The sequence below is a fragment of the Streptomyces sp. SDT5-1 genome, assembly GCF_052245995.1.
GTDB lineage: Bacteria > Actinomycetota > Actinomycetes > Streptomycetales > Streptomycetaceae > Streptomyces.
The window spans coordinates 54,407-109,244 of the sequence record NZ_JBQQCQ010000002.1 but is presented as its reverse complement, the minus strand read 5'-3'; the positions used below and the strand labels follow the sequence as shown (position 1 = coordinate 109,244).

Genomic DNA, 54,838 nt, shown 5'->3' with positions numbered 1-54,838 from the left:
AACAGAGCTACGCAAACGCTCGGCGCCGAGCGGCAGTCTTCTAATGGCCAGTGAGATGGCCAGTGAGACTGACATCCCGGAGCGGCCTGCGTGGCGCACCGGAGGCATGCAGGCCGCTCCGGCGGGAGTTGCAGGCTGCCCGTCGGTCACACCGCCCGACACCCGACCTCAGAACCCGGGAGGAATCGCGGTGGCCTCCCGCCCCAACGGGAGGCCACTCACACAGTTCGACAGCCCTCAATCTCAAGCGCGCTCCAGCAGGGAGTTCACACAGATCGGATGAGAACCATCAGCACTGAAAACGAGAGTATCGGCCTGGGGGCCTCGCATACACGTCGAGCGCGCCCCTACGCCCATCGCACGGCATGCATTCGGTCGGCCGCGGCCACCAACGGGGGCAGGCAATGTTCCTGACTTTTGTGGTGGCTCTGTTGGTCGGCTGCGTGGTTGTCTACGCGGCGTACAAGGACACCAAGCTGGCTGTGGCCTTGGCTGCGGGGTTCGCCGCGATCACGCTGTTCTACGTGATCATGAACAGGGAACAGCCTGCTACGCAGCAGCAGACGGTCGCACCATCCATCACGACGCCGGTGAGCGAAGTGCCGGCGTCCGCGAGATCGGCGCCGTAGCTTGCGGCGCCTCCCGGGGAGTGTCAGCTCGTGCGTAAACGGGTCATGCCGCTCCAAGGGAGGCGCCCCCAGCCGCTGGCAACGGCGCTCCCGACGGCCACGGTCGCATGATGGCTGCAGTCGTGGAGCTTCCGCCAGTCCAGTGGGCGAGACTTCAGGTACCAGCAGTATCGAAATGGCGTGGTGTCACGCTTAGATGATCAACGTTCCCCGGCCGTCGGCGGCCGGGGAACACCCTCGCGCACCGCCTCCACACACGCCCGCTTGCCGGGAGTTGCGTCGTCCGCACACCGCTACGCTCGCGCTTCATGAGTGAAGCCCCCAGCCGCGATGCCTCCGTGGTCGCCGCGCTCGACGGCGAGCAGCGGGTCGCGATCCTCAGTTCTCACTTTCCCCAGCACGGCGGCCGGTACCTGTTCCTCCCCGGCGGCCGCCGTGAGGCTGGCGAGGACGCGGCCGCGTGCGCGCGGCGCGAGCTCCGAGAAGAAGCGGGAGTCACCGCCCGCTGCTGGGCCCAGCTGGGCAGCTACGCCATGACCCTCGCCTCCACCGCACGCGTCGACCTCTTCCTCGCGCGCGACCTGACGCTCGGCCCGAGGGAACTCACTGCCACCGAGATGGACTTCACTCTGGAGTGGTGGCCGCTGGACGCCGCGATCGACGCTGCTGAGAAGGGACGCTTCCTGCTGCCCGCGGGACCGCTCGCTCTGCTCCTGGCGGCCCGGACAGGGACCTAAGTTCCCCGAGATACGGGGCTTACCGTCCGGCGCGCGAGCGCAGCTCGATGGAGAACCCCACCCCCTCCTGAAGTGGCCTCCTGGGCCACAAGAGTTTTCAGCCTCTCTTCAGTTCCGTAACGGTGCTGCACGCCCGGACAGGAATAACCCAGGAACCTACCGCCGCGCCTTCGGTCGCTGGGAGGGGGGGGGCATCGTCACAAGCCGCTCACGGGGGCGGTGCGGCGAACACCGTGGAACCGCACGCGAGCCCGGCGCAGGCGGCGCTTCGTGTCGTCGTCCCCGCCACCGGTCCACCACCGCCAGGCCATATAACCGGCGCCGGCGCCGGCGATGCACGCGACGGCCGTGTTCTGGGTGACGAATCCGGCGATGCACATCGTGAACTGGGAGAGCGCGCACAGGCCGTAGACGGTCTTCTCCGAGATCCGTCTGAACGCGAGAGCCGTAAAGGCGACAATCGTGAGGGTCCAGGACATGACGAGGTACTGCAAGAATTCCGGGCTCATGGGGTGCCGTCCAGGTCGGCCCCCCGGGTGAAGCTGTGGACAGTGACGGCCTGGTCCTCGTCGTCGACCTGGCAGCGGGCGTGCGGCCTGCCGTCGACGTGCCGCATCAGCGGTCGTCGAGGGACGGGCCGCCGACCGGTCGCAGCCCGCCGGGCGGCGCGTCGACCACGATCAGGTCGTAGTCACCCGGCAGTCCCGCCAGTTCCTGCGGTGCCAGCTCCACGGTCAGGGCCGGGAGCGGAAAGGCGGCCCTGGACTTCTCCGTCCCGCCGCGTTCGACCGGACCCAGCATGATGAACCCCCTCCGTATGGTGCCTGCAGACTACCGAACTCGACACGCGAACTTGCCTGCTTCGCCGGACAGTTGACCGGCGCAGCTCTCGGAAGGGGAAGGTGCCTCCGCGGCCTCGGTCAGCGGTGCTTCCTGCGCCGGTCGAGCCAGCCCTTCAGCCTCCGACGCGGCCGGGATTCCGGCCCCGGAGTGGAGGGCGGGGGCGGTGGAGGCGTCGTCGGCTGCGGCGGTACGCCGGGCATGGGTGGCACGGACGGCTGCGCCGGGGCGTCCTGGAGGGGGCCGGGTTCGGGGGCAGCGTCCTGCGGGGCAGGGTCGTTCGGCTCGTCGGCCGCGACCGGGTCGGAGAGCCTGTCCGTGGGGAGCTCGCGCGGCGGGACGACCGGTAGGGCGGCGGCAGGGGCGTCCGGGATCGCGGCATTCTCGCTGGTGGCCGGAGGCGTCGGGGGTGCAGGCGGCGGGGCGGCGGGCTCGTGCTGGTCCGCACTCGCGGGCACGGTAGCGCTGTTGGCCGGGGGCGCCTTCTTCGCGGGTGTCGCGTGAGGTGGGGGAGCGGGCAGGCTGCGGGTACTCGGCGCCGGCTTGGGGGCCGGCGGTGCCGCTGGGGGCGGAGACGGAAAGGTCTGTCGGGTGCCGTCGGTGCCCCAGCGGGCCACTTGCCAGGGCTCGTTGACCCACAGCTGGATCTCGATCCCGCGTCGCACATGGTCGGGCTTGGGAAACAGCGTCCAGTGGCCGTAGCCCAGGAACTTGCCCGAGCGGCTTGCGGCGCCGATCCAGTCCGCGTTGGTACTGCGCAGCGTCACCTGCAGCGGCACGCGACGGTCCCCGATCAGGACGGGTTCGCGGGCAACGTACTTGACCACGTAGGTGCGGCCGGCTGTGCCGTCGACGGCGCTGGCGGTCGACACCGGTCCCCATACGGCGTGCGGGATCGGTGCTGCGGTGCCGTCGATGAGGGCCTGGGCGAGCTCGTGCACGTCCGCGCGGCCGCGGCAAAACTCGGTCCAAGGGATGTCGCGGCGGCCGCCGGGGGCGACGGCGGCGAACTGCTCGCTGGCCCGGGGGTCGTTGCGGAAGTTTTCCAGGAGCCGGACGATGCGGCGGGCCGAGGCGATGGCCGGCCCCTTCAGGTCGCTGGTCTTCCGCGGCCCGGAGGCGGTCGGGCGGGCGCCCGAGGGCGGACCCGGCGGGAGGGGGCCGCCGGGGCGTGAGCCGGGGCCGCCCAGGGGCGGGCAGATCAGCCGCCACTGGCCCCCGCGGCGGACCACGGTGCCCGGCGGAGCCTGCCCGGCGATCTCCTTGCCGCGCTGGTCGAGGTCGAACCGGCAGCTCGACTTGTGCTGCTGTCCCGGGTTCTTGGCGTAGTGCGAGGCGCGGGAGTCCGGGCTGTCGGCGTGGCCGGGGCGGGCGTGCACGGGGATCCGGCAGCCGCCGCAGGTCAGGGGCGGCACGTAGCGGGGAGCGGGTTTGACGTCGATCGCGGCCCGGTCGTACTGGTCGCCGTTCGCGTCGTAGACCCACGGGATCCGTACGTCCTTGCCCTCCGGCTTTCCCACCGCTCTCCCCCGTTCGTTCGGTTAACCCGTTCCCTCGATCTTGCCCCGAAGCCGGTTGTGCCGACAGGCCACTTGGCGACGGGCCACCGCGGTGCGTGGCGTGGCGCTCAGCGCTGGTCTCGGTAGCGGACAAGGGCTCGCAGCACGAGCACGAGCGCGAGCACGGCCAGCAGGTAGAAGAGGGCATTGCAGAGGTGCGCTAGACCAGTCGGAAGCAGGGACTGGCCGTCTGGCTCAGGCTTGATCTGGCCGATTGCGGTGCCTGCGGCACCGACGATGACCGCGACCGTCAGACGGCGAATGAGGGTCTTGAGGCGAGCAGCCACGCCAGCACTCCTGCTGGGGACGGGCTGCGTGTCCGGTCGGCTCATGCGTCACGCTCCTGGGCGTCGTGTCGAGTGGACTAGACGGTGTCAGATGGCACTGACAGCGGCGGCGCGCGGCAGTTGCCTTCCGCTCCCCTGCACGAGGCGTTCTCGGCAGCGCCGCGCTCGAGGTCGCTGCCTCACACGACGGGCCCCGCGCGCTGCCCCCGGGCTAGTCGGTCGTGGGGAGCGCGTCGAGGTCCTGGCGCTGGCAGGCGTCGATGACGGCGAGGGCCCGCACCCTGCTCCAGCCGCGGCACACCTTGGCGAGGTCGTCGGGGGCGTACTCGTCGTCCAGTTCGGCGTCTTCGACCTCCATGGCCAGCATGGGGCCGGGCTGCTCGATCCAGGTGACGTCGATGTAGATGCTGCGCACGATCCAGACCAGGGCCCCCCAGTGCGGCGCCGGGAGCGGGGGCAGGTCCTTCAGCTCGGCGGCGAAGAGCCGCTCCAGGGTGTCCCCCGGCAACGTATGGACGGGCGACGGGGCGCGGCGGGCGCGGGCGATCGCCTGCGAGATCGTCTTCGGGGACACGCCGAGCTCGTTGGCCAGTTGCCGGGGCCCGCCGCGGCCGCGGCGGGCCGCTTCGTCGGCGATTGCGCGGGCCCGGTCGTCCGCTCCGGCGTTGCGCTCGTCGTTGCCGTACTGGATTCTCGCCGTCGCGGCGGCCAGCCGGCCCTCAAAGTCGGACGACTGCGATGACATCTGTGAACTCCTCGTGGACAGAATGTCCTCTCCCGGGTTCCCGGGAGCAGGGATGGTGGGGGCGGCAGACTAGACGGTGAGGTCGCGGCGCACGCCGCGGAGGTATTCGTCCAGACCGTCCACGACGGCCACCTTGCTCCCGCTGCACTCGGCCAGCTCCTGCGCGATCTTCTGGGCGATCTCGTCGAGGCGTTCGTCGCTGGTCTCGGCGGTGATGCCGTACTCCTCGGCCTCGCAGCCGTTGACGGCGCCGTCGATGTCCCACTCCGCGATCAGGTCCTCGGCCGGGAAGCCCTGGTCACCGGAGACCCAGGCGTCGGCTCCGGCGTGCACGCCCAGGTGCTGTTCGATCTCTTCCTCCGCGGCCCGGGCATCCTCGCCGAGCCGGGCGACCATGTTGTTGCCGTCCCAGTGCTCTTCCCAGTCGGCAAGGATCCGGTCGGCGAGCGGGGCGATCTCGCGCATCACACGGTTCGCCGCGTCCCCGGTCAGCAAGGGGATCGCATAGCGGCGCTCGAAGCCGTGGAACACCTCGAAGGGGATCCCGCTGCCGATCACCCCGTTGTAGTCGGCCAGCAGGGTGCCGTGACGGACATCGAGTTCGATGTAGGTGTCCTGCGCCTCGTGCTCCCCGCTGAAGTGGCAGTACAGCTCGTCCGGGGTCGCGCATTCGGTGATCTTCACGCTGGTCATGGCGCATCCTCCCTGTGGGGATGGGAGACCCTGACGGGCCGCCCCCGAAGTGGCCCGGGGCGAGCGCCCTCGGACAGCCACCAAATTAGTTACCCCTAGGGGTAACTTCAACCCCTAGGGGTAACTTTCCGGCGGGAGCAGGAGCGACAGGACTGGCCCTGACGGCTCATCAACTCGGGTTGGTCCGCGGCGAGTCCAGTCCTCCTCGGCGCCACGACTACTGCGGCACCCACTGCCCCATGGCGCCCAAGACGCAGCCGCACATCGCGAACGTCTCGTGGCCTAGAGGCGGCCGACCCGGCTGCGGTACACGTACTGAAGCTGACCGACCGAGAGGGGAACCGCCGTGGCGCACAGCAGCGAGGGGCTCGGCTACCACGCTTACATCCGCACCGAGAAGGACGAGGAGAACCGGCCGGTCGTCGGTTGGGACGACGAAGGCTATGCCCTGGTTGTCGACTGGGAGACAGGGCGGCGTGTGAGGGCGATTGAGGTGGAGGGCTTCCACGCCCTCGATGACGCCACGGCCAAGCGCGAGGACGTGTGTACGGTGCTGCCCGCGCAGCCGGGTTGGCAGCTCAGGGACGCCAAGGGCCACGTGCGTCCGATCGTGGGCTGGACTGTCAACGGGTTCGGCTGCGGCGACCCTCTGGTCGTCGATACGGACGGCTGCATGATCGTGGCATCGACGAATGGTGCCAAGGTGTACGAGCCGGGTCACGATCCTCTGCACTGAGCCGGCTCCCTTGCCCGAGACCCATCCTCGAGTGCGGCCGCGCGAGGGCGGACGCCCTCGGAGTGTCCCTCACCGTGTGGAACTGCCGCGGTTTCGGCTCTGGTTGAGGGCCTGGCGGTGCCGCACGGCGCCCGCGCGCGCCGCCGCTTTGAGGTCGGCGACCGCACGCACCGGGTCTGTCGTCATCCGTGGCATCGGCCCTTCGTCTATGGCCGGGGCAGGGGGCGGTGGCGGCGTCGGCGCGCGCCGTACCGGGGCGGGCCAGGGCCCGTACGCCGAGCGGCGGGTCCGCTCGGCGTGAGCGCGCCCGAGGGCGCGGCCGTCACCGTCGAGGCAGGGGCGGCCGGCTGCGGACCTGCAGGTGGGGCACGCGACGTCGCGGGCGTCGGAGGACCGCGGGCCGGTGGGCGGGAGGATCCGGTGCCGCAGACGGCGATAGAGGCTCATGCGCTCGCGGTGGTTGGCCGTGCGGACGGCCCCGTCCTCGTGGCACAGCTCGGACCGAAACGCCCGGCATGTGGGGCAGGCGACACCCAGGACGTGATCGCGTGGCGGTGACGCCCGCAGTTCCTCGCGCAGAGCCTGCGCATCACAGAAGGCCGGCAGCCGCGGAGGCAGGAGCAGGTCCACGTCCTGCGGCGGCTCGTCGGACGCGAAGCGGTGGCGTACGCCGGCCAGCCGTGGATCGCTGCCGTGACAGGCTGCTGCGTGCTCGACACGCACGAGGTCGTCCTCGGCCTCGCGCCATCCGAGCGGGATGGCCAGTCCATCGGCCCGCACATGCCAGCGAAGGTCTTCGGGAATCGCCTCGGCGGCCACCGGGCGGGGATCGAGCACGATCTCCCCCGCCTGGGGCGTGGGATGCCGCTGCACCGCCATCTGGCAGGTCAGGCACTGGTCCCACAATCCGCATGCGTCGCCCCTCATATGCCCTACCGTGCCAGAACGGCCGCCTGTATCCGCGGTTTTCCGGCACAGCAGACGCTGCGCAATCGCGCCCTTCGACCGAGGGCGCGTGACCGTGCCGTCACGTTCGAACAGCAGCAGAATCGGATCGTGAACAGGCATCGGGCGGGGTAGAGCTCCGCCACCGGCGGCGGGGCCCGGAACCCGCCGGCTCGGCTGGAGGGCTGGGGTGACCAACATGGGGGATGCATGGGGCAGGACCGTCGGCTGATCCAGACGGCCGTGTGCGGGGCGAGCGCCGACTCCGACGAGCCGGTGGTCTGCCCCACCGAGCCCGACGAGCTCGACGTCTTCCGCCGCGATTACGCCGACACGAGGCTGTGGTGCGGCCTGCTGCTGGGCGGCTGCGGCGGCGAGCTCGCGACTCGCCGCTGCCTGGACAACCGGGTCTGCCACTTCTACCACCTGCCCGATCTCACCGGCCTGTTGCCGCCGTGCACGCGCCGGTCGCACGGCACCGGCAGCGCCGACCACCTGTACGTGAAGACCGGCACCCGCAGCTGGCTCACACAGCAGGGCCACCACCCCGCGTACCACTTCGTCGAAGACGACGAAGCACCGCTCGGCTCGATCGTCGACATCGACCTGGCCGGCCACCGCCTGCGCATCCACATGGACCCCTCGCTGCCCGCGGACTGGAACGGCACCGCCGGCGGCGAACTGATCCTGGGGCCGGGCGTCCCCGTCTCCCCCGACCGCCTGGTCGAACTCGGCTACGTCAACCGCATCCGCTTCACCACCGAAGGCTCGCGCCGAACCCTGGAGTTCGGCACACAAACCCCGCACGAGGGCACCGACTGGTACACCCCCGGCGAATGCGAGATCACCCCCGACGGACGGCTCAGGACTCCGACCGCCACCCGCATCGAGCACACCCCCACCCCTCCACCCGCTCCCTCCCCTGGGCGGCGCGCCGAGCCGGTCCGCGCACCCGTACGGGCCGCGCCACGGCCCGCCGCCCGCCTGCCGTTGCAGATCGGCGCTCTGCTGCGCCGCCTGAACACCGCCGTTCGCGCCGGCGACAGCGAACGCGCGCGGGAGCTCCACGACTTGACGAAGGAGCAGCGAGACCGATGTGAGGGTGCCGCCCTCGACCTCCTCAACGCCGTCCTCACCAATGCCGAGCGCTTCCTGACCAAGCAGCAGCGACTGCGGAGTCTGTTGTTCGGCCGGCTGAAGGAAGCCACACAGCGCCACGACCGCTCCACCGTGCGCTCTCTGCTCCCCCAGATCCAGGACTTCCTCAAGCACGACGGCCCGCCCGGCCCGGAAGAGCGAATCTTGATGGCCGCCGCCCGACGCTCGCTGCGGGCAGTCCGCGCACGGGAGACGGTCGGCGTGCCAGCAGCACGCCCGTCCGACGCGAGCGACGGATTGAGCAAGCGGCAGCGCTCAGCCCTCGGCCGCGCCCGGAGCATGCTCGGACGCCTCAACAAGAACCGTGTGACATCCGATGCCGAGCGACGCGAGCTCGTCGCGAAGCTGGCCACCGCCCTTGACGAGATCGGCGACCACCTCACCGACAGGGAACGCCGGCACGCGCAGACCTGGATCGGCCGCTTCCCTCCGCGGAAACCCGCCGGCCCCTCCCCCGCTCCTCAGAAGCCGACGCTGGCTCCGGACAAGCTCGGCTCCGCGGCCGCGGCCGTGCGTGGCGCCCTCAAGAAGGCGGCCCGCGAGGGTGCCACCACCACCTGGCGGCGCTTGGAGCAGCAACTCGGCGGAGCGCTGCCGAACATGACACACGAGGACCAGGTGCGTCTGCTGATCGCCGTCGACGAAGCGACACCGTCGGACCAGGCACTGTTGTCGAGCCTCCTCGCTGCGGCCGACACCGGCGTACGCAAGCAGTACCCGGCCATCGCTGCGGCGGCCGGGCTGGAAGTCCCTGACGACGAGGACGACTTGCGGGACGTCCTGGATGCCGATGTCCAGCAGCTCCACGCACACTGGCGGAACACCTGACCGGCCCGTGCTGCCCCGGCCGGACCGGGTCTCACGGCCTCCTGGCGCGCGTCTGGAGCGCCAACAACGTCCGGCACCGAGCCGGATGCCACGGGCGGACAAGGGAATGGGAGTTGCAGATCAAGCCACAACCACCCGCTCCATCGCGCCCGCCCGTACGGCGGCCAGCTGGTCCAGGAGCTGGTTCAGCATCCGCTCTGCCTCCCGCTGCTCGGCGGCACGGGCGGCAAGTTGCGCGTCTTCCTTCGGCGCCTGCGGGAGGCTCCGGCGGTGCGCCTCGTACGCGGCGTCGCCGGCCGCCACCGCGGCATCGCTGCGGGCCAGACGGCGCAAGGCCTGCTGTCGCCGCTCGATCCGGATACGCCGTGCGAACTGCACCTCGGCCCGCAGGCGTGCGCTCGCGGCCGCGGCGCCCTCGCCGCTCTGCTGACGGGTCTTCGCGGCGAGCAACTGCCGGGTATCGGCGTCGCACCGCTCGGCCAACGCCCGGGCCGCTGCCGGGTTGGTGAGGTCGGCGCGCACCGCGACCGCGAGGTCGACGGCATCCCGCAGCAGCCGCTGCACGCTCTCCCGATCGGCACAGCGCCCGCAGTGACCTGCCGCGTTCTGGACGCCACAGGTGCGGCACGGCTGGGCCTCGCGGGCGGCTGCCTCGGCCGCCGCCTGTGCCTGTTCACGTTCCGCCTGCTCGCGGGCCGCCTCCCGGGCCTCCGCACGCTGAGCCCGGACGAACGCGGCACGCTCGTGCTGGCGAACGGCCTCGTCGGCTTCCGCGGCGACCGTCTCGCGCAGCTGCTCCTCGAGGACCTGGCGCCGCTCGGCGGCGGGCAGGCCGGGCCGATCCCGGTCGATGCGGGCCGCAGCAGTGCGTCGGCGGGCCCGCTTCAGGTGGATCACGTTGCTGCAACCCTCGCACGGGGCGCCGGTGTCCAGCCGGATCCCGTCATCGCACCGCTCGTCGGGGCACGACGGCCGCTGGACCAGGCCGCGGCCGATCAGCCACCCGTACGGCGACGAGACCAAAGCCTCGCCACCCACCTCCACGAGACGCCGGGAGAGCCGCTCGGCCAGACGCCGCGATGCCGCATCCGGCTGCACCAACAGGCCGGTCAACCTGCCCAGTTCGGCCTTGGCCGCAGCGGCAACCTGGCCCTGTTGCCATCTGGAGAGTTGACGCCACAGCCACGACACCGGCTCCAGAGCAACCCGCACGTCAAGATCCACCGGGCAGACCTGCCGCCTAGCCACTCCCCCGCCTGACGAACCCGCCGTCGACGGCCCGGCCTGCTCATCGACCGGGGACTCATTCGGCTTTTCCCCGCGCAGCGGGCCGTCCTCGCGCTCGTGCGCGCGACCCGGCAGATCACTGGACCCGCTCCCGGCTGCGCCGGAAAAGCCCAAGGAGGACGTACGGGAAGAGACTTGAGAACCCAGGTGAGAGTGATCAGTGTGAAGGGTTGCCGTAGACGCGGGCTCTGCACCAGACGCCTGGTCAGCCTCCGAGGCTTCGTTGACCTGCGCATCTTCCGGGCAAGCCGTCCCGCGTCCCGGCTCTGCCGTAACCGCGGGGTCTGAAAAACCGCGGCCAGAGGCACCCGAGCACACCTCCCGATCATCGCCGTGCGTGTCCCGGCCATGCGCGGCCGCTACCGATGGCACAACCAGGTACGAGCGGCTCGCCAGGCCCGAACGCGTCCGCACACGCCGCCGGTAGACCACCCCACGGGCCTCAAGCCGCTGCAGCACCCGCTCCCCCGCCGACGCCTTGCACCCCAGGAGGCGAGCCACCGTCGCCGCTGCGCGGCCACGCCGGGTATCCACCGCGCCGCCGCACAGCCGCACCCGTCCGTTCGCCCGTGCCTCCAGCACAAGCAGCAGAGCCGCCAGGCGGTCAGTCGCCGCGCCCCGGCCGGTCCGCGCCTCCCGATCGGGGCCCTCCCCGAGCAGCCCGGCAGGGGTGACCCGCCCGTCCCGGTGCTTCCAGCCCGGTCCCATCACGGCCTCGAGCAGCCGCAGCAGCGTCGCGAACTCCCGCTTCGCCAACCTCAACGGGTGACCCACCCGGTCTCGAGCAGACCACAACGGCAGAACACGGCACCGCAGGCCGGCGTCCTGGCCGACCTCGCCCTCCGCGGTCTTCACCGAGACCACCCCCGAGCGGCGCAGCCCGGGCACGACCATCGAGGCGACGTACGACGTCGACAGCCCGAGCCACCTGCCCAGCTCACTGGTCCAGATGTCTACTACGCCCGACTCCGACGGAGTCCGGGCTGCCAGCACCACCACAGCCAGACGCACGGAATCGGGAGCATCCTTCAGTCCATCAGCGTTCAGCAGCTCGCGCACGGCCGTGCCCAGCCGAGCTCGCGCGTCTCGGCCCAGAGCGAGCGGATGCCCCGCCGGGCGCTTAGGGCCAGGACCGGCGGTCGACGGCACGAGGCGCAGCCCGCTGCGCGGCTGAGGAAGCGGCGATGCGGTGCTCCAGGCCGGGCGGGCGGTCGAGGAAGCGGCTGCCGCCGCGCTCCCAGTCATCGGAGAGCCCCCCACCCCAGCTGGACGCAAAACGGGAAAACAGGGCAAGCCGTGTCAGCGGCCTGCGTCACGCACGCCGCAGCAGGCCCCCAAAAGCCCATCAAACGGGCGCAGGCGGGCTGGCAGAAGCGCCAGCAGTAGTGCAGAATGACAGCGTCCTTCCACGGAGAAGGGCATGAAGAAGCCCCTCGGGTGCTTCTGGTTCTGGCGAACCGAGTACGAACTGTTCGACCGGCGGCTACCGGGCGGACAATCCCTTCAGGGGGACGGCGAATCCCTCTGGTGGCAGATGGGGTGCCAGATCAGGCGACGGCGAATCGCTTGAGGACTGGCCCCCGGCGGCGAATGCCGCCCTTCTTCTAGATCACCTCGATCTCCCTTCGGGGAGAGGTGTGTCCGTAGGCAGAGGCGTACGGAAGCGCAACAAAGGCACCCTCCAGCCGGAGCGACGCGCTGGTCATCGCTGCAACGGCAGTGGGTGCCTGGGGTGAGTGTCGTAGGGCACGGGTACCCTGGAGCATGTCGAGACCTTCTCTACTAGGGTCTGCGGCCGGGCCCCGGAGTGCAGCCTCGCGGGGCCTCAGCATGTCGGTATTGATCTTTTCACCGAACACAGTACCTCCCCCGCGATCCGAAACGACACCCCGGCAACACCCGTGTCGGTGCTTGTGTAGGGCGATTTGACGGCTCACCAGACGCGCGACGTTCCCCTCCGGTGAAACGGCGGAGTGCCACCAGGCATGATGAGCGCCATGCACGCGACGCCGACGACTGATCCCCTGGACGTGGCCACCTTCGCCGGCCCAACACAGCAGCGCCGCTACAGCGCCGCCATGTGGAAGATCAAGGCAGAACGCGAGCCGGGCGCACCTGTGCGTGTGTACATCAGCGCTGGCCCCAAGGTCATGGAAAGACCTCAATGGGACGGCTGGCGGGAGCAGATCACGGGAGCTCTGCCTGAGGGAGTGGAGGTCCTCGACTACCGCAACGTCTTCGGCGACGACCGGCCGTACGACCCGAACGACTGGAAACAGCTGGTCAGCACTCTCGACGGCCTCATCGTCGTCGGGAAGCAGAAGAGGGCCGGCAGTCGCGTCTACCTCCTCGGCCCGGTTGCCCGCCTCGAACTCCGCTCTCTCATCGCTCACAAGCCCGTCCTGCTCTGGGGGCACCACCAGGGGCTCATCCCGGTCATCGACTGCAAGAGCCAGGTCATGACGCGGCCAGACGCCGCCCCCAGGCTGAAGTTGATCGCCCCCAAGCGCTGGAAGCGGGACGCGGACACGCTGCAGGCTGCCATCGGCGCCCTCACCCCGGGCCCTGCCCAGGGCGGTGAGCCGGTGACCGCTGTTGACAGGCCCTTCACTGGTCCTACTCGCTAAGCCGCCGCCGCAGGAGACCCGAAGAATGGGCAGACCTACGGGAGTTCTGGGCCCATGGCCCCCATGGGGCGTAGACAAGTGTGAGAGGCGCGTGCGAGTCATGTGGGGCCGGCCTCCCCCGTTCTCAAGGCACGCAGAACCGCATCGACAACACCGGTAAACCGGACGTGGGGCTCGTCTGCGCCAGGAGGAACGAACCGGCCAGCGTGCCGCCTCAAGTCGCTGTAGGAAAAGAACATGGCGTTCGGGTCGTCGAGCGTCTGCTCGTTCCTCTTCTCGATGCGCTCCCACAGGACGTCCAGGTCGGCTGGCAGATAGACCAGGACTGCAACGCCACCAGCTTGCTCGACCAGGGAGCGCCACTCATGGCGCTCCTGCGCAGTCCACAGGCCGTGATCAAGAACCACATCGTGCCCGGCGGCGATCTGGCGACTGAGATCCCGCGCGACCTGTTCAAGCACGGGAGCCTCCCGCACCTTGTACTCGCCGCGAGGGAAGTCCGTGCCGTAGTGCCCGTGCTCCTTCCAGACTCGCTCGTCTGGACAGATGCGAAGCATCCCGGCGCTCTCCAAGGCACGGGCAAGCGTGGTCTTCCCCGACCCCGGCAGGCCGGTCATCAGCACACAGTGCGCGCCGAAGGACGAGGTGGACCCCGCAGAGCTCAAAGCACTACCTCCGAGGTCTCCTTGCGGATCCGCCCCGGCGCGCCCAGGTCGACGCCGTACTCGATCGGCACCTCGTCAGCGTCAAGGAACAGCGACGTCAACACCAAGATGGCCGCCACCGTGTCGGGCTCAAGGCCGAGCTTGAGGCGATCAGAAGCGTCGGCCAGCCTGGATGCTTGGGTTTCCTCACGCTTCACCGCCACGCGCCCTGTCTTCTGCGCGATCACATTCAGAGAAGTGCCGCCTCTCAAGCGCTCGGGCTCGAGCAGCGCCGGGATGGCCTCTGCGAACTCCCTCGGGATCCAGGAAGTGGAGTGGGCGATGATGCCGTGCGTATCGCGGTACACGCGTGTCCGTCTCACCACGCGCGAGCCCTCATCGATTCCCAGGTTCTGAGCCACGTCGGCCGGTGCTTTGACCAACTCGGCTGTGTGGGAGTCCGAACTTTCACCGTTCCCCCAGGAGGAGCCGGTTCGGCGGCCTCGGTCCGTGCGCTCGGTGCCACTGGAGACAGGCAACGGCATTCCAACGACCCGTGAACCAATGCCGGGCGTGGCACGCACCAGGCCCTGCTCGCGCAGCGTACGCACGGCCTTCTCCACGGTTGCCTTGCTGACGCCGTGAAGTTCTCGCATCTCTACATGGCTGGGGAGCCGAGCTCCGACAGGGAGCTCACCTGACTCGATCTTCTTCCTGTAGATGGCTGCGATCCGGGCGTAGGGCGCCAGATGAGCGAGCCCTTCCTCCATGCGACTCCCCTTCTCTGAATTTCGGCCGACCCTAGCCTAGCGCTTGGCACCCTAGGGTACCCTAGGGTACTGTCATGTTCGAGCGGTCGGGAGGACGCAACCGCCCCACTGCTCACGGCCACCCCAAGTGCCTTTGCACCCGCGGCCTTGAGAACTCCACAGCGTGATCCACCACCGCACTACAGCCGTGACCACACCGGCCTAGGTGAGTGGAGACCCGTCGTCAGGTGCCATTACCTCCAGGTGGTGGCAGCCGGCATGTGCCAACTGACCATCAGGCGCCGCCCTTTGGTGTAGGGGCGACGCCCCGGGAGCTGTAACAGGCAACCGGGTGCTCATTACTGATGCGAGCGCAGAGGGCCGACAGCCTCACGACGAAAAAGAACGACGCGCCACTCCCCCACGACCCTTCGGAACCTGGTTCATCCGGAGGCGAGGGACCGCGTCGAACCGAGGGCACCTTGGCTCCCTCGTCAGATAAGCCGAGCAGCACGGAGGAAGCGGCCGCGCACTGCACCTACACCGCATCCTGTGCTGCCCGTCGCCGAACGGCCCCTTCAGTCGGGTCGTTCGACGGCGGCGTGCATAGGGGCCCCGATCAACGAACCATGAAGGAAGACAAAACGGCGCAACGGGCAGGGGCGCGCGACGCGCCGAACCCCGGCGCCGTGCCTGCTGATCGCCCCGGACGAACGACCACGGCCCCCGTCCTGCCCCCCACAGGGGGGCAGGACGGGGGCCGTCGCTGCTCGCAAGAGAAGTCACCACACGATCAAGGAGCCAGCATGCTGGGACACACCTTCCGCGTCACGACCGACGAGTTGAAGGAGATCTTCACCCGCCGGATCGCTCCCTACCTGCCCGCCCAGTTCGAGAAGGCGGAGCCCCACCCCTCGGGTTGGGGGAACAGCTACACCTTCAAGCCCTTCACCGGAGCGGAGCCCAAGCCCGAGGAGCCGTACGACCGGTACTCCAAGGACCTGAAGCTCGCCTACAAGTTCGAGGACGAGTTCCACGGACGTGAGGTGGCGACGGAGGACGAGTACGAACTCCGCGAGAAGGCCCGCCACTTCCTCGACCAGGTCTACGACGAGGCCCGCACGCGGTGGCGCAACGCCAAGTACGTGCGCGACCTGAAGCAGATCCTGGGCAACGGGGAGGCCACCGCGGCCTGGAAGCGCTGGGAACAGGCGCAGCGCGCCGCCGACGCGGCCTATGGCTACCTGCGCAAGCCCGAGGCCACGCCGGAGTGGCAGTCCGCCGTGGCCCGCCTCCTGGACACGCACAAGGAACTGGCCGCCGCCGCGGAGGCCTTCGACGCCAAGGCGGAGCGGATCGCCTGGGCGCACAAGGAGAACTCCTGCGAGGAGGGCTACGGCTACGTCGAGGCGCTCCGGGAGGCGGGCTTTCCCGAGGCCGCGGAGTGGCACGTCGCCGAGCCCGAGGACTACGCGCCCACCTACGGCTACCGGGCACGCGAGGCGAAGAACCTTCAGGCGCAAGCCGCCAGCTTGATCAAGAGCCACGAGGACGACGTGGCCAAGATCGGCCGCCTCTCCGGGGCCCCGGCCAGCGCCTGAGCCCTCCGCTCGGCGGCCGCATATCAAGGCGGTACATCCGCCCCACTTCCTGTGCTGCCCGTCGTCGACCGCCCTCTCCCCGAGGCCGGTCGGCGGCGGCGTGCGCAGGGCGCACGGCCGACGGAACACGTCGGCAAGGCGACGGCCCCGAAGCTCTCACCTTCCGGGGCCGTCCAGTCAACGGACCTTTAGGGAGGCTCCCTTGACCAGCACGATCATGACACGCCCCGGAGTCCGCGCGGTACAGGCCGCACACAACCCGGAGTACGCGTGCCAGCGCTGCGGCCACTTCCACAGCGGACAGTGCGCGAGCGCCGCCGTCGACGAGTTCCACCGCCTGGTCGCGGACATGGTGCGTCACGCCGACGCCCAGGTCCCCGCCGGCCGACGGGCGCGCCGAACGCTGCAGGAGATGGCGCCCGGCTACGAGCGCCAGCCGATCCTTACGCTGCACCGGCCGACGATGGCCGACGACGCGTGCGTCCTGTGCGGACGCTGGAACTGCACGGGCACCGACTGCCCGCCCAACAGCGCCGTCCCGGCCCCTGCGCCCGTCACGAGCGGCGGAGGAATGCAGTGCGAGAGCTGCGGCGCCTGGCTCGGCGCCGCCCCGGCTGCCACGGTCCAGCCCGGAAGGCCGACCGCCTGGCGGTGCGCGGCGTGCTCCGCGCTCGGGCTCTGATGCCACACCTCATACACGCGGCTCGGGCGGCGCAGCACCGCGCCGCCCGAGCCGCCTCCCGCATCGGCGTCACCCACCCGCGCACACGGCTGCTTCTCGCCGCCGCTTCGATCGCGGCAGCCGCCGCCTGGGAGGCCGGTCACCGCGTCACCGACCTCCACACCACAACTGACCACCACAGACACGGCCCATGACTCGCCTGGAGGCCTCCGTGCACGCCATCATCCGCACCGCCGCGTACCGCAACCGCGCCCTGTCCACCGCGGCCCCCGCGCAGCCGCGCCCGGCCTGCGCCGACGAGGATCCCGACCTGTTCTTCCCCGACGGGGAGACCGGCCCGGCCCTGCTGGACATCGCCGAGGCCAAGAAGATCTGCCGCCGCTGCCCGCTGATCGCGCAGTGCCTCAAGGACGCCCTGGACCGAGATGAGTCCGGCGTGTGGGGCTGTACCTCCGAGCAGGAGCGCAGCCGCATCAAGAGGAACTCCGCCCTCAGCCACGCTGCCTGATCCGCTACCGCACCGGCCGCCCTGCATGTGCGGCCGCGCCCCGATCGGAGGGCCTCATGCACCGCACCCCCACCACCCCCGCTCCGCCCTACGACCGCCAGCCCGCCCCCCTGTGTCTGCACACGCCGCGGTGCCCGAGCGCGGAGAGCCCCGACCGGGACGCCGCCAGGGTCGTCGCCGCCCACCCCGAACAGGGCTGGAGCATCTTGTGCAACTCCGTCCTGCACTTCGACGACACCGGCGAGCTGCTGCCCAACGGCGAGATCGTCCATCCGTGCAGGCACCCGGCTCCGTCGTCCTGACGCTGTCCACACGGCTGCCCCCGGGCAGGTCCCCGAACCTCGGTCGCGCCTCCCCTCGGAGGGCGGCCCTTCCCCGCTGGGCCCGCCCCCCCGGGCGCCGGGCCCAGCCCTTTACGCACAGCACGAGAGGCACCCCTGATGACAACTCCCCTGGAAGCACAGCACCCGACCCCCGACAAGCCGCGCCGCACGCTCACCAAGGGACAGACGAAGATCCTCGTCGGCGCTGCCGTGCCGATGGTCGGCATCGGCGGCGTCGGCGCCTGGGGCACCGCGACCAACATGATGGCGAACTTCCCCGACGCGGGAACGGCCTTCGGCGTCGTCGCCGCCGGTGAAGGCGTCACCTTCGTCCTGTCGCTCGTCTACGTCGGTCTGATCCTGCTCGGCCAGGCCGCACCCACCGCGGTGCGCGTCGGCCTGTGGGTCCTGCCCGCCGTCGCCGCCGCCGTCGGAGCGGTCGTTGCCAAGAACACCACCGACTCCGTCGTCTACGCCGTCACCCCGATGGCGATGTGCATGTCCGCCGAGGGCCTGGGCCTGCTCGCCCGCCGGATCGTCGTCTACGCGACGGGCGAGGACAAGGAAGCCGAGCGGCGCAACGCCGAGACGTTGCAGAAGCTGCAGTACCAGTGGCACGTCTCCCAGAACCACCCTGACGAGAAGCAGCGCAGGGCGGCAGAGCTGAAGGCGTGGGACCTCCTGGAGAAGGTCGGGGCGGGCGACGTGACGCTCGGCACGGGCCTCGTGACGGTTCAGCGTGAGCGTATGACGCAGGGCGCCGACGCGGCGCTCGCGATGATGGTCGGCGCGCCCACCGTGACGGCCCCTGCCGCCGTCACGGGCACCGCACCCGCGCTCGCCGAGTCCGTCACACCCGCCCTGCCCGCCGGCCGCGACGCGCGTGACGGCAAGGACGAGCCCGTCACACCCGTCGAGACTGCCGATGACGCCGTCGCGGGCCCCGAACGCGACGGGACGGGCGACGACACGCAGGTCAACGACGGTGACGACGCGACGGACGAGGACGCCGAACTCGCGCGTCACAAGCGGCGGCTGTACGTCAAGGTCGCCGAGATCGCCGTGAAGACCGGCGTCGCGACCCCGGAGCCCGACGAGCAGCTGACCGACGAGCAGATCACGGTCGTGCTGCGGGCCCTGCGCAGCCTCGAGCACCCGCCGCCGTCCTACCGGCAGGCCTCCATCGTCTACCGGCAGGCCGGCTTCAAGGGCGCCGAGGAGAAGACGCGCCCCATCTGGAAGGCCCTGCAGACCGAAGCCGAGGCCGAGAAGGAGACGAAGACCGACCAGCACGACCGGGCCGCTCAGGACGACCAGGCCGCCATCTGAGGTGTCCGGCACCACCAGTGGAGCCCAGCCCACCGCCTTGTGCGGAGGGCTGGGCCCTGCTGCGACTGCCGGAACAAAAGCAGTCGAACCACCCGCGCAGACCCGACGAGTGAACGGGCGAGCAGACCGGCGAGCAGCCCCTGGCTGCAGACCCGCGAGCCGCCCGGGAGCAGACCCGGCGAGCACGGCGCACCCCATCGAATCGCTGTCGACGACGAGAGGTTGGAGCCCGTTCGTGGGCGGATCCAAGCACTGGAACACCGAGATCAAAAAGGCCGATGCGCGGTCCCCGAAGGAGGGCGCAATCAAGCGCCTGGACCGGCTGCGCAGCGAGCTGCAAAAGCTCGACCCGGCCGTCGCGAACCGGGCCTGGAACGAGGTCCGCGTCTCTCTGCAGCAGATCACCGAACGCTACTCACGGTGATCGTTCACCCGTGAATTCACCCCGCCGGTGAGTGAACTTGACACGCCCCTACACGCGTACGTACGCGCGCGAGGGCCTGCGTTCACTTCCGGCGGTCACCACCCGTGAAGGGAACACCATGGAACTTCTGATGGTCGCGATCGCCCTGGCATGGGCCGCGGGCGCTCAGAGCGAGCAGGCGAAGCTCAACGTGGGCCCCGCCGAGCGCGCCGCCCTGCGCGAGAAGGCGCGCCACGAAAGGGCCGTGCAGAAGATCGCCGAGAAGCACGGCGTGCCGGTGGCGGACGTCGACCTGCCCGGGACCTTCAAGAGCGGCTACCGCTCCCCCGCCGGCCGCATCGGCGACCTCATCCGACGCCACCGGAAGACCACGCCGGACGACGCCGGCCGACGCGCGGTCGAGGACTACCGCGACCGCGAGGTGAAGGCCGGCCGACCGGACCCGGCCCCGCTGGTCGCCCCCGACCCCAACCACGTCCTCGTGGCGAGGCCGCCTGCGACCATCCCGCCGCCCCCGGCCTACCCGCCGACCGTCGGCGCCGCCACAAAGCCCTCCACGGGCCCCGAGAGCCCCTCCAAGGCAAAGGACGGAACCAGTGATCCAACAGCCCCGGAAAAGCCCGCAGACGGCGCCGCAGGCGCTGTTCCGGCACCTCGAAGCGACGCGGAAGCGGCCAAGCCGGCCGCAGCCGGGCCGCCCGACGCTGCGACGGCTCCCGTGACGGCCGAAAAGCCCGTCACGCCGCCCGTCACGCCGCCCGTCACGGGCGGTGCGACGGCCGGTGCGACGACGGCCGCCCCCGATGCGACGCCGACGGCGCCTGGTGCGACGACCGCTGCCCCCGAAGGCACGGGTCGCGCCGCGGCGGAAGTGTCGTACACCTCCGTCGCCGAGGAGAGCGACGAACTCAACCTCATGTGCGACGACGACCTCGCCGTCTACGAGAAGGTCCAGAACGTCTGCCAGCGCGAGGCGACCAAGGGCGACGAGCTCGTCGTGCAGATCCGTGACGCCGGATTCGGCGAGCGGATCGCCGCCTGGATGGTCAGCTGCAAGGAGAAGTACGCCACCCTCGCCGCGCAGCTGCAGGAACTGCGCGGCCTGACGATGGCGCAGAGCGAAGGCGTCTGGAAGGCCAAGGGCCTCCTGATTGCCGGTCAGGGCGTCTACGCCGACATCGCCAAGGACATGGAGTCCGTCGCCACCCGCGACGCATACATCTCCGACCGCGTCGATGACGAAGACCTGGCCGCCCACAACGAGACCTTCGAGATCAGGAGCGCGCAGTGAGCTTCAAGGAGAGCGCGAAGACCGCCATCAGCTACGTGGGCATCCTGGCCAAGTGCGGCGCCTACGGCGTGCGCGCACGCAGGATCACCCACCAGGTGGGCAAGCTGCGTGCCCGCCACGATGAACGGGCCGATTCGGCCCGCTACCTCTCGGACGCCATGGGCGTGCTCGACGTCGACGATCCGACCACCCAGGCCTACATGGAGGTCGCCCGACTCTCCTACGCCTGCGGCGGCACGGTGGCTTCGATCCTGTCGACCGCGGACGAACTGTCGGCCTCCGCGCAGGGCATGGAAGCCGACACCCGCGCCCTGCACGGCCGGATGGCCGACACCAACCGCACGCACAACGTGCAGATGGCTCAGCCGGTCTTCATCGAACGCAACTAGAGGCGCGATCACCACAGCTGGTGCCGCAGCCGCTTCACCGGCGGCTGCGGCACCAACTTGTCCTCACACCCGAGCAGACCAGGAGCCGGCATGGCCCACACCGAGACCACCATCCGCTACACCGCCGACGTCGTCGTCACCACGACCGACGGGTACGTCCTGCTGATCGAGCGCGGCTTCGCCCCGTTCAAGGGCCAGTGGGCGCTGCCCGGCGGTCACGTCGACCCCGGCGAGACCAGCCGCGAGGCCGCGGCCCGTGAGCTCGCCGAGGAGACCGGCGTGCACGCGGCACCGCAGGAACTGGATCAGATCGGCGCCTTCGACCGACCCGACCGCGACCCGCGCGGCCGGTACGTCACCGTCGCCTACCACCTGACCGTCCTGCCCGGCACGGCCGCCGAGGCGGGCGATGACGCCGCCCACGCGCAGTGGTGGCCGCTGAACGCCCTGCCGCAGCTCGCGTTCGACCACGCCGACATCCTCGACGCGGCCGCGGCGACAGCCACCTGAGCCACCACACCGACAGCAACCGCGAAAGGGCGGGGCCACGCGACGGCCCCGCCCTTTCTCACACCCGGAAACTGGAGAAAGCCGGATGACGACCACGACCGAATCGGGGAAAGACACCACCGAGACCGAGGACGCTGCAGAACCCACATTCCTGCAGGCCAAGTTGGCGCAGATCAACAACCCCGGCCTCTACCTCGGCTCCGGGCTCGGCGCCGCCTCCGGCCTGCTGTCCGGCGACCCACTGATGTTCACCACCGCCGGAGCGTCCGCTGCCGCGCTCGGCTGGGCCGCCCTCGGCCTCAAGCCCGGTCCCTGGCGCTTCCTGCCCGGCCAGGGCGAGCCCTGGGAGTGGATGTGCCGCGCCAGCCGCCGCGGTTACCGCCGCACCATCCGCCGCATGCGCCGCCGCCTCGAGCACGACCACGACTTCGCCCCGATCGTCGGCACCGACGGACTCCTCGTGCCCACGGCCGCGATCGGCCACGGCTGGTACGAGCACGACCAGCGGCCCGCCCTCGTCCGCGGCGCCACCGCCGACGCCCGCCGCGCCCGCTGCAACCTGCTGCGGGCCGCCTGGGACAAGCTCCTGCCCAACTGGGAGAGCGGCTGGTGGCGCGTGTACAGCCCGACCGAGATGGCCCTGCGGGCAGGCCCCCTCGCCACCATCCCCGCCACCGGCTTCGCCGACATGCCCTGGTGGGCCCACACCGCCGTCGCCTCCCTCGGCGCGAGCTGGGGCACCTGGGTGTGGGACCGCCCCGACCCCGCCGCCCCGCGCGCCGAACAGCACGACATCGACTGGTACCTGACCCGCTGGGACGAGTGGATCGCTGCCGAACGCGGCGAACTCCCCTTCTCCAAACTGCGCGACGCCCACATCGACGGCGACACCCTCACCGCGATCGTCCTGTCGACGACCGCCAAGAGCGCGCTCTCCGTCGGCCAGGACGCGGTCTCCATCGCCTTCGAGGTCCCACCGCGCAACGTGAACCTGTACCGGCCCGACGACCTGCCCGCCAACCGCGCCAAGCTCACTGTCCGGCTGCGGGCCCTGACCGACGCCGAGCTCGACATGAACAACCTCCCCGCCGTGTGGAAGGAGTTCAGCCCCTGGGCCGGCTCCGAGCTCTACGACGTGGAGCAGAACGAGAACGGCCGCAAGTTCAAGCTGCTGATGCCGCGCCGCGGCTCCTCCGTGGCCGACGTGCAGCCCCGCGCCATCGCCCAGGCCCTCGACCTGCCCGGCGAGGACGCCGTCGCCCGGCTGCACCTGCGGATGCTTGACGCCCGCCGCATCGAGGTCAACGAGATGACCCGCAACCCGCTCCAGGAAGGAGTCCCCCTCGACCTCGACGCCCTGGTCATGGACGAGCACGGCTACGTGATCGTCGGCCGGGACGTGTTCGGCGAGCCCACCAAGTGGCGGCTGCTCAAGTTCGACCGCACCCGCCGCGGCCTGTCCGGGGCGCCCTCCGCCTCCGCGGTGCACTCCTTCGGCTCCGGCATCACCGGTGCCGGTAAGACCAGCCTCGAGGAGGACCTGCAGCTCTCCCAGCGCATCAACGGGTTCGTGTCCTGGCTCGCCGACGGCAAGGGCGGCGCCGGCTACGCCCCCTGGTTCGGCGACCTCGACTGGCTCGTGAAGTCCTCGTTCGGCGCGATGCTCATGGCGCAGAACTCCAACAACGTCAGCGACTACCGCTACGGCGAGCAGCAGAAGCTGCAGTGGCTCGACGCCGAGGGCTTCGTCGAGGACGGGCGCAGCTTCTTCGTCCCCGGCGAGCCGTTCAGCCCGGTCGCGGTCACCTACGACGAGTTCAACGAGATGGTCCTGAAGAACCCGCACGCCGCGCACGTGAAGCCGCTGCTGCGGGGTGTTTCCTCCACGGGCCGTCTCTCCCGCGCCGCCGGCATGTCCGCCCGCATCTGGGTCCAGATCCCCAACCTCGACTCGATCGGCCAGGACAGCAACGCCAACGCGATCCGCGACATGCTCCAGTCCGGCAACATCGCCCTGTTCCGCACCGCGCGTTCCGACGTCGACATCATGAGCCTCGGCTCGCGCACCCCCGAGTTCCGTCTGGAACCCATCCGGGAGCGGTTCCCCGACGGCTCGGACACGGCCGGCACCTTCTACGCCGCCGACGGATCCGCGCAGTACACGCAGTCCCGCGCGATGTTCCACACCAACCCCGCCCGCCTCTCGCGCGCCTACCCGCGGCCCAGCCTCACCCAGGCCGAGGCCGACGCCGCCGCGGCAGCCAGCCCGGCAGGTGTCGCCTACCTCGCTCGCGAGGACTACCGGCACATGAACGCCGGCGACGAGGAGGAGTTCCTGCGCGACCTGATCAAGAAGGAGGAGGAGTCGCGCCGCAAGGACCGCACCGTCGTCGACATCGCGGCCGCCACGACCACGCCCACCACGCCGGTGAATCTGGCCGCCGACGAGGACGACCAGGACGAGGACGACGAGCTCGACAACCTGGTCCCCCCGTCCCGCTCACAGCTCGTCTGGCACGCCGTCGAGAACGGCGCCCGCCGCAACAGCCAGATCGCCAACAAGACCGACCTGAAGCCCACCAACGTCGCCGGCGCCACCAAGTCCCTCGCCCGCCGCGGCAAGTTGACCCAGCTCGGACGCGACTGGCACACCCTCGAGCCGCTCGACGAGCCCGAGCCCGCAAACGCCTGACCCTGTCACAACACCCCTGGGAGGAAACGTCATGACCATCACTACCACCGCCATCTTCCTGATCATCGCCGCCTGCCTCGGCTTCTGGATGTGGAGGGACTCCAGCTTCAAGAAGAAGGAGTTCATCGCCGTCAGCCTCTTCTGGATCGCGTTCGCCGCGACCCCGTGGGGCGCCGACCTGATGGACATGATGCAGAGCGTCCTCGGCACCGGCGCCGATGCTGCGTCGAACGCTGTGAACAACGTCTCCAGCCGCTGACCCCAGCACCACTCGAGGGCCGCCCCCAGGACACGGGGCGGCCCTCGCCCACGCCCGCCCCATCCCGCCGGAGACCGCCCATGGACCACCTCACCGACACCGAAGTCACCGCACGTTTCGCCGAGCAGGTCACCGAAACCCGCCCCGGCGTACGCCCCGACGTCGCCGCACTGCTCGCCCAGCACAGACCGACCTCATACCGCGACGACTCCCCCAGTACCCCGACCGGAGCCCAGCCCGTCCCGCAGCACGACCCGTCGATCTGGGGCTACGCCCCGAAGTGGGCTGTCGGCACTGCCATCGCCGCACCCGCCGCCGGAGTCGGATCCATCGGCATCGGATTCGGCGCGCGCCTGTTCTTCGACAGCGTCACCACCGAGGGAGTCGTCATGGTCGGCGTCATCGTGGGCGGAGCCGTCGCGTTCGTCGGTTCCCTGGCCGTCCTCGTCAAGCGCCTGGGCAAGGCCCTGCGCGACGCCCCGCAGCCGGTCGAGAACCACTTCCACGGCCAGATTCACGTACAGCAGACCTCCACACGCATCACCGCGAACGGCTTCGCCCGCCAGCGAAACGAGATCGAGCAATGAGCAGCCGCCGCGAAGTACGCGACTTCCTGCGAGAACTGCGCCGCGCGGGCTGCACGACCAAACGCAGCAAGTCCGGGCACTGGCGGATCACCGGGCAGAACGGCGCCACGATCTCCTGCCCGAACACCCCCTCCTGCCCCAGATCCCTGCCCAACACCCGAGCAGAGGCTCGCCGCATCCTGCGCGTGGATCTGCCCTGACGCCCCGCCCCGACGCCTGCTCAGGCAACAAGCCGGGGCCAGCTGCGCCTAGCCCGGCAGAGCAGCTCAACTCACAACAGGAGGACCACCGTGTACCACCTCGGACTACTCCTCACGATCATGGGCTGCCTCATCGGCCTGTACCTCACGAACAAGGCCAAGCGGCACCTGCGAGAAAGGGCCGAGAAGCAGTCGACCCGCCCTGCCTGCCACCGGTGCTGCCACTGCTGCCAGCCCGGCCACTGACCTACCCAAGCCGAAGGCACGACGTCGTGCACACCCGGAATCCGCAGAAAGGACCCAACTCATGCTGGCCACGATCCGCGCCCGACAGACCCACCAGAAGCTCATGCGGGCCGCCAACCACGTCCTCCGCGAGGCCCTCCACAGCCTCACGCGCTCGCCCGACGACGTCACCCCCGCGGAACTCGTCGCCTACGCCTTCGGCCGCTACCGGCTCGACCTCACCCACGAAGACGCCCAGCGCTACCTGGACGCCGTACGCGTCGCCCGCGGCGACACCCTCGCCTCCACCCAGGCCTGACCGCGAAGGAACCGCCATGACCGACACGATCAACCGGCAACCCGCAGCCGCTCCCACGCGCGCACTCGACGCCCGACTCGACGCGGCCGCCAGCAAGGTCCTCGCCGAGATCAGCCGCACCGACGCCAAGGCAGGCGTACTCCTGACCGCCTTCAGCCTGCCGCTCGCCGCCCTCCTCGCGGCCAACCCCAGCCGCAACCTCCCGGCCCTGCCAGCAGCCCTCGTCGGCCTCGGCGGCGTCGGGCTGATCGTCGCCATGCTCACCGTCCTCCTCGCCGTACGCCCCCGCCTCGGCGGCGCCGCAAACGGCAGCTACCTCCACTGGGCGCGGTGCACCCCGGAGGAACTGGTGAAGGACCTCGAGGAGCCCGTCGACCAGCCCGCTCACGTCATCCACCTCGCCCGGATCGCCAAGCGCAAATACCGAGGGCTGCGCACCGCCGGCGACATCACCGTGCTCTCGCTCCTCGCCCTGGCGGCCGCGCTCGTCACCGCACTCCTGTAGCCCCGTCCCCGTTCGAAGACAGCACTGCGCCCCGTCGACCCACTACGTCGACGGGGCGCAGTGCTACCCCGACACGCACTGGAGGAACGCCGTGCTCATTCCCCGCCCGCGCCGCCGGATCGGACGACCCCGTCCACAGCGCCCCGGCCCCCGCTACCCAGTGCCCGCGCAGCGTCTCCCCGAGCAGTGGACTAGGTGATGCCGAGAGCCCAGAAGAAGCCTCGCCGTGCGGCGAGCGTTCTGCGGGGGGCGGCTGCGCTGCCCGAGTATGACCACAGAACGATGCCCGAGGGCCTCGCCACGCGACGCCAGTTGCGGGACATGGGTCTTAGCCCCGGCGCCAACGAGGGTCCGGTTGCCATCCTGCGGTGCAAGCTCTGCGCCACCCGCCCCCACCGGTCCTGCACGCACCCCACCCGCGGCTTCCTGCTCCGCATCGACCTGGCCAGGCCCAAGAGGACACCGACCCTCGCGCAAGAGGAAGCGCTCGACCGCGCCATGGCGAAACGCCAGACATGCCCTAAATGTGAGCGCCGGTACTACCACTGCCTGCCTCTGCGCACCCTGGGCCACTGCGACCCCTGCGAGCGCGGCTACCAGCCCAGCCCGGACACCGTGATGCACGACCCGAGGCCCGCAGACCGTCACCGGCTCGCCGCCTGAACTCGCCCTTCCCGCCTGACGATCCCCGGTGCCGTCCCGGCCGCGCCCGCGCGGTCAGGACGGCACCGAGGACCGGACAGCCCGGCCCGCACCACAACCGCGGAGCTGTACATGACCGAGACCCTCATCCCTCCCACCGCCAAGTCCGCCGACGACACGTCGCCGCTCGCCCGGCTCTTCACCATCGCCTTCGAGACGGACCAGCAGGACGCCGACGAACAGTCCGAGGACGCCAAGACCGCCGCCCTGGACCACGCCTGGAGCTTCTACCCCGACACCCTCGGGAAGGTCCTGGACGAGGACGACTGGACCGGCAAGCCCGCCGTGCTCGGGGCCGGACTACCCCCGAGCGCCGTCTCCCACCTCGACGGCGGCCTGTGGCTGCACCACTGCACCGACGGCGACGAGGGCCTCGCTTTCACCCTCATCGCGCCGTGCACCTGCGGACACGGCTACGTCGACACCGCCCTGAACTGCGAGGAGGACCTGCTGCAGCTCCTCAAGGAACTGCACGGCACCGGCGGCCGCTTCCCGCACCGCGACGCCAGCCCCGACTGCGGCTCTCAGCGCCGCATCACGCCCTGGCCCGGCATGGTGCCCAGCCGCGCTGCGCGCGAACTGTCCTGGTAGACCCCGCAGCGGCCGGCCCACCATCGCGGCGCGGGCTGGCCGCCGCCTTCCTGAGCGGAGCGAAGACCCTCATGAACCACTCCCCCAGACACCCTGCAGCCGCGGCCATACGCCGTATCACCCGCCGCCACGGACACGACCACCTGTGCGGCCGCTGCCACGTCACCTGGCGCGGCGCCGAGCGTGACTGCTCGTCCTGCGGCCTGCCCGCCACGAGCGACTACTCCCGCCCCGGCGCCACGCTGCAAGTCCTGCTCACCCGCGTCGGACACCCTCTGTCGGCCCCGCCGCACCCCGGGGCCGCCCAGTGACCGCCTCGCGCCGCACCCGTCCGGATCGCGTCCGCGCCGCGGTCGACATCGCCCTGCTCGCCCTGCAGCAGGCCCAGGACGAGCTCGCCGCCGACGACACCGACCGGCAGGAGCTCGCGGGAGGCCTGCTCGAACTCATCGAGGACATCGACGTGCCCGGCGGGCTCATCCCGGCGCTCGCCCAGCTGCTCGCCGCCGCCGGTGCACGTGCTGAGCAGATCGAACCCGACCGCGACGGCGACGCCTCCTGTCCTCTGCACGAAGCCGCAGAGCTGCTCACCGACGAGGTCGGGCCGCGCCTCATCCGCGCCGCCCACGCCCTGAACCCGCAAGGAGAACCCGCATGACCGAAGCCGATCCGCAGATCGCCGACAACAGCCTCGTGGTCCTCATCGGACCCGCCGGAGCCGGGAAGTCGACGCTCGCGAACACCTGGTCGGCCTCCCAGGTCCTCTCACTCGACGCTCTGCGGGAGACCGTGAGCGACGACGCGGGCGACCAGGCCGCCACCAATGACGCCGTCGCCGCCCTCCACCTCCTCCTCGAGGCACGCATGCGCAGGCGCCGCTTCACGGTCGTCGACGCCACCAACGTCACCCGCGCCGCGCGGAAGCCACTGGTCGAGGCCGCCAAGCGTCACGGCATGCTGCCCATCGCGCTCCTCGTCCCCACCCCGGCCACCGTCTGCGTGAAGCGGCAATCCGGACGGGACACCAACCGGAGCGTCCCCAAGCACGTCGTCCTCGAGCAGCACCAGAACATGGTCACCTCGGCAGGGACACTCAAGAAGGAGGGCTTCCACGATGTCGTCTTCGCCGAAAGCCTCCATCGCCTGCTGCCGCTGCTGAAGCGAATCAGCACCGCCCGCCGCAGCGACCCCACGCCGGCCGACGGTGATCTGCTGCTCGTACGCCGCGTGTTCGGCGACGCGATCCTCCCGCTGTGGCAGTGGAAGCCCGGCTCGGACATCGCCGAGGGCGACCGCGTCGCCGAGATCCGCCTCGGACAGCAGTACCTCACCCTCACTCTCCGTCCCAACGTCGGCGGCTTGGGTGAGTCCGGCTTCGAGGTACAGGTGCCCTGCCCTCAGGACGACGACTGCACGGGCCGCGCCTGGGTGCCCGTCACCGGCGTCACCTGCCTGTTCCGGGCGCTGAGCGGCGAGTTGGACGGCGACGATGGCATCTTTTGCACCGTCCACGGCCTCACCCCCGGTGATGAGGCGGACGAGCCCGACGGCCTCCAAGCCGAGACAACGGAAGCGGTCTGCTGATGAGCCGCGCCGCCGACGGGCCGCACCCGCACCCCCTCACCCCGTCCGATCTCCCCGACGGCGACCACTGGGCCCACGGCTGCCCCGACTGCCACCAGCCCGTCACCTGGTACATCGCAACCCCCGCCGACGGCATCATCGAACTGTCCCGACACTCCGGCACCCCAGTGAACCTCGCCGCCAACATCGACCACGTCATCGACCACCCCCACCCCTGCCGCACCAAGTGGTGCGAGGAGAACGGCTTCTCCTACTTCTGCAGCGTCAAGCACGCCGGCGAGGCACTGGAGGACATGGGCACCTTCCCCTTCACCTGGCCCATGCGACTGTGGGTCGTGGAGCCGCTGGGCGAGACCAGTACCGGGAGCCAGCGCCGCCATCCCGACCGGCGGCTCTCCCACCAGATCCGTGTCCTCGAGGAGACCGACGCCCACCGCGCCCTGGGCTCCCGCGGCAGCGACGTTCTGCACCTCATCCAGCAGGAGATCCCCGAGCGGGCCGTGCACTGGGCCGCCCACTGGGACGCCGACCCCCACGGCATGCGCGAGGCACGGCGGGGCTGGGAGCACTTCGGGGGCCGTTCCGGCTCCAGCAGGCTGCGGGCAGACGCCCTGGCCGCCGCAACGTCACGCGCCAACGGGGAGGAGGCCGCCCAGACCTGGCTCGAGCACCTCGCGCGCAACGCTGTCGACCAGGCCCTCGCCGACACCGACGCCGGCATGCGGGCCTACGGCTACGCCTACAGGCGCGCCACCGGCCAAGCGGTCGCCGCACAGCACCAGGACCGCCTCACCGCGTACGACCTCGACGGACTGCGCGGAATCGACCTCGACTCCCCCGCCTCGGCCACTGCCTGACGGACACTCCGTGCCGCCCCGGCCCCGAACCGGGGCGGTCGCGGTGGTCCCTCACGCACACGGCGCCAGGACCAGGCACAGAAAGGAGAAGGGTCGTCATGCCGCACCACGAGGTCTACGAGGTAGACGTCCCGATACACGACACCACCAACCCGGCCCGGCGGGGTCTGCACGTCTTCACCGGCGAAGCGGACTCCCCCGCCACGGCCCTGCGGCCCGCCCACGAGGTGTACGACGCCGCGCTCGCCGCGCAGCAGGACGGACACGCGATCCCCGACCGGCAGCACGACAGCTGGACCGCGCGCGGCATCCGGTCCGGCTGGCAGATGGAGTGGCCCGCCGCGAAGGCCGGCCGCTGGATGAACCCCGTCAGCTGGACCGCCGTCCGCGGCGACCACCAGCTGTAGCTCCGCCCCGGGACGGCCGCCAAAGGCCGCAAAACCAGTCGGCCGCCCCGGGTCCCCCATCCCGTACGAGACGAGAGGGAGATCCAAGTATGGACCCCGTCATGCACGTTCGGACACCCATCGGGCAGAGCGCCCTGTTCATCACGACCCTCGCGGTGCCGCTCACCGGCTGGACCGTGCACGCCTTCACGCTGCACCGGCGCCTGAAGGCCGCGGGCCGCGACCCGCTCACCGGTCTCCAGCGCCGCGACGTCTTCACCGCCCACGCCCAGCGGCTGCTGGCCCGCCACGGCAACGACAGCCTCGTTGTCATGGTCGACCTGGACCGCTTCAAACAGATCAACGACCAGTTAGGGCACGCCGCCGGTGACGCCGTGCTCACCGCGACCGCCGCCCGCCTCACCGCATGGGCCGGTCCCCACACGGCGCTCGGCCGGCTCGGAGGCGACGAGTTCGCCCTCGTCCTCCGCCTGCCCCGAAGCGAGCGCGAGGCCCGACTCGCCACGCTCATGCGGATGCTGCACGCCCCGGTCACCGTCGACGGCCAGGACGTGCCCGTGGCCGCGTCGGTCGGCGCCGCCAGCCCCGACGCCGTCCTCACACAGGACCTGACGCAACTGCAGCGCGCCGCCGACGCCGCCCTCTACGACGGCAAGCACAGCGGCCAGGCCCGCCTCGCCGCCCCCCGCCACGCCCAGGTGCCGTCCGTCAACGGCCGCCGAGCGGGACGCCCCGGCACCGACCGCTGGGGGCGGGCCGCATGACACTACGCAAACTAAGCACCCCCGAGACCAAAGCCGCCCTGCTCCGCGCGGCGTCCGACACCGCCACGGACTCCCCCGCCGAGGCACTCCCCCACGCCCCGACGCCCCGACGGCCCGCACCCATTCCGCCCCCGCGCCCCGGAAGGACCCACCCCATGGCGACCACGACGCCCTCCCTCTCGCCCGCCCTGCTCACGGCGAGCGAGGCCGTCGCCCTCGTACTGCTCCGCGACGGCCACAGCGAACGCGCCATCACCCAGCGCACCGACGTGCCAGCCGCCACCCTGTACCCGCTGGCCGCCACCCACGGCATCACCGCCCCGCACGGCACCGTCGAAGGCCACCGCTGCCACGAAGCCGCCGCCACCGAACCGTGCAGCGAATGCAGCCTCGCCTGCGGCCGCGACCAGGCCCGCGCCCTCGCCCGACACCGGAAGTCCGTCGGCTCCCTGCCACGCACGCTGCGCCGCCAGGCCACCGGACGCAGGAGGAAGGCGACACGCTGATGGAACAGATACCGCTCGCCCTCACCGGCTACCTCGACACCGCCGCCGTCCCCGGTGACACCGACGGGACCGCCTCCTTCAGGATCATCTCCTCCCCCGCCGACTGCACAGCGGAACAAGAGGCCCTCATCCCCTGCACCACCAGCCAACCCCAGACCGCCCACGCACTGCTCCACGACTGCGAGCCAAGCGACCTGCTGCGCGTCACCGGACGCCTCACCCTCCCCGGCACCGCCGACGGGCCCATCCGGCTCGACGTCGACACCATCGACGTCCTCTGGGAAGCACCGCAGACAGAACAGCCACCCGAGACGCCAGCCGACCACAGCGACCGCAACCGGGCCATCCACGCCCTGGCCGAAGCACTCACCGGCATCGGCTACGAACCCGCGGCAGGCGAGCAGCCGGACATCTGCATCAACATCGGGCCTGCCGGCGTCCACGGACTGGACGTCGCGCACTGCCACAGTATCGACGTCACCACCGCAGCCACCCACAGGCTCGCCGACGCCATCGACGCCATGCTCGCCAGCCGCCAGCCCCCGCGACTCGGCATCAGCCTGCACCCGCTGGCCGGTGCTCAACTCGCCAAGCACTTCGACGAGCTGGACCTCACCGCCCTCACCCGAGCCGTGTACGACCTCCTCGGCGACATGCCCGTCAACGGCATCGACGACAGCGACCCATAGAGCATCACGGCACGACCTCCCCCACCTGCTTCGAGCTGCCGCCCGCCCCACCGGGCGGCAGCGCCCAGGAGAACGCGACGCCCGCCGCCGTACGCCTCCTGCACGACCACACAGCACCGGCCACACCCGCTGACTCACGACCGCAAACAGGAGCTCCACCAATGCCCCGACGCCCCCTCCGCCGCTGCGGCAACGCCCCCGGCACCATCAGCCCCGAGGACCAGGCCATCGTCGACGCATTCCAGGCGACGCTCACCGCCCTGAAACACCCCAAGCCCTGGACCCCCGGTCACTGCCAGGACATCGCCATACACGTGGGCAACTTCGTGGAACGCGCACAGACGCGCCCCGGCGACGACCACGGCACGGACCAGATCGCCGTCGCCCTGGTCCACCCCGACACCCCGTACGCCCCCGTCGTGGGTCGCGGTGAGACCGGCTACACCGAACGCGGCTGGCTGCGCTGCCCCACCACCGCGATCATCGGAATCTGGCAGTCCCCCTACAGGCCACGCACCCACGCCGCCGCCGGCCTGCCGCTCCCCGACGACCTCGGCATGTCCCCCGCACACATGGCGCTCTACATCGAGGCCCGAAAACGCGACAACAGCCACGAGAGCCGCACCCTGCTACGCCTCGGCCCCTACACCCGCACCCGGGACGCCCAGCAAGACGCCGACCAGATCGCTGCAGCACTCAAAGGCCGCCACACCAGCGCCATCCCCGGCTACCGCATCATCACGCGGTACGCCCCGCTCGATGTCAGCGACCATCACCTGTTCGTTGACCCGGCCCTCTCCGATCCCGTGATGCTCCTCAACGCCGCACTCCTGGAGGCGCGCGCATGACCACCTCGGCCCTGTACGAGATCCTCACCGTTGAGGGCGACGACGGCACTACCGGACCCGCCGAACAACTCTGGGCCCCCAACCCGGACGACGCAGCAGGCAGCAACTTCATCTCACACCGGGGGATTCACGTCGCCGGACTCGACCACCCCGCCGCCAACCACATCTACCCGGTGGCGTTCGTCGCCCTCGGGCACCAACGGTGGGAGGACACCATGCAGGCCGCGACCGCCCTCATGACCCACGTGTACGGCTGGCGGACCCTGCACCTGTACCCCGGAGACGACCCCGCGGTCCGCATCGCCCGGCCCGCTCGCGCCGTTCACGCCCATGGCGTCTTCCTGCGCCATCCGCACCCGGACCATCCCTGCGGCTGCGAATGGGACGACTCCTGGCGGATGGTCTATGCACCTCGTGCGGAACTCGGTGCCGTCCCCGTCACGGTGATGCGCCATCCAGCCGCAGCGGCAAGTGACATCCGTATCCCCAACCCCGAAGACGACGCGGACGTTACGTGGGCTGAGCGACCCACGCACCGCCACGTGCATGGTGAGGGCCCTGTGTCTCCCCGAAGCGGGTGAGGCACAGGGCCCTTTTGTGTTTCTAGGGCGGCTCCACGTGCCTCGTACCGCGAGGGCGGTTGGTATTCCGTCGGAATACGAACCGCCGAGCCCTGCCGGATGGTTGTCGCGCGCGATCGAGTGTGGACCGTGCAACTCCCCTACCATCCACGGACATACGTCACGTATGTAGCGATCCAAGCTTCGAGTATTCCGTCGGAATACTGCCCCGTTGACGAAGAGGGGGTGGTGAGCCCGCTAAGGTCACCTCCGTTGGCTCCCCCTCGTCACAGGAGTACCTCCATGGCCGCTGGCGCCTCCGGGCCCACGATGACCTTTGGCTCGAAAAAGAAGAAGAACAGGAGCATCTGGGACGACCCTGATGCAGTGGAGATCATCAGCATCCCCCTCGATAACCTCCACGCCAACCCCTTCAACCCTCGCCTGGTCTTCCGCGACGAGGACATCGACGAACTCACCGAGTCCATCAAGGCAGAAGGCGGTGTCCTCCAGGACCTGTCGGTTGCCGAGGTCGAACCGTTCCTCACGTACTGGCGCACACGACTCGCCGAGACACAGCCCGACAAGCTGGAAGAGCTTGAGGAACAGCTGGGCTCTGTCCCGGGTGACGACTACGTCACGCTGATCGGCCACAACCGGTGCCTGGCTCTGAAGCGCGCCGGAGAAACCGAGGCGCCCTGCAAGGTCACCAACGGGAAGATCCCGCGGGCGCGTCTGCTCGGCCTGCCCGAGAACATGCGGCGGATCCCGCTCAACCCCATTGAGGAAGCTCTCGGTTTCCAGGGAGCGCTCGATGACGGGATGACGCAGACGGAGGTCGCCGCCCAGACGGGATGCAAGCAGCCTCATATCTCCCGCCGCGTCAAGCTCCTGAACCTGCCTCCCGAGGTACAGCAGGCCGTCATGGGCGGTGCCCTCGCCGTCAGCGAAGCCGAGGTACTCCTCGACCGGCTCACGGCGCCGGACCACCTTGTGAACGCATGGCTCGTCATGAAGGAGGAAGGCCTGAAGGCGGCCTTCGCTGCAGCCAGGGTGCTCGCTCCGTCGACGACCACGAAGCCCAAGGCGGACCAGAAGAACAAGAAGTCGTCTCCGGTTCCACCACAGCAGCGGCAGTCGCCCGGCGAGCCCGCCGAGGAGAGCTCCAAGAGCACGCGCCAGCCCCAAGCCGAGACACCGGACGATGCGGCCGACAAGACACCGGCAGATCGTCAACCCCGCCGGGAGGAGCCGGCCGCAGACGAACCCGATCCCAGCGATGAGGCAGCACAGCTGCGAGTGCAGGCCTGCCGCACCGTCGTGGAACTGGGCGTCCCCTCGAACCCCCGAGAGACACTGAGGGTTCTGGCCCCGGCACTCCTGCTCCCGGCTAGCCGATCGGCACGTGAAACGGCCCACGAGTGGCTCCGCTCGTCCTCCAAGCCGATCGGCCCCGACGTGGCTAAGCCGGACCGCTACTTCGCAGAGGTCTCCGATTCCGGCAACGCGAAGCTGACCGCGCACGTCGCCCTTGCCGTTGCCCTGGCCGTATCCGAGGAGCGTGCCGCCGATGCCACCAAGGCATGGGACGCACACGTCCGGGACTACCTCGCCCACCTGAAGACCGCCGTCAACTACGAGCCGACGGCGTGGGAACAGGACCGCCTCAACAGCCAGTGAGCCAGCTCGGTATTCCGTCGGAATACCGAGCCTGAGGAGCCATCAGTATTCCGACGGAATACCGGCACCCAGTACGACTTCTCAGGAGACCTCTTGAGCACCAAGACCCCGCCGCCCACGGTCGGCGAAACCCGCATCCTCGCCTGCTCCGTCATTGCGGGCGGCGCCGGCAAGACCCAGGACGTCATCAACCTCGCCAACGAAGCGGCAGCCCGAGGGAACAAGGTAGGCGTCGCAGACTTCGACCCCCAGCGCACCGCCTCGCACATCCTCGGCTATCAGGACCCCCCGGACGGCCAGCCGACCATCTTCGACGTCCTGCAGGGAAACTGCCGCCTCGAAGACGCGGTGGTCCCGGCCCGCTACCGCATCAAGGACGGCGACGACGACAGCGCCTTCCGACAGATCCCCAACCTCGAACTCATCCTCGGAACGCCACAGATGGCGGACGCCGAGGTTAACCTCGGACTCGACCCCGCCGGCGTCCTGTGGCTGCAGAACGTCCTGGACGAGCAGATGCCCGAAGGCCGCTGGGACATCCTGTTCTTCGACTGCGGCCCGACCCTCGGCATCCTGCTCCTGTCGATCGCCATGATCAACCCAGAAGTCATCGGATGCGTGGCAGATGAGTTCAAGTACATCATCGGCCTCCAGGACCTCGAAGAGACGCTGGAGAAGGGCGCGAAGAAGTTCCGGCGCTTCGGCTTCAAGACCGAGGTACAGCACATCCTCGCAACCAACATCCCCCTCAACGCCGACGGAGAGATCCGCCGCAGCGCCGGAGCGGTCGCCGACGACGCCATCAAGGCCATCCGAAGCAACCCGGACTGGAGCGAGAAGCTCCTGCCGATCATCCGACGCAAGCAGCGCTTCAAGGACACCATCGTCCAGCAGAAGCCCCTGCGCTACCTCGACCCACGCAACGAAGCGCTCGACGACATCGCAGCCGTAGCCGATGCTCTCCACATCCCGCGCCGGAACTCCACCCGGAAGCGATGACACGTATTCCGTCGGAATACTGCGGCGCCTGGCCAACTCGGCCAGGCGCCGCACTGCTGACCAGGACCACCAGCTTGGTCACTTTTCGTTGACGATCACTCACCCAGCAGCCGCATGGCACTGATCTGTAACGGAAGCCGTGAGAGTGTGAGACACGTTCGTTATGGCTGGGGCAGGAGAGGTACAGGACGTGACCGCGGGGACGGGACACCAGCGAGGCAAGATTCAACTCACTCGCGCACACCGCATCCTGATCGGCCTTGTCGTGGCCGGGGCCGTCGTCATCGCAGGCATCGGCTTCGCCGGCTCCTACAGCGCCGTGCGGGAGCTCGCTGAGGAGAAGGGCTTCGGCACCTTCGCGTACGTCTTCCCGATCGGCGTGGACTGTGGCATCGCCGTGTGCCTCGCCCTGGACCTCCTGCTCACGTGGATCCGGATCCCGTTCCCGCTGCTGCGCCAGGTCGCCTGGCTGCTGACGGCAGCCACGATCGCCTTCAACGGCGCCGCAGCATGGGGAGATCCGCTCGGCGTCGGCATGCACGCCGTGATCCCGGTCCTGTTCATCGTGGCCGTTGAAGCCGCCCGGCACGCAGTCGGGCGTATCGCTGACATCACGGCCGACCGGCACATGGAAGGCGTCCGCATCACGCGCTGGCTGCTGTCGCCGGGACCGACCTTCCTGCTCTGGAGGAGGATGAAGCTATGGGAGATCCGCCGATACTCCGACGTCATCCAGCTCGAGCAGCAGCGTCTCGTCTACCAGGCACAGCTCCGATCCCGCTTCGGCCGGAACTGGCGGCGCAAGGCCCCCGTGGAGTCGCTGATGCCGCTGCGCCTGGCCCGGTACGGAGTGCCGCTGGCGCGTACCGCGCCAGAGGGACTTCAGGCGGCGGGCCTCGAGGTCCCGAACGCGCTCCTTCCCGCCCCGGCGTCGGCCCGCGCGGAACTCGCCCCCAGCTCTCCGCAGGAAGCAGCCGACACAACCACCGCCCACGAACCCGCCGAAGGTGTGCGACAGCGGAACGAGGCCCTCGCGCCTGACGACTTCCGCGACCACTACGAGGCGTTCTGGCGGCTGCATCAGGTCGAGCCAACGGCCCTCCAGTTCGCGCACTACCTGCACGAGCAAGGCATCCACCAGGCCGACCAGAGCCCACTGCCCGAAGAACAGCTCCGCCCCCTGCTGGCCCTCTACTCCGAACTGGGGGAGGGCGCCGCCCGCCGCGACGACCACACACGCCCCGAGCAAGTCGATGCCGAACAGCTGGACCGCGACTGGGCGGACTTCTACCGGCACGCCGCATCGGCCTACGCCGCGGAGTTCGGGAACACACCCGACCTCAACCAGTTCACCGACTACCTGCACCACCACCACGGCCTCGACGCCCCGGACCCGCGACTCGTGCCGGACAACGTCACCCAGGCCGAGCCTGAGCGCGAGCAGAATGCCGAGGCGACAGCACAACCTGCGCCGGTCCCGTCGCAGCGCCAGCGCCACCAGGTCGACGTGCCGCTCACCGATACCGACGACGACCCTGATGCCGGGGGAGGGGACCAGACTCCAGAGGCGGCAACCGTGGCCCTCACCGTCCCGGACCACTACTTCCTCGCCTACGAGCGCTACGTCACCACCCACGGCCAGGAGCCCAGTGGCGCCGCTGCATTCGAGGAACTGTCCAACCAGCTCGCCGCCGACGGCATCACCGGGCACAGCGGCCGGCCCGTCACCCACAGCACCCTGCGCCGCTACGCCCTGGAACAGCGCATCTACCGCCGCTGGGTGACGGAGTTCGAGGAGCAGGGGGTGGCGCCGACCGCGGACGCCGTCCTGGCACGCCTCGTGCACGACGGCGTGACCGCCGGGAACCGCACACCGACCCTGGACGACATCGCGCGGGCGGAGAAACTCGCCAACGGGTTCGCCCGACGGTACGAGGCACTGCGCAACTTCCGGTCCACTGCGCAGGGCTAGAACCCTCCACGAGGAGCTCTTCGACGCCCGGTGCGCAGGCCCTTCCGGCTCGACCTCGCACCAGAGTGCGCACCCAAGCGGCCCGTGACGCCGTGCTGCGCAGCGCCAGCCCGTCCCTACTGCGCAACCGGTGCGCAGCTCTGTGACCTGCGCTTTCGCAGTGCGCAACCTGCCGCCGAGCAACTCAGGAAGACCTGCCGAGCGTGCCTCACGAGGTCAGCACGCAGCGCACCACCTCCGGATGCAGGGAACGCGTCCCGCCGACTGCGCACCCGGCACCACCGTGATCACACACCTGCGCACCCGACCGCTCGGGAACTGCGCACTCGCCCGCTCTCCGGGGACCACCAGGTGGCTACCGCACCGCTCGATGCTCGTGGCACGAACACGGTGAGGCACTGACGCCTCGCCGTAATCCTCCGTCAAGGTTGGTCCATGACAAGACAGCTGAGGAACGACAAGGAGTTGGCGGACCGCGCAGAGAGGGTTGGCAGAGGCCTCGTGGCTGCCGCACAGACCCTCATCGGCTCCGGCCCTCGCTACACCGACAAGGACCGGGTCACCCACGTTCTCGCCGGCTGGTGGGTGTACTGCCTACGGACTGGCGAGGCGGCGTTCAACTTGATCAAGGACGGCTTCGTCGTCCAGGCGAGGCCCCTGCTCCGCCTGCTCATTGAGCACGAACTCACCATGGCGTTCGTGGACCAGTGCGGCGAAGAAGGACTGAAGGCCGTCATCTGCTACGGCGCACGGCAGAACAAGGCACTTCTCGGCAAAATGAAGAACGCTGGTTGGGAGGGCCTGGACGAGCTGGAAGAGGAGTACGCCGCCAACGACCCGGCCGAGGTCTGCGGACGAGAGCACACGAACCCCCGGCACGGGACCCTCCTGGGCTCGGTAGGAAACTTTGAGAACCTCACCACCGCGATGGACGAGCAGCACAGGTACGTTCTCTACCGCGACCTTTCCTCATACGATCACGCTCGGCTGAGGACCGCCTCCGCATACGCAGTGCAGGACGAGTCCAGCAATATCAACATCGACTGGGACAACCGTGAGTCCGGATATCCAGAGGCGATCCAGACGGCGGTCGCAGTCATCGTCGCCACCCACATCATCAGTTGCCGGCTCGTCGGCGACCCGCTCCGGGTGGACATTGAACAAGCCCTCACCACACTCGACCTCCCGACCAAGGACGTAGCCCCACGCCTGCGCAGCCGCTGACGCGCGGACGGATCCTGACCGCAACCTGCGAGATGCGACGCCTGCGCCCACAACGGCTCCACAGGCGGGCGGGGCGGCGCAGCCCGTGGCCGAGGAGCCGGGCAGACGCAAGCCGAGCGCTACCCGGCAGTTTCGCGTAAGCGGTCGCACGGTGCTGGAATCCTCTGGCCTACCTCAAGTTGGCCCAGCCGACCGGCTCGCTCTCGCACAGTTGGCCCATGACATCGGTCAGGGCCGCGCGCACCTATTGGCAACTCGCTTTGCCCCCTCTGGGGTTCGTGGGCATCGCGTGGGGAGATCTCCTCTACCGGGGCGGCCAGCGGGGGCTCAGCAACTGGGTCTTCGTGGGCGGATGGGTGCTAATGATGTCCGGGATTCCCACGCTCAACCGGTATCTGAAGGCGAACCCTCTCCGTGAGGGTCTTCTCAGGACCTTCGTGATCCTCTACGTCGTCGGAATCTTCGCGGTCCCCGGCCCGGTAGTCAGTCTGGTCAAGGTCTTCGACGGCACAGCGCATCCGGTCCACTACCGGCAGGCTGCTCTGTCGTTGTCACTGATCTACGCCGCGCTGACCATCGTGTCCCGGATCGCTGAGCCGAAAGACCACGTCTTGGAGCGGCTCACCAGCCGCATTCAGCGAGCGGCAGGCTTCCGGGTGGTTGCGAACGTGACGGGCATCTTCGCCGTGGCGTCGTTCCTGGCGGCACGATTCGTCGCCACCTACCCGGTACCCATGATTTCCACCAGCCTGACGCTCGTGGTGGCTGCCGCAGTGGTCACCCACAAGACATTCGCTCGAGCGCGGAAGCTGTGCACTCAGATCCAGGCCGACACGCAATCCCTGCTGAGAGATCTCGACGACCTCGACCAGGCACGCAGGCACAGAACGCCGAGCATGGTGAAGCCCTGGATCCGGCGGCCGCGTGGCGAGCCACCGACCAGCTCCCTCCACGCCAACGAGCAGAAAGCAGTGTTGCGGGCCTGGGACACCGTCAAGCTCGGCCTGTCCACGCCCGTGGACACCGGCTACCACCGCATTGGTCTGCCGTTCCTCTCTGACGAGGTGGTAGACGAGGTCGAGACGAAGGTGCAGGCAGCCGTCCGCGGCGGAAGCACCGACCCCGCGCGGGCTGACCTGCGGGCCATTCAGCGGGCCTGCGCTGCACGCGTGGACGTCCTCGCCTAGCCCACCGGGCGCGCTGCCTTGCCCCTGACGCTCGGTAGGACGGGCGACACGGCGGGTTCCGTCTCGGGGTGGGACACCGTCCCCGTCGGTCGCAACTCGTTTCCAGCGCTGCGCACCCGAGCAGCCAGCGCACCGGTGGCACTACGTCTGGGTCCTCCAACAAAAGGCGTCCCGCTGAGCTGCCGAGGCCGCTTCTTCTCCGCGAGTGCCACATAGGCGCCATGGGGAGGCGCCGGTTCCGGCTTAAGACGCGGCGAGGAGCTGGTCGACCAGGCGCTGCGTTGTCGCGTCGATGCGTTCGGCGTCCAGGTGCCGGGTTGTGTCCTGCCAGCGGGCGATCGCCGCTTGGAGCCCGCTGCGGTTCCCGGCCTGCGCCTCGACCTTCATCAGCGAGCGGTGCACCACCTCGGCGAGCGGGTCTGCACTCAGCCCGACCGCGCACGCCTTGCGGGCGCTGGGGAAGTCCTGGTGCGGGCCGTCCTCCATCCGGTACGTCGCCACCGTGTGCGCGACGTCAGTGATCCGGTTTTGCATGTAGGTGCGCAGCGGCACCATCCACGACGCCGGGTGCTCGCCGAGCGGCACCCCGTCGACCAGGCGCAGCGCCCGCTCGAGGTAGTGCAGACCGTCCTTGCCGCGGGAGAGCCCGAGCTCGCTGAGCCGCTCGAACTCGGTCCAGTCGCAGCGCACCTGATCGGTGACCGCGTACGGCGACGCCTTCGTCTTGCGCTGCGGCACGTACGGGGCGCCGTCGGGGTCGGTGCCCAGCTTGTTGCGCAGGCTCCGCAGCCGGGCGTTGAGGGTGGCCGCCGACCACGGGGCGCTGTCGCCCAGGTCCTCGCACAGCACGTCCGCGCTGCAGCCGGGGCGCAGCACCAGGTGCGCGGTGAGCTCGGTCAGCCGCGGCTCCAGGTCGACGTGCTCGATCTCGACGCGGCCAAGCACCCGCAGCCGCGGTCGCGTGTCCTGCTCGTCGGCCTCGGTGAGCGCCCGGTCGCTCTCCGTCTCCGGCACCGGGGCGATCCGCTCGGCGGCGAGAATGGCGTGCGCGGGCGGCACCAGGAACTTCGGGCCCGCCCATCCGGGCGTGCCCGGCCCGCCCTGCACGGCCGACGACGGGTCGCCTTCTGCCGCGGCGGGGGAGTGGTGGCCTACCTGCACGGAACGCAGCGGCGCCTGCCCCGGCGTCGCGGTGGCGGCGCCGAGCAGCGCCTGGAACGCCACCGGGCCCTCGCCGACCGAACCGTCCGCGCCCTTGTCCTCCTGGCCGCCGTCCTGTGAGGCGGCGGCGCCGGGCTCCGATGCGGGAGCATCGTCGTCGGCGTGCTGCTGCGTGGCAGTGTCCGGCACGGCCTGGACGGCGGGTGCCGGCGTCGGCAGCGCGATCGCCTCCGGCGGCACGTGCTCCCACACGCCCTCCGCGTCCTCGGGCGGCTCGGCGGTGCGCCGGAACGCGGCCGCGAGCTCGGCGACGGAGCGGGCGTCCAGACGCTGCAGCACGACATCGCAGCCGAGCGCGTCGACCCGCTGCGGTGTCTCGACGGCGGCGTCAATGGTCTCGGCGTCGGGGAACACCGACCCGGCGGTCTCCGGCAACACGAGCACGGCCGGGACCAGGCCGCGCGCCTTGTCGAGGGTCTGCGCGAACTGCCAGGCGGAGTCGCTGTCGAGCTCGCCCGCGCACAGCACCACGTACGGCATCGCCGAGCCGGCCGGCTCCTGGTGCGCCTCCAGGACGCGGGAGGCGAACTCGCTCGCCGCGATCCGCGGGTCGGGCAGGTACTGGACGCCGAACGCGGTGACGTCGGCGCCCATCGCCCCCAGCCCGCAGGCGATGACCTCGACATGGTCGGCGGAGGGGCCGATGGTCAGCTCGGTGGCCAGGCAGGCGATGACCTCGGCGCGCTGCTCCGGGCTGCCGTCGACCAGCAGCACGCTGAGCCCGGGCAGATGGGCCAGGACCAGGCTGCCGGCCGGGTCGGTGCCGAGAGTGGCCATCGCCGGGTACGGCATCACCTGCGGGTCGTGGGCCGGAAGCGGGGCGGTGTCGGGCAGGTGCCACCAGCCCGCCCTCGAGGTGGTGAACGGCGCCTGCGGCGGCGCCTGTACGTCTTCGGGCAGCACCTCGACACCGTCCAGGGTGATGCGCGCGGCCCGCAGCGGTGGGGGAGTGGCCTCGCCGTCGGCGAGGGCCGCCAGCGCGGCGGCCAGGCGGTGCACGCCGTCGCCGCCGTCCCCGGCCGTCTGCTCCAGCAGCGCCTCCTGGTCCGCCGGGGCGGCCTCGGGCAGCGTCTGGCCGGGCTTGCGGCGCCTGGCCTGCCGCAGCCGTCGCACGGCGAGCGTTCCGGTGAGCGCGGCCGCCAGCAGGGCCGCCGCCCCCACCGCGGTCCGCGCCGACACCATCGAGTCCTGCTCCTGCCCGGCCGCGTCATCCGCGACGGGGGCCTGCCGCCCGCTGTCCCGCTCGGGGGCCGGGGGCTGGGTGTGCTGCGGGGCGGGCGTGCTCGCCGACGGCGACGCCGGCGTCTCCTGCGCGGGCTGCTCGCTCGCCGGGGGAGCGGGCCGCTGAGAGGGCGTGGGCGTGGCATGCGGGGCCGCCGAACCGGCCGCCTGTTCACGGTCGTTCGTGCCGCCTGACGTGCCCGCGCGCGTGTCGTCGTCGGCCCGCTCGTGCCCGGCGCCGGGATCGTGCTGGCCCTGCCGGTCCGTGCCGCCGCCCGCGCGATCCTCGTCCCGGTCCTTGTCCTGGTCCTTCGGCGCCTTGGGCGTCGTGGGCGCGTCGTGTGCGGGCCGGTCCTGCTCCGAGGTGCCCACGGCGGGCACCGTGATCCGCTGCCCCGGGAAGATCTGGTCCGGGTCGGTGATGCGGGGCAGCCCGCCGGGCTGCTCGTCGCCGCGCGACTCCTTATACAGGTCGGGCCAGTTCGAGGCGTCCCCGGTCTCGTCCCGGGCGATCGACGACAGCGACTCGCCGCCGGCCACCGTGTGCTCGCGCACCTCCTCGCGCGAGCCGGCCGACTGCGTGTGCAGGCCGCCCCCGCCGCCCCCTTGCGCGACGCCGGAGGGCAGCGTGAGCACCCAGCCCGGCTGGATCGGCGCATCCGCACGAAAGACACGGCCATCCACCATGACCTGGCCCTCGTTGGCGTCCGCGATGAGCGTGTACTTCTCGCCGTCGCCGTACAGCTGCTCGGCGATCGACCACAGGCTCTCCGCCGGGCGCGTGGAGCGCACCGTGTACGTGCCCCGGCCGCCCTCCTCGCGCTCCGCCTCCTGCGGTGCATCGGCGGCCGCCTGCCGGGCGGCGGGCACCTCATGGACGTCGCCGGGCACGGCGCTCGCGCTGACGGAGGCGGCCGTGCGGGGCGCGGCCTCGGCGGGCGAGGCCGCCAGCGCCGTGCCGGTGGGCAGCAACACGAGCAGCGACCCGACGAGGACCGCGGCCGCCCGCTGGCTGACCTGCAGGCCGGGCAGACGCGGGGCGCGCACCCCGCGCAGCTGCGCGGGCACCTCCACCAGCAGCGACACCACGAACGAGCCCCACGCCAGCCAACCGATCACGCAGATGGCCAGCAGGGCGACGCTGCCGGTGTCCTGACGGGTGAACAGGTGCTGCAGCGCCTCCCAGCCGCCCGGCGCGAGCGCGCTCGTGGCCTGCCACAGCAGCCACGGCAGAACCCCGACGGTGACGGCCAGAGCCAGCAGGGCACCGAGCGCGCGCCCGACAGCGGCCGCGCGCGACGGCCGGGCGGCTGGGGGAGTGGGGGCGGGGGAGCGGTTCATCAGTTCTCGCCGTCCTCGGGCCGAGTCGTTCCGTACAACAGGGTGGCGCTGCTGGTCACGTGGTGGGTGTAGGTGCGCGGGTAGAACAGGCCCCGGTAGGAGCCGCTCACGGTGACCGTGATGCGCCGCCCGGAGCCGGTGATGGCCACGCTGCCGTGCGCGCCGGCGCGGGCCAGGTAGGTGCGGGCGGCCGCGGTCGCCGCGCCCGGGTCGACGCGGATGCCCTTCGCGGGGATCGCCGCGTCCAGGTCGATGGCCTGCTGGGCGGCGCGGGCGGCCTCGATCGCCAGCGCGTCCGCGTTCTCCCGCGCGCGCAGCGCACCGAACGCGTCCACGGTCAGCAGCCCCGCGATCAGGATCAGCGGGCCGGTGATGATGGCGACGAAGACGCTGACCCCGCCCCGGTCGTCGAACCGGTAGCGGTCCCACCAGCCGCGCCCGCGCTCCCGGTTGCCGGTCATGAGCGGCCCCGGAACGCGTCGACCACGGACGTGAACTGGGAGGTGACGGTGCGCACCCCGGGCCCGCCGCCGATCAGGATGAGGTCGCCGACCGGGACCCGGCAGGCCACCGTCACGGTCACCGCGGAGACCTGCCCGACCGGGACGGCCAGGCCCGAGGTGTCGGCGGAAACGTCGATGCTGGAACAGGCCTGCTGTTCCCCGGACAGCGCCTGCAGGGCCGCCGCGTGGGCGGCGTCCTGCCCCTGCCCGGGGGTGCGCTCGAGGGAGGCCGCCCGAGCGGCGGCCTGCGCGGCCGCGTCCGTCTTCTGCCCGGCCAGCGACAGCCGGGCCCCGGCGATGAGCACCAGCACCAGCACGATCAGTACCGGCACCGTGATCGCCGCCTCGATCGCGGCGTTCCCTAGGTCCTCCCGCCACCACGGCATCCCGCGGCGGCGGCCCCCGTTCCCCGTGCTCACGTGTCCCCCTGGACGGTCCAGTGCTCGATCGGACCGGTCATGGTGGCCCGCACCGTCAGATGGAAGCCCGGCAGCATCGTCAGCGCCTGACCACTCACGTGGACCCGCATCGTGTCCGGTCCGCTGCCCGCCGTGCTCACCTGCGTGTCGGTGAGCATGTTGCCCGCCAGGTCCTTCAGCGCGGTGCGGGCGCGCGCGGCCCCGTCGGCGGGGGAGGCCTCGTAGATGCGGCCGGCCGCCACCCCCGAACGCGCCGCCGTGTACGCGATGTTGCGTGCGTACGCCCACAGCACCCCCTGGATGAGGACGAACGTGATGAGGATGACGACCGGGAACAGCACGGCGGCCTGAATGGGCGACGAGCCCCGGTCGTCGGTCAGGCTGCGCACAGGTCAGCCGCCGAGGTCCACGTTGTCGACCTTGCTGCTGGCCCGGTTGCCGAGCATGACCAGCGACGCCACGATCGTCACCGCGATCCCGATCCCGGCCACCCACAGGATCACCGTGACGACCGGGTTGTCGCCGCGGTCGCCGCGCTCGTCGATCTCCTCGCGGGCCTCGGCGAGACGCCGGCCCACGAAAGCGGGAATCTGGGCGAGCCGCATGCTCGCCTTCAAGAACAGGTCGGACACGGGGGGTCTCCTTTCAGGAGGTCTGAGTAAAGGCGTTGATGACGGCGGGAAAGCTCATGGCCGCCATGACCAGGACACACAGGACCGCCTGCGGGGCCTGCATCTTCTCGGTGTCCGCGTTGGCTTCGGCGGCCTCGGCGTTGAGCTGCTCGGTGCGCAGCGACTTGGCCCGGTGGCGGACCGTGTCGTAGATCGAGGCGCCCTCCTGGGAGGACATCTGCACGAAGTCCGCGACGTCGGAGAGCACGGCCACCTCGAGGCGGTCGCCGAGCTCCTTGAGCGCCGCCCACTGCGAGGTGCGCTCCACCCGCGCCCGCAGCAGCGTCTCCCGGATCCGGGTGAACACCCAGCCGCGGCCGCCGACGTCGGCGGCCTGCTCCAGCGCGGTCTCCACCGCGATCCCGGCGGCCAGGCGCAGCGCCACCAGCTCCAGATACACGGCGATGCCGTGCGCGCACTCGGCGCGCGCCCGCCCCGCGTCCCGGCGCAGGGTGAGATCGGGAACGAACCAGAACGCCGCGGCGAGCACCACACCCACCACGCCGGGCACATACAACGGCACCTGGATCCCGATCAGCACCCACGCCAGCATGAACAGGGACGGCGCGAACAGGCCGAGCAGCACCAGCAGCGCCTTGTTCAGCAAGAACTCCTCGGCGCTCTGCCCCAGCAGGTCGAGCTCGCGGCGCGGCAGCGTGATGGGCAGCTTCTTCACCAGCCACCGGCCCAACTGGGCCTGCGCGCTCGGCTCCACTGCGCGCTCACGCCGCAAAGGTGCGGGCTCGGGGTTCAGGCGCTCCAGCGCCGGACCCAGCTTCGGGGCCGCCGGCAGCAGCTCGTTGACGAGCAGCGCCAGCCCGGCCCCGCCGATCCCGCCGCACAACACGACCGTCGTCAGCGTGTTCACAGCGACCCCCACCCGTCCGAGCCGACCACCGCGTCAGGGCGCTCGGGCATCTTCACCGGGCTGCGCGGATCGGGCACCAGCACCCGCGGCGTGTGCCCGCGCGTGGCCAGACGGCGCACCCACACCAGCGTCGCCACGAACCCGGCCGCCAGCATCGCCAGCACCAACTGCCCCATGAGCGTGGCGTACACGCCCGTGTACTGCGGCACCGTGAACCCGAGCGCCACGATCCCCAGAGTGATCAGCGTCAGGGTGCGCACCGTGGTGCGGGTCTTCTGCCGGTCGGCCTCGATGCCCTGACGCATCTTGACCTCCTCACGTACCGAGGCGGCGAGGTCCTCCATCGCCTGCGCCAGCCCGGGCCCCGGATCGCGGGCCGCGAGCATCAGCGCCGAACACACCTTGTCGCCGGTGACGTCACCGAAGCCGCGCGCGAAGTCCGCCAGCGCCTCGTGCGTGGGCCACTGCGCCTGCACCTTGTCGGCGAGCTCCGCGACCTCCTCGGCGAGCGGAGCCGGCGCATGCTTGCGCGAGGCGATCAGCGCCTTCTCCAGCGCGTTGCCCAGCCGGACCATCTCCGAGAGGCGCTGCGCCCACTCGGCCAGCGCATCCCGCCGCTCGATCTGCGCCTTCGTCTGCGCAGGCCCGGACAGCAGCCACGGCCCGCCCGCGATCGCCGCGGCGACCAGCACCCCGGCCATCACCATCCCGGTGACCAGCCACACCAGCAGACCGGCCACCGCGGCGACGGCCAGCAGCATCCGGCGCTGCGCGGCGAACCGGCGCGCCAGCGTGCCCTTCTCGCCCTGCCACGGCAGCGGCTTCTTCGGCTGCGTGGTGCCTGCGATCCCGGCGACCGCCAGCACCAGACCGGCCCCCAGCAGCGCGCCGTTGGCTACCCACCACAATGAACTGATCACATCGGCCCCCCGTTGGCGTAGGCCATGGCCTGCGGCGACAGCAGGCTCGCGGTCATCCCGGCCCGCTCCAGACGGCGCCGCTTGCGCTCGCTCAGCGCACCCTTGGGCACGGCCGGCCCGTCGAACCCGTCACCTGGGCCGAAGATCTCGTTGTACATCGGTCGCCCGTCGTGCCCGACCCCGGTGATCTCCCAGATGTGCGACAGGTAGCGGCGCGGCACCTCGGTGGAGTCGTCTACCGACAAGAACGCCACCAGGTGCAGGCCGTTGGCGATCTGCCGGTAGGCCAGCTCCGGCGTGAAGTTGGACTGCGCCAGCAGATACAGCTCGGCGATCCGGTCGAACACGGCGGCCGGCTCACTGGCGTGGATCGTGCACATGTTGCCGGGCCGGTCACTGGTCATCGCCTGCATCATCGCCGTGACCTCCGGGCCGCGGACCTCACCGACGATGGTCCGCGTCAAACTCATGCGCTTGGCCCGCAGCATCAGATCCATCAACGTGATCTCGCCCGCGGCCGCGCTGTTCGGCCCGATCCGTTCCCCGTTGGAAAACCGTGTCTCCATCGGCACCACGTGCTCGTGCCATGCCGGATCGGCCAGCCCCTCGAACGTCGTCTCGATCGTGCCGAACCGCTGCTCCCGCGGGATCTCCTTGATCAGCGCACGCAGCAGCGTCGTCTTCCCCGACGCCTGCTCCCCGGCCACCATGATGTTCAACCGGCCGCGCACCGCCGCCGCCAGCAGATCGCCGGCCTCCTCCGGCACCGTCCCCAGCTTCACCAGCTTGCCGAGGTCGATGTCGAGATAGCGGTGGCGGCGGATCGTCACATGGGTGCGCCCGCCCGTGATCTCCGGTCCCAGCGCCTGCAGACGGGACCCGTCGGGCAGCCGCAGCTCCACATCGGGGGAGTGCGTCGAGAACGTGCGCCCGTTCTGCCCGGAGGCACGGATCAGGTCACGCACCAGCTCCTGGAGCTCCGCCTCGGAGTCCGCGACCCGCGCCACCTGAACCGGCTGGAGCTTGCCCGCGTACTTCAAGAAGACCCGCTCGTGGCCCTCGATCCAGATGTCCTCGACCGACTCCATGTCCAGGTAGCGCTGCAGACGGCCCGCACGAAAGCACATGTCGAAGGCGAGCGAGGCCAGTTCCTGCTCCACGGCCTGGCTGACCGCACCGCCGGTCGACAGCCCCTCACGGTCCGCCCAGATCGCCACCTGCTCATTGATGAGATGACGGCCGCGCTGCTCCTTCGCCGCGGGCTCCATCGGGTCGCGGCCCTTGCCCTCGTCGTGCAGCCGCTGCAGCACCTTCTGCTTGATCTCTTGGGCGGTGCGGTAGTCCACCGGACCCGCAGCCGGGGTTGCGGCTGGAGCCGAGGGCGGCGCGGAGGGCACCGGCGGAGCCGCCGGGGTGTACGGGGCCGGCGCGTACCCCGGCTGCACGCCCTGCACGGGCGCCGGGGCCTGGCGGCCGGGCGGGGGAGGACCGTGGTAGACGGGTTCAGCGCGCACCGCGCACCTCCGCCAGGCGCTGCTGCATCGGCGAGTACAGCCGCTGGCGCCGCGTTGCGACCTGCTGCCGCAGCGGCGTGCAGGCCGCCTGCGCGGCCCGCATCAACGGCCCCTTGGCGAACTTGCGGTCCTGCGCGGCCCCGTCGGACAGCACCGCGGCCTCGGCGGGACGGTACGGCAACGTCGCCACCACCCGCGTCTGCATCTGCTCCTCCACCTCCCGGATCCCGTACGGCCCCTCCGTGATCAGCAAGAGACCGAGCGCGGGGGAGGGGCGGTCCGCGTTGCCGTCCAGCACGGCGCGCAGCATCGCCATCCGGCTCTTGGCCGCGTGCAGACTGCGCAGCGTGCCGCGCACCACCAGCAGCACCAGGTCACTGCGCTGCGCCAGGATCCGCGACGGCCCGTACACCCCGTTGCGTCCCAGGTCGATGAACACATCGTGCGGGGTCCGCGACTTCTGATCGATGCCGACGAACGTCTCGGCGAGCTCGCCCCACTCCTGGGCCAGGCTCGGCGCCTGCGACGGCTCCGTCAGCCCCGGCAGCAGCACCCGCCGCCCGTCCGTGCCCCACCCGTCGTGCGACAGCCGCAACAACTGCGTCCAGAACGCCTCGCGCAGCGACTGCTCACCGCGCAGCGACACCGCCAGATTCCGAAGGCTCACATCCGCCGCCAGGCTCCCGCCCAAGGCCCCGGCGAGGACCGCACCGCCGTCCGGGTCGCACTCGGCGAGCAGCACCGACCGGCCGTCCTCCAGCGGCCAACACCGGTGCAGGGCCAGGGCACTGGTCGTCACCCCGGGAGCGCCGGGCAGCCCGGCCAGCGCGATGACCGCCATCAGCCGCCCGCCCCATCGACCGCCAGCGCCACCTCACCGGCCGCGGCCCGCGCCGCCAGCTTCGGCCCCTGCGTCTGCTCGACCGCCACGTCCACCACCCGCTCACCGGTCGACTCGCGCGCCGCCCCGACCCGCACCACACGGGCCTCGACCGTCGACGGGTCCGCAGCCGTCTTGCCGGTGGCCGCCGCCTGGTCCTCACCGGTCAACACCACCTGCACCGAGTCGCCCGGCTTGATCGACGAGTCCGGCAGCTGGCCCGGCTTCAACGCGATCCCGACCAGCTGCTCCCCGGCCTTGACCAGGCTCTTCTTGGTGACCTGCTCGGGGTGCAGCAGCGCCCCGGCAGGCAGCGTGCCGGTGGCGCGCATGCCGACGACCTCGTCGCGCTGCTGGATGCCAACGACCTTCATCGACGGGTCCAGCGCCACCGACGCCTCACGCAGGTCGGAGTCCTTGATGACGCTGCCGGCCGCCACGTCGCGGGCGAGCTCGATGACCGGCTGCCGCTGCCCGTTCTGCGTCCAGTACCAGTAGTTGCCGACCGCGCACGCGGCGATGCACGCCACCGCGGCCGCGAGCATCCCCGGCCGCCGACGGCGGGACTGCCACTTGGCCGGTGTCACCGCCGGGGGAGCGGCCACGGGGGCCGTCGGGGCCGACCCGGCCGAGGTCTGCGGGGGCACGTCCGTCCTACTCACACTTGCCTCTCATGTCCTGACTCGAAGATGTGCCGGGGGAGGGGGCGCTAGTCGCCCACGGCCTGCAACTCGCCCACGGTGAACGCGACGTTGCTCTCCCGCGTGGTGGGGATCTGCCCCTGCTGGCCGGTGCTGGCCTGCCAGGTCACGTTCCAGTGCGAGGTCGCCGACACCTGGTACTTCGCGCCCGCCTTGTGGGTGGAGGGCTGCTGGTAGGTGTGGCCGCAGTCCGGCGACTCGGCGCCGCCGCGGGTGTCCTTGAACGGGGTACCGGGCCCGTGACAGACCGCGGTCTTGCCGTCGCCCATGTCCCACACGATCTTCGACACCTTCGCGGTCGCGGTCACCGTGACCCCGCCCGCCGACGCGGTCGCCGAGTTGGGGCCGAACGTCGTCGCCGACGGGTTCACCCACAGCCACATCGGCACGCCGACCACGTACCGCCCCGTCGCCCGCGGGCTGGCGACATCGGGACCGGTCAGCTTCAGCTTGCTGACCGCCTCCTCGGCGAGCTGCTGAACGTCAACACCCGCCCCCGGGGCCTCCTCCGCGAACGTCAGCCCACCGCGCAGCGGATCACCCGGACAGGACACGTTGTAGAAGGCGCCCTTGTCACCCGGCTTCCAGTCCTCGGGCAGCCCCGTGGCGAGCTTCGCCGACTTCGCGCTCGGCTCCGTCGGCTCCCAGTAGCAGCTGTCGGCCGCATTGAAGTTGCCCATCCCGGGCCGCGAGCACGGCACCTTCTCGCCGTCGATCGAACACGACGGCTTCCCGCCCGCGGGCTTGCCCGCATGCGCCGGGGCGTGCTCCTTGCTCTCCTCGGGGCCGGTCGCCGTCACGTCACAGCTGATCCGGTCCGGCGGGCAGTCGACGCCCCCGCCACCGGGCTTGCCGTCCGCGACGGCGACGCCCTGGGCCAGGAAGCCCAGCGTCAGCACCAGGACCGCCGCCGCGGCGGGCCGAACACCGGCCCGCCGACGGCTCAGCACTTCGCGCCCCGGTCGATGTCCGAGGTCCAGATGGTCCACTTGTCGGCCGACGAAGCGATCGCCGTGGCCTTGTACACCACGCGCGTCGGCGCGTTCTTCTGCTCCACCCGCTTGCCGGTCTTGGAGTTCACCTCGTGGTAGTCACTGGCGTCCACACAGTCGGTGATCCAAGCCTTCTTCGGATCCGCCTTGGTGTCGACCCGCGTGACCTCGGGCGAGTTCGTGGGCTTGCCCTTGGTCACGATGTCGTGGTCCTGGTAGTACATCAACGTGATCTTGATGTTCGACAGGGCTTTGTTGCCCGCGTACTCCTCGAGCTGCGGGTCCAGCTCCGCCTTGGCGTAGGTACGGTTCCGGGCCTGCCACATGCTGCGGTAGGCCTCCAGGACCCGCTCCTTCTCCACCTCCTGCGAGGACTTGGGCGAGGGGGAGTCGGAGAACGACACCGACGGCGCGGCGCTCTTCGCGTCATTACTGCTGCAGCCGGCCACCAACGCCAGCGACGCCGCGGCCGCCACCGCCAGCCCCCGCCGGACGCCCGCAGAGGCACAGGCCCCCGACTGCGTGGACACGGCGTTCACCGCACCGTCTTCTGCTCGTGTCATGAACTCTCCCCGTCGACATGAGGCGGGCCCGGCCGCCTCCCACCCGCATGGTCGGTGCGGCCAGACCGGCGACAGCCTCTGCGAGCTGCGAATACGCGTTTCTGTAAGCGACACGTTACGCATCTGGAGGCGCTCAGCCCACCCCCATCCCTCCAGCCCCATACACAAGTTGGTGCGAATCCGGTCACAACAGGTCAACGATGTCGACAAGTTCCCTCCTCTCTGCGACAGCGAAGTCAGGCAGACGTACGGACGGAGTTCGGCAACACGAGCGTCAGCAACGGGCGTTTCGAACAGACTGTGTTGGTGATGGACGAACACGCACCCCGCACCCCAACGGAGCGACTCATCGTCGAGGCCCTGCTGGAAGTCGCGATGCGGCAGGCCGATGACCTCCCCCGAAATGAGGTGGTGAAGGCGGCGCTGAAGGAGACAGCGCGAGGTGCCTGGGCTCCCGCGGCGCCCTCTGTAGCGCAAGTCCTCCACGAGGGCGGCCCGGGCGTGGAGGTCCTTACCGAATTCTTCGATGTCTTGAGGCATGTCCTTGACGAGCTGCGCAGGAGGGTAGCGCTCGAGGAGTCCCTTCTCCCCAGCTCGCGCGATCCCAACCTGCCGATTCTCACCGGGAGACCCAAGCCGGTCGAGGACGCCAACTCGGCACTGACCCGCCAGGCCATCCCAGACCTTCTGAACGAAATCCTGGCGGGTGGCGCCGTCGCCGCCTCGTTCACTGCTGCCGCCAGCATCGTCAAGGCGAAGATCGAAGCCACCACGCAGCGCCAGAAGAACGAACTGGAAGCCCAGACGCAAAGGCTCAAGATCGAATCGCAGGAGCGCATTGCAGGCCTGCAGGCCATGACGGCGCCTGCAGAGGCTGAGAACGGCGAGGCCGACAGCACCTGACCGGACACGCCAACGTAGGGGCACAGCGCCCACTGCTCGCTCGGCACCAGCGCTGCACTACAGCTCGGTCCACGGCTTCGGCTCGCCACCCCCACGCAGGCAGTGCCACACCGGAGCGTCCGCGCCCAGCGTCTCGAGGTCCTCCAACACCGCCGCGCCCAGCGCCACCCTCCGGGCCATCGCTGAGACGGTCGGGTGCTCGCGCACCATGTCCCGCAGATCATCGATGCGGTGGGCCAAGGCCCGGGGCCCCGCCCCCGTGAGCACGAACAGGATCCGGGGGAACGAGGGATACCAGCGCAGCCACGCCGGTCCGCCGAGCGCCTCAGCCCGGGAACGGCGGCCGCCGACGGGCTGCGGCTCGTACAGGTGAAACCGGGCGTAGTCGATGAGTTTGGAGGCGAGACGCTCGCTGCTCATGGTGGCCCGGTCGACTTCGACGAAGGCTCGGTACTTGACACGCTCCCCGGACGGAGCCGTGTGCGTGTAGTACATGAGTGCGTCGGCGATCACCCGCTCGCCGTCGCCCACGCTGTGCGCGACCTCGGGAGTCCAGTCCCACGGCCCGTGCTCGTCGCCGCGGCTGGCGGCAGTGGCCGCGAACACGGCATGGGTGCGAACCACGGTCAGGGTGTGGGCGGTGCGCAGGGACGCGGCGCTGGACGAGGTGATCGGGTAGGGCGGCCGGTCCTGCATCTGCGGCAGATGCCGGGTGAGGCTCGCGCCTTCCTCGGTGAGGAACCATGCGCGGGTGTTGTTCGAAGCGGGCAGCGTGACGTAGTCGACGAGCCCATCGCCGCGCAGCTGGGTGAGCGTGCGCGACAGCCCCTCGCGGCGGCTGCGCCTCTGCAGCAGGACGTGCTGGAGCTGCCGGCCGGTCGCCATCCGGTGCTGTGCGAGCATGCCGAGGACCTGGCCCGGCAGATCCTCGCTCGTGGACGGGACGAACGGCGTACGGGAAGAGGTGGCACGGGCAGTCATCAGCGGTATCCCTTCGTCAGGTTGGGGCCGGCGGCTTCGGAGACGGAGCCGTCGGTGAGGGTGGCCAGGAAGGCGCGCACCCGTCCGGCCTGCTCGCTGGCGGTCTGGGACTGCTCGGCGAGCGGGCGGCTGTCGGTCGACTTGTTGGCGCGGTTGACCAGCGCGGGCACGGCCTTGGGGTGGGCGAGGTCCTTGAAGTCGTCGTCCAGGTGCAGGCCGTGCAGGCGGATCGGGCCGACACGTTGGCCGTCGACGGTGAAGC

General features: G+C 70.6%; 63 protein-coding genes (1 of these 63 only partly in view). 39 read left to right on the top strand and 24 right to left on the bottom strand.

The window, feature by feature from the left end; translation table 11 throughout:
* The first annotated feature begins 404 nt into the window (after window positions 1–404).
* Together ACTWJ8_RS40380 and ACTWJ8_RS40375 are read left to right on the top strand one after the other, a co-directional pair.
* Window positions 405–629 carry a hypothetical protein gene (locus ACTWJ8_RS40380; RefSeq protein ID WP_443265396.1) on the top strand — a complete coding sequence of 75 codons (225 nt, stop codon included), beginning with the start codon at window positions 405–407 and terminating at the stop codon, window positions 627–629.
* A gap of 308 nt (window positions 630–937) precedes the next feature.
* Entirely contained in the window at window positions 938–1,366 is a 429-nt protein-coding gene (locus tag ACTWJ8_RS40375; protein ID WP_443265394.1) for an NUDIX domain-containing protein, read from the top strand.
* Window positions 1,367–1,563: 197 nt separating this feature from the next.
* Here the strand turns inward: ACTWJ8_RS40375 and ACTWJ8_RS40370 are convergent, their stop codons facing one another.
* From ACTWJ8_RS40370 to ACTWJ8_RS40345, 6 genes are all read right to left on the bottom strand, one after another.
* A complete protein-coding gene (locus tag ACTWJ8_RS40370) occupies window positions 1,564–1,875 on the bottom strand; it encodes a hypothetical protein (RefSeq protein ID WP_443265393.1) in 312 nt (103 codons plus the stop codon).
* Between the two features lie 106 nt (window positions 1,876–1,981).
* Window positions 1,982–2,167, bottom strand: a complete 186-nt coding sequence (locus ACTWJ8_RS40365; protein ID WP_443265392.1) for a hypothetical protein — start codon at window positions 2,165–2,167, stop codon at window positions 1,982–1,984.
* Between the two features lie 119 nt (window positions 2,168–2,286).
* On the bottom strand, window positions 2,287–3,726 hold the full coding sequence (locus ACTWJ8_RS40360; protein WP_443265391.1) for a hypothetical protein: 1,440 nt from the start codon (window positions 3,724–3,726) through the stop codon (window positions 2,287–2,289).
* A 107-nt stretch (window positions 3,727–3,833) separates the two neighbouring features.
* Window positions 3,834–4,052 carry a hypothetical protein gene (locus tag ACTWJ8_RS40355; RefSeq protein ID WP_443265389.1) on the bottom strand — a complete coding sequence of 73 codons (219 nt, stop codon included), beginning with the start codon at window positions 4,050–4,052 and terminating at the stop codon, window positions 3,834–3,836.
* A 211-nt stretch (window positions 4,053–4,263) separates the two neighbouring features.
* Entirely contained in the window at window positions 4,264–4,797 is a 534-nt protein-coding gene (locus ACTWJ8_RS40350; protein WP_443265388.1) for a hypothetical protein, read from the bottom strand.
* Window positions 4,798–4,866: 69 nt separating this feature from the next.
* Window positions 4,867–5,490, bottom strand: coding sequence for a hypothetical protein (locus ACTWJ8_RS40345; RefSeq protein ID WP_443265386.1), 624 nt, complete (start codon window positions 5,488–5,490; stop codon window positions 4,867–4,869).
* A gap of 346 nt (window positions 5,491–5,836) precedes the next feature.
* Here ACTWJ8_RS40345 and ACTWJ8_RS40340 point away from each other — a divergent pair, with 346 nt between their 5' ends.
* Window positions 5,837–6,226 carry a hypothetical protein gene (locus tag ACTWJ8_RS40340; protein WP_443265385.1) on the top strand — a complete coding sequence of 130 codons (390 nt, stop codon included), beginning with the start codon at window positions 5,837–5,839 and terminating at the stop codon, window positions 6,224–6,226.
* A 69-nt stretch (window positions 6,227–6,295) separates the two neighbouring features.
* Here ACTWJ8_RS40340 and ACTWJ8_RS40335 read toward each other — a convergent pair whose 3' ends face one another.
* Complete coding sequence (locus tag ACTWJ8_RS40335) at window positions 6,296–7,294, bottom strand: DUF6083 domain-containing protein (protein ID WP_443265383.1); 999 nt, start codon at window positions 7,292–7,294, stop codon at window positions 6,296–6,298.
* Window positions 7,295–7,381: 87 nt separating this feature from the next.
* On the opposite strand from ACTWJ8_RS40335, the gene ACTWJ8_RS40330 reads away from it, so the two are divergent.
* Window positions 7,382–9,157, top strand: coding sequence for a hypothetical protein (locus tag ACTWJ8_RS40330; RefSeq protein WP_443265381.1), 1,776 nt, complete (start codon window positions 7,382–7,384; stop codon window positions 9,155–9,157).
* 120 nt (window positions 9,158–9,277) lie between these two features.
* Here ACTWJ8_RS40330 and ACTWJ8_RS40325 read toward each other — a convergent pair whose 3' ends face one another.
* The gene (locus ACTWJ8_RS40325; protein ID WP_443265380.1) at window positions 9,278–11,503 is read right to left on the bottom strand and encodes a hypothetical protein; all 2,226 of its coding nucleotides are present in this window, start codon (window positions 11,501–11,503) and stop codon (window positions 9,278–9,280) included.
* A gap of 938 nt (window positions 11,504–12,441) precedes the next feature.
* On the opposite strand from ACTWJ8_RS40325, the gene ACTWJ8_RS40320 reads away from it, so the two are divergent.
* Window positions 12,442–13,071, top strand: coding sequence for a hypothetical protein (locus ACTWJ8_RS40320; RefSeq protein ID WP_443265378.1), 630 nt, complete (start codon window positions 12,442–12,444; stop codon window positions 13,069–13,071).
* A 98-nt stretch (window positions 13,072–13,169) separates the two neighbouring features.
* On the opposite strand, the gene ACTWJ8_RS40315 is transcribed toward ACTWJ8_RS40320, so the two are convergent.
* Window positions 13,170–13,736: an AAA family ATPase gene (locus ACTWJ8_RS40315; RefSeq protein ID WP_443265377.1), complete on the bottom strand. Its 567-nt coding sequence runs from the start codon at window positions 13,734–13,736 to the stop codon at window positions 13,170–13,172.
* The gene (locus ACTWJ8_RS40310; protein ID WP_443265376.1) at window positions 13,733–14,485 is read right to left on the bottom strand and encodes a GntR family transcriptional regulator; all 753 of its coding nucleotides are present in this window, start codon (window positions 14,483–14,485) and stop codon (window positions 13,733–13,735) included. Before ACTWJ8_RS40310 ends, ACTWJ8_RS40315 begins: the two co-directional genes overlap by 4 nt.
* Window positions 14,486–15,270: 785 nt before the next feature.
* On the opposite strand from ACTWJ8_RS40310, the gene ACTWJ8_RS40305 reads away from it, so the two are divergent.
* The 33 genes from ACTWJ8_RS40305 (at window position 15,271) to ACTWJ8_RS40145 (ending at window position 40,878) form a co-directional block, all read left to right on the top strand.
* Window positions 15,271–16,065 carry a hypothetical protein gene (locus ACTWJ8_RS40305; RefSeq protein WP_443265375.1) on the top strand — a complete coding sequence of 265 codons (795 nt, stop codon included), beginning with the start codon at window positions 15,271–15,273 and terminating at the stop codon, window positions 16,063–16,065.
* A gap of 202 nt (window positions 16,066–16,267) precedes the next feature.
* Window positions 16,268–16,747 (top strand): hypothetical protein, encoded by a 480-nt coding sequence (locus tag ACTWJ8_RS40300; protein ID WP_443265373.1) that lies wholly within the window; start codon window positions 16,268–16,270, stop codon window positions 16,745–16,747.
* A gap of 190 nt (window positions 16,748–16,937) precedes the next feature.
* On the top strand, window positions 16,938–17,255 hold the full coding sequence (locus ACTWJ8_RS40295; RefSeq protein ID WP_443265371.1) for a WhiB family transcriptional regulator: 318 nt from the start codon (window positions 16,938–16,940) through the stop codon (window positions 17,253–17,255).
* Between the two features lie 110 nt (window positions 17,256–17,365).
* Window positions 17,366–17,557 (top strand): DUF5999 family protein, encoded by a 192-nt coding sequence (locus tag ACTWJ8_RS40290; RefSeq protein ID WP_443265516.1) that lies wholly within the window; start codon window positions 17,366–17,368, stop codon window positions 17,555–17,557.
* 138 nt (window positions 17,558–17,695) lie between these two features.
* Complete coding sequence (locus tag ACTWJ8_RS40285) at window positions 17,696–18,907, top strand: hypothetical protein (protein ID WP_443265369.1); 1,212 nt, start codon at window positions 17,696–17,698, stop codon at window positions 18,905–18,907.
* A gap of 235 nt (window positions 18,908–19,142) precedes the next feature.
* Window positions 19,143–19,331, top strand: a complete 189-nt coding sequence (locus ACTWJ8_RS40280; protein ID WP_443265367.1) for a hypothetical protein — start codon at window positions 19,143–19,145, stop codon at window positions 19,329–19,331.
* 118 nt (window positions 19,332–19,449) lie between these two features.
* Entirely contained in the window at window positions 19,450–20,622 is a 1,173-nt protein-coding gene (locus tag ACTWJ8_RS40275; protein ID WP_443265366.1) for a hypothetical protein, read from the top strand.
* Window positions 20,619–21,011: a hypothetical protein gene (locus tag ACTWJ8_RS40270; protein ID WP_443265364.1), complete on the top strand. Its 393-nt coding sequence runs from the start codon at window positions 20,619–20,621 to the stop codon at window positions 21,009–21,011. Before ACTWJ8_RS40275 ends, ACTWJ8_RS40270 begins: the two co-directional genes overlap by 4 nt.
* A gap of 90 nt (window positions 21,012–21,101) precedes the next feature.
* A complete protein-coding gene (locus tag ACTWJ8_RS40265) occupies window positions 21,102–21,521 on the top strand; it encodes an NUDIX domain-containing protein (protein WP_443265363.1) in 420 nt (139 codons plus the stop codon).
* 85 nt (window positions 21,522–21,606) lie between these two features.
* Entirely contained in the window at window positions 21,607–24,213 is a 2,607-nt protein-coding gene (locus ACTWJ8_RS40260; protein WP_443265361.1) for a hypothetical protein, read from the top strand.
* A 31-nt stretch (window positions 24,214–24,244) separates the two neighbouring features.
* Window positions 24,245–24,472, top strand: coding sequence for a hypothetical protein (locus ACTWJ8_RS40255; RefSeq protein ID WP_443265360.1), 228 nt, complete (start codon window positions 24,245–24,247; stop codon window positions 24,470–24,472).
* A gap of 80 nt (window positions 24,473–24,552) precedes the next feature.
* Window positions 24,553–25,059, top strand: a complete 507-nt coding sequence (locus ACTWJ8_RS40250) for a hypothetical protein (RefSeq protein ID WP_443265358.1) — start codon at window positions 24,553–24,555, stop codon at window positions 25,057–25,059.
* The gene (locus ACTWJ8_RS40245) at window positions 25,056–25,259 is read left to right on the top strand and encodes a hypothetical protein (protein WP_443265356.1); all 204 of its coding nucleotides are present in this window, start codon (window positions 25,056–25,058) and stop codon (window positions 25,257–25,259) included. The genes ACTWJ8_RS40250 and ACTWJ8_RS40245 overlap by 4 nt, the downstream gene beginning before the upstream one ends.
* 90 nt (window positions 25,260–25,349) lie before the next feature.
* Window positions 25,350–25,505 carry a hypothetical protein gene (locus tag ACTWJ8_RS40240; RefSeq protein WP_443265355.1) on the top strand — a complete coding sequence of 52 codons (156 nt, stop codon included), beginning with the start codon at window positions 25,350–25,352 and terminating at the stop codon, window positions 25,503–25,505.
* Window positions 25,506–25,566: 61 nt separating this feature from the next.
* Complete coding sequence (locus ACTWJ8_RS40235) at window positions 25,567–25,803, top strand: hypothetical protein (protein WP_443265353.1); 237 nt, start codon at window positions 25,567–25,569, stop codon at window positions 25,801–25,803.
* Between the two features lie 16 nt (window positions 25,804–25,819).
* Window positions 25,820–26,308 carry a Pycsar system effector family protein gene (locus ACTWJ8_RS40230; RefSeq protein ID WP_443265351.1) on the top strand — a complete coding sequence of 163 codons (489 nt, stop codon included), beginning with the start codon at window positions 25,820–25,822 and terminating at the stop codon, window positions 26,306–26,308.
* 198 nt (window positions 26,309–26,506) lie between these two features.
* The gene (locus ACTWJ8_RS40225; RefSeq protein WP_443265349.1) at window positions 26,507–26,971 is read left to right on the top strand and encodes an RRQRL motif-containing zinc-binding protein; all 465 of its coding nucleotides are present in this window, start codon (window positions 26,507–26,509) and stop codon (window positions 26,969–26,971) included.
* A 111-nt stretch (window positions 26,972–27,082) separates the two neighbouring features.
* On the top strand, window positions 27,083–27,601 hold the full coding sequence (locus ACTWJ8_RS40220) for a hypothetical protein (protein ID WP_443265347.1): 519 nt from the start codon (window positions 27,083–27,085) through the stop codon (window positions 27,599–27,601).
* 71 nt (window positions 27,602–27,672) lie between these two features.
* On the top strand, window positions 27,673–27,912 hold the full coding sequence (locus ACTWJ8_RS40215) for a hypothetical protein (RefSeq protein ID WP_443265346.1): 240 nt from the start codon (window positions 27,673–27,675) through the stop codon (window positions 27,910–27,912).
* Window positions 27,909–28,259 carry a hypothetical protein gene (locus ACTWJ8_RS40210; RefSeq protein WP_443265344.1) on the top strand — a complete coding sequence of 117 codons (351 nt, stop codon included), beginning with the start codon at window positions 27,909–27,911 and terminating at the stop codon, window positions 28,257–28,259. The genes ACTWJ8_RS40215 and ACTWJ8_RS40210 overlap by 4 nt, the downstream gene beginning before the upstream one ends.
* Window positions 28,256–29,185, top strand: a complete 930-nt coding sequence (locus ACTWJ8_RS40205) for an AAA family ATPase (protein WP_443265342.1) — start codon at window positions 28,256–28,258, stop codon at window positions 29,183–29,185. Before ACTWJ8_RS40210 ends, ACTWJ8_RS40205 begins: the two co-directional genes overlap by 4 nt.
* A complete protein-coding gene (locus ACTWJ8_RS40200; RefSeq protein ID WP_443265341.1) occupies window positions 29,185–30,042 on the top strand; it encodes a hypothetical protein in 858 nt (285 codons plus the stop codon). Before ACTWJ8_RS40205 ends, ACTWJ8_RS40200 begins: the two co-directional genes overlap by 1 nt.
* Window positions 30,043–30,140: 98 nt before the next feature.
* On the top strand, window positions 30,141–30,449 hold the full coding sequence (locus tag ACTWJ8_RS40195) for a hypothetical protein (protein WP_443265339.1): 309 nt from the start codon (window positions 30,141–30,143) through the stop codon (window positions 30,447–30,449).
* An 89-nt stretch (window positions 30,450–30,538) separates the two neighbouring features.
* A complete protein-coding gene (locus ACTWJ8_RS40190) occupies window positions 30,539–31,213 on the top strand; it encodes a GGDEF domain-containing protein (protein ID WP_443265338.1) in 675 nt (224 codons plus the stop codon).
* A gap of 155 nt (window positions 31,214–31,368) precedes the next feature.
* Window positions 31,369–31,719, top strand: a complete 351-nt coding sequence (locus ACTWJ8_RS40185; RefSeq protein ID WP_443265336.1) for a hypothetical protein — start codon at window positions 31,369–31,371, stop codon at window positions 31,717–31,719.
* A complete protein-coding gene (locus ACTWJ8_RS40180) occupies window positions 31,719–32,408 on the top strand; it encodes a hypothetical protein (RefSeq protein WP_443265335.1) in 690 nt (229 codons plus the stop codon). Before ACTWJ8_RS40185 ends, ACTWJ8_RS40180 begins: the two co-directional genes overlap by 1 nt.
* 161 nt (window positions 32,409–32,569) lie before the next feature.
* Entirely contained in the window at window positions 32,570–33,256 is a 687-nt protein-coding gene (locus ACTWJ8_RS40175) for a hypothetical protein (protein ID WP_443265333.1), read from the top strand.
* Entirely contained in the window at window positions 33,253–33,837 is a 585-nt protein-coding gene (locus ACTWJ8_RS40170; RefSeq protein ID WP_443265332.1) for a hypothetical protein, read from the top strand. Before ACTWJ8_RS40175 ends, ACTWJ8_RS40170 begins: the two co-directional genes overlap by 4 nt.
* 282 nt (window positions 33,838–34,119) lie before the next feature.
* Complete coding sequence (locus ACTWJ8_RS40165) at window positions 34,120–35,496, top strand: ParB/RepB/Spo0J family partition protein (protein WP_443265330.1); 1,377 nt, start codon at window positions 34,120–34,122, stop codon at window positions 35,494–35,496.
* Between the two features lie 93 nt (window positions 35,497–35,589).
* The gene (locus ACTWJ8_RS40160; protein ID WP_443265328.1) at window positions 35,590–36,495 is read left to right on the top strand and encodes a ParA family protein; all 906 of its coding nucleotides are present in this window, start codon (window positions 35,590–35,592) and stop codon (window positions 36,493–36,495) included.
* A 190-nt stretch (window positions 36,496–36,685) separates the two neighbouring features.
* A complete protein-coding gene (locus ACTWJ8_RS40155) occupies window positions 36,686–38,467 on the top strand; it encodes a DUF2637 domain-containing protein (protein WP_443265327.1) in 1,782 nt (593 codons plus the stop codon).
* A gap of 435 nt (window positions 38,468–38,902) precedes the next feature.
* Window positions 38,903–39,691 (top strand): DUF5677 domain-containing protein, encoded by a 789-nt coding sequence (locus tag ACTWJ8_RS40150; RefSeq protein ID WP_443265325.1) that lies wholly within the window; start codon window positions 38,903–38,905, stop codon window positions 39,689–39,691.
* Between the two features lie 218 nt (window positions 39,692–39,909).
* Window positions 39,910–40,878 (top strand): hypothetical protein, encoded by a 969-nt coding sequence (locus tag ACTWJ8_RS40145; RefSeq protein ID WP_443265323.1) that lies wholly within the window; start codon window positions 39,910–39,912, stop codon window positions 40,876–40,878.
* 243 nt (window positions 40,879–41,121) lie between these two features.
* Here the strand turns inward: ACTWJ8_RS40145 and ACTWJ8_RS40140 are convergent, their stop codons facing one another.
* From ACTWJ8_RS40140 to ACTWJ8_RS40085, 12 genes are all read right to left on the bottom strand, one after another.
* Window positions 41,122–44,661 (bottom strand): LysM peptidoglycan-binding domain-containing protein, encoded by a 3,540-nt coding sequence (locus ACTWJ8_RS40140; protein ID WP_443265321.1) that lies wholly within the window; start codon window positions 44,659–44,661, stop codon window positions 41,122–41,124.
* Window positions 44,661–45,122 carry a hypothetical protein gene (locus tag ACTWJ8_RS40135; RefSeq protein ID WP_443265319.1) on the bottom strand — a complete coding sequence of 154 codons (462 nt, stop codon included), beginning with the start codon at window positions 45,120–45,122 and terminating at the stop codon, window positions 44,661–44,663. Before ACTWJ8_RS40135 ends, ACTWJ8_RS40140 begins: the two co-directional genes overlap by 1 nt.
* Entirely contained in the window at window positions 45,119–45,583 is a 465-nt protein-coding gene (locus tag ACTWJ8_RS40130) for a TadE/TadG family type IV pilus assembly protein (protein WP_443265317.1), read from the bottom strand. Before ACTWJ8_RS40130 ends, ACTWJ8_RS40135 begins: the two co-directional genes overlap by 4 nt.
* Complete coding sequence (locus ACTWJ8_RS40125) at window positions 45,580–45,972, bottom strand: TadE family protein (protein ID WP_443265315.1); 393 nt, start codon at window positions 45,970–45,972, stop codon at window positions 45,580–45,582. Before ACTWJ8_RS40125 ends, ACTWJ8_RS40130 begins: the two co-directional genes overlap by 4 nt.
* A gap of 3 nt (window positions 45,973–45,975) precedes the next feature.
* Window positions 45,976–46,215, bottom strand: a complete 240-nt coding sequence (locus tag ACTWJ8_RS40120; RefSeq protein ID WP_443265313.1) for a hypothetical protein — start codon at window positions 46,213–46,215, stop codon at window positions 45,976–45,978.
* Window positions 46,216–46,228: 13 nt separating this feature from the next.
* Entirely contained in the window at window positions 46,229–47,122 is an 894-nt protein-coding gene (locus ACTWJ8_RS40115) for a hypothetical protein (protein WP_443265311.1), read from the bottom strand.
* Window positions 47,119–48,042 (bottom strand): type II secretion system F family protein, encoded by a 924-nt coding sequence (locus ACTWJ8_RS40110; RefSeq protein ID WP_443265309.1) that lies wholly within the window; start codon window positions 48,040–48,042, stop codon window positions 47,119–47,121. The genes ACTWJ8_RS40115 and ACTWJ8_RS40110 overlap by 4 nt, the downstream gene beginning before the upstream one ends.
* Window positions 48,039–49,388, bottom strand: coding sequence for a CpaF family protein (locus ACTWJ8_RS40105; protein WP_443265308.1), 1,350 nt, complete (start codon window positions 49,386–49,388; stop codon window positions 48,039–48,041). The genes ACTWJ8_RS40110 and ACTWJ8_RS40105 overlap by 4 nt, the downstream gene beginning before the upstream one ends.
* Window positions 49,389–49,545: 157 nt before the next feature.
* On the bottom strand, window positions 49,546–50,397 hold the full coding sequence (locus ACTWJ8_RS40100) for a hypothetical protein (protein ID WP_443265306.1): 852 nt from the start codon (window positions 50,395–50,397) through the stop codon (window positions 49,546–49,548).
* Window positions 50,397–51,098 (bottom strand): SAF domain-containing protein, encoded by a 702-nt coding sequence (locus tag ACTWJ8_RS40095; RefSeq protein ID WP_443265304.1) that lies wholly within the window; start codon window positions 51,096–51,098, stop codon window positions 50,397–50,399. Before ACTWJ8_RS40095 ends, ACTWJ8_RS40100 begins: the two co-directional genes overlap by 1 nt.
* A 47-nt stretch (window positions 51,099–51,145) precedes the next feature.
* Window positions 51,146–52,087, bottom strand: coding sequence for an ATP/GTP-binding protein (locus tag ACTWJ8_RS40090; protein ID WP_443265303.1), 942 nt, complete (start codon window positions 52,085–52,087; stop codon window positions 51,146–51,148).
* Entirely contained in the window at window positions 52,081–52,692 is a 612-nt protein-coding gene (locus ACTWJ8_RS40085; RefSeq protein WP_443265301.1) for a hypothetical protein, read from the bottom strand. Before ACTWJ8_RS40085 ends, ACTWJ8_RS40090 begins: the two co-directional genes overlap by 7 nt.
* 309 nt (window positions 52,693–53,001) lie before the next feature.
* Between ACTWJ8_RS40085 and ACTWJ8_RS40080 the strand changes: the two genes are divergently transcribed.
* Entirely contained in the window at window positions 53,002–53,595 is a 594-nt protein-coding gene (locus ACTWJ8_RS40080) for a hypothetical protein (protein ID WP_443265299.1), read from the top strand.
* A 57-nt stretch (window positions 53,596–53,652) separates the two neighbouring features.
* Here the strand turns inward: ACTWJ8_RS40080 and ACTWJ8_RS40075 are convergent, their stop codons facing one another.
* Window positions 53,653–54,576, bottom strand: coding sequence for a replication-relaxation family protein (locus ACTWJ8_RS40075; protein WP_443265298.1), 924 nt, complete (start codon window positions 54,574–54,576; stop codon window positions 53,653–53,655).
* Window positions 54,576–54,838 carry the end of an ATP/GTP-binding protein gene (locus ACTWJ8_RS40070; protein ID WP_443265297.1) on the bottom strand. The gene runs 2,347 nt beyond the window's last position, so only the last 263 of its 2,610 coding nucleotides appear in the window; its start codon lies off the right edge, out of view; its stop codon occupies window positions 54,576–54,578. Before ACTWJ8_RS40070 ends, ACTWJ8_RS40075 begins: the two co-directional genes overlap by 1 nt.

Excerpts from the sequence above, each read along its gene's own strand:
- ACTWJ8_RS40135 (WP_443265319.1), bottom strand. The coding sequence starts at position 45,122 with ATGACCGGCAACCGGGAGCGCGGGCGCGGCTGGTGGGACCGCTACCGG.
- ACTWJ8_RS40205 (WP_443265342.1), top strand. The coding sequence starts at position 28,256 with ATGACCGAAGCCGATCCGCAGATCGCCGACAACAGCCTCGTGGTCCTC.
- ACTWJ8_RS40150 (WP_443265325.1), top strand. The coding sequence starts at position 38,903 with ATGACAAGACAGCTGAGGAACGACAAGGAGTTGGCGGACCGCGCAGAG.
- ACTWJ8_RS40285 (WP_443265369.1), top strand. The coding sequence starts at position 17,696 with ATGACAACTCCCCTGGAAGCACAGCACCCGACCCCCGACAAGCCGCGC.
- ACTWJ8_RS40200 (WP_443265341.1), top strand. The coding sequence starts at position 29,185 with ATGAGCCGCGCCGCCGACGGGCCGCACCCGCACCCCCTCACCCCGTCC.
- ACTWJ8_RS40235 (WP_443265353.1), top strand. The coding sequence starts at position 25,567 with ATGCTGGCCACGATCCGCGCCCGACAGACCCACCAGAAGCTCATGCGG.
- ACTWJ8_RS40350 (WP_443265388.1), bottom strand. The coding sequence starts at position 4,797 with ATGTCATCGCAGTCGTCCGACTTTGAGGGCCGGCTGGCCGCCGCGACG.
- ACTWJ8_RS40195 (WP_443265339.1), top strand. The coding sequence starts at position 30,141 with ATGCCGCACCACGAGGTCTACGAGGTAGACGTCCCGATACACGACACC.
- ACTWJ8_RS40260 (WP_443265361.1), top strand. The coding sequence starts at position 21,607 with ATGACGACCACGACCGAATCGGGGAAAGACACCACCGAGACCGAGGAC.
- ACTWJ8_RS40180 (WP_443265335.1), top strand. The coding sequence starts at position 31,719 with ATGGAACAGATACCGCTCGCCCTCACCGGCTACCTCGACACCGCCGCC.
- ACTWJ8_RS40275 (WP_443265366.1), top strand. The coding sequence starts at position 19,450 with ATGGAACTTCTGATGGTCGCGATCGCCCTGGCATGGGCCGCGGGCGCT.
- ACTWJ8_RS40295 (WP_443265371.1), top strand. The coding sequence starts at position 16,938 with ATGACTCGCCTGGAGGCCTCCGTGCACGCCATCATCCGCACCGCCGCG.
- ACTWJ8_RS40140 (WP_443265321.1), bottom strand. The coding sequence starts at position 44,661 with ATGAACCGCTCCCCCGCCCCCACTCCCCCAGCCGCCCGGCCGTCGCGC.
- ACTWJ8_RS40320 (WP_443265378.1), top strand. The coding sequence starts at position 12,442 with ATGCACGCGACGCCGACGACTGATCCCCTGGACGTGGCCACCTTCGCC.
- ACTWJ8_RS40220 (WP_443265347.1), top strand. The coding sequence starts at position 27,083 with ATGACCGAGACCCTCATCCCTCCCACCGCCAAGTCCGCCGACGACACG.
- ACTWJ8_RS40245 (WP_443265356.1), top strand. The coding sequence starts at position 25,056 with ATGAGCAGCCGCCGCGAAGTACGCGACTTCCTGCGAGAACTGCGCCGC.
- ACTWJ8_RS40335 (WP_443265383.1), bottom strand. The coding sequence starts at position 7,294 with ATGCCTGTTCACGATCCGATTCTGCTGCTGTTCGAACGTGACGGCACG.
- ACTWJ8_RS40215 (WP_443265346.1), top strand. The coding sequence starts at position 27,673 with ATGAACCACTCCCCCAGACACCCTGCAGCCGCGGCCATACGCCGTATC.
- ACTWJ8_RS40075 (WP_443265298.1), bottom strand. The coding sequence starts at position 54,576 with ATGACTGCCCGTGCCACCTCTTCCCGTACGCCGTTCGTCCCGTCCACG.
- ACTWJ8_RS40230 (WP_443265351.1), top strand. The coding sequence starts at position 25,820 with ATGACCGACACGATCAACCGGCAACCCGCAGCCGCTCCCACGCGCGCA.
- ACTWJ8_RS40370 (WP_443265393.1), bottom strand. The coding sequence starts at position 1,875 with ATGAGCCCGGAATTCTTGCAGTACCTCGTCATGTCCTGGACCCTCACG.
- ACTWJ8_RS40365 (WP_443265392.1), bottom strand. The coding sequence starts at position 2,167 with ATGCTGGGTCCGGTCGAACGCGGCGGGACGGAGAAGTCCAGGGCCGCC.
- ACTWJ8_RS40225 (WP_443265349.1), top strand. The coding sequence starts at position 26,507 with ATGCCGAGAGCCCAGAAGAAGCCTCGCCGTGCGGCGAGCGTTCTGCGG.
- ACTWJ8_RS40345 (WP_443265386.1), bottom strand. The coding sequence starts at position 5,490 with ATGACCAGCGTGAAGATCACCGAATGCGCGACCCCGGACGAGCTGTAC.
- ACTWJ8_RS40305 (WP_443265375.1), top strand. The coding sequence starts at position 15,271 with ATGCTGGGACACACCTTCCGCGTCACGACCGACGAGTTGAAGGAGATC.
- ACTWJ8_RS40170 (WP_443265332.1), top strand. The coding sequence starts at position 33,253 with ATGACCACCTCGGCCCTGTACGAGATCCTCACCGTTGAGGGCGACGAC.
- ACTWJ8_RS40255 (WP_443265360.1), top strand. The coding sequence starts at position 24,245 with ATGACCATCACTACCACCGCCATCTTCCTGATCATCGCCGCCTGCCTC.
- ACTWJ8_RS40330 (WP_443265381.1), top strand. The coding sequence starts at position 7,382 with ATGGGGCAGGACCGTCGGCTGATCCAGACGGCCGTGTGCGGGGCGAGC.
- ACTWJ8_RS40145 (WP_443265323.1), top strand. The coding sequence starts at position 39,910 with ATGACATCGGTCAGGGCCGCGCGCACCTATTGGCAACTCGCTTTGCCC.
- ACTWJ8_RS40310 (WP_443265376.1), bottom strand. The coding sequence starts at position 14,485 with ATGGAGGAAGGGCTCGCTCATCTGGCGCCCTACGCCCGGATCGCAGCC.
- ACTWJ8_RS40085 (WP_443265301.1), bottom strand. The coding sequence starts at position 52,692 with ATGACACGAGCAGAAGACGGTGCGGTGAACGCCGTGTCCACGCAGTCG.
- ACTWJ8_RS40265 (WP_443265363.1), top strand. The coding sequence starts at position 21,102 with ATGGCCCACACCGAGACCACCATCCGCTACACCGCCGACGTCGTCGTC.
- ACTWJ8_RS40165 (WP_443265330.1), top strand. The coding sequence starts at position 34,120 with ATGGCCGCTGGCGCCTCCGGGCCCACGATGACCTTTGGCTCGAAAAAG.
- ACTWJ8_RS40380 (WP_443265396.1), top strand. The coding sequence starts at position 405 with ATGTTCCTGACTTTTGTGGTGGCTCTGTTGGTCGGCTGCGTGGTTGTC.
- ACTWJ8_RS40250 (WP_443265358.1), top strand. The coding sequence starts at position 24,553 with ATGGACCACCTCACCGACACCGAAGTCACCGCACGTTTCGCCGAGCAG.
- ACTWJ8_RS40190 (WP_443265338.1), top strand. The coding sequence starts at position 30,539 with ATGGACCCCGTCATGCACGTTCGGACACCCATCGGGCAGAGCGCCCTG.
- ACTWJ8_RS40175 (WP_443265333.1), top strand. The coding sequence starts at position 32,570 with ATGCCCCGACGCCCCCTCCGCCGCTGCGGCAACGCCCCCGGCACCATC.
- ACTWJ8_RS40185 (WP_443265336.1), top strand. The coding sequence starts at position 31,369 with ATGGCGACCACGACGCCCTCCCTCTCGCCCGCCCTGCTCACGGCGAGC.
- ACTWJ8_RS40375 (WP_443265394.1), top strand. The coding sequence starts at position 938 with ATGAGTGAAGCCCCCAGCCGCGATGCCTCCGTGGTCGCCGCGCTCGAC.
- ACTWJ8_RS40100 (WP_443265306.1), bottom strand. The coding sequence starts at position 50,397 with ATGGCGGTCATCGCGCTGGCCGGGCTGCCCGGCGCTCCCGGGGTGACG.
- ACTWJ8_RS40080 (WP_443265299.1), top strand. The coding sequence starts at position 53,002 with ATGGACGAACACGCACCCCGCACCCCAACGGAGCGACTCATCGTCGAG.